43 protein-coding genes and 3 tRNA genes are annotated in these 48,802 nt (G+C 38.0%); 2 read left to right on the forward strand and 44 right to left on the reverse strand.

The window, feature by feature from the left end; all coding sequences use genetic code 11:
* Nucleotides 1–325: 325 nt before the first annotated feature.
* The 16 genes from FNN09_RS17670 to nuoE all read right to left on the reverse strand — a co-directional run bounded on the left by FNN09_RS17670 (nucleotide 326) and on the right by nuoE (nucleotide 16,093).
* Nucleotides 326–802 (reverse strand): NAD(P)H-dependent oxidoreductase subunit E, encoded by a 477-nt coding sequence (locus tag FNN09_RS17670; protein ID WP_143303812.1) that lies wholly within the window; start codon nucleotides 800–802, stop codon nucleotides 326–328.
* A gap of 82 nt (nucleotides 803–884) precedes the next feature.
* Nucleotides 885–2,651 carry an NADH-dependent [FeFe] hydrogenase, group A6 gene (locus FNN09_RS17675; protein WP_143303813.1) on the reverse strand — a complete coding sequence of 589 codons (1,767 nt, stop codon included), beginning with the start codon at nucleotides 2,649–2,651 and terminating at the stop codon, nucleotides 885–887.
* A gap of 34 nt (nucleotides 2,652–2,685) precedes the next feature.
* Nucleotides 2,686–4,479: an NADH-quinone oxidoreductase subunit NuoF gene (locus FNN09_RS17680; RefSeq protein WP_143303814.1), complete on the reverse strand. Its 1,794-nt coding sequence runs from the start codon at nucleotides 4,477–4,479 to the stop codon at nucleotides 2,686–2,688.
* 12 nt (nucleotides 4,480–4,491) lie between these two features.
* A complete protein-coding gene (locus FNN09_RS17685; RefSeq protein WP_143303815.1) occupies nucleotides 4,492–4,899 on the reverse strand; it encodes a ferredoxin in 408 nt (135 codons plus the stop codon).
* Between the two features lie 65 nt (nucleotides 4,900–4,964).
* Nucleotides 4,965–5,510, reverse strand: coding sequence for a sensor histidine kinase (locus FNN09_RS17690; protein ID WP_143303816.1), 546 nt, complete (start codon nucleotides 5,508–5,510; stop codon nucleotides 4,965–4,967).
* Nucleotides 5,510–6,253, reverse strand: a complete 744-nt coding sequence (locus tag FNN09_RS17695; protein WP_143303817.1) for a PHP domain-containing protein — start codon at nucleotides 6,251–6,253, stop codon at nucleotides 5,510–5,512. The genes FNN09_RS17690 and FNN09_RS17695 overlap by 1 nt, the downstream gene beginning before the upstream one ends.
* A 1-nt stretch (nucleotide 6,254) precedes the next feature.
* Nucleotides 6,255–6,590, reverse strand: a complete 336-nt coding sequence (locus FNN09_RS17700) for a serine kinase (RefSeq protein ID WP_143303818.1) — start codon at nucleotides 6,588–6,590, stop codon at nucleotides 6,255–6,257.
* Nucleotides 6,577–7,956: a [Fe-Fe] hydrogenase large subunit C-terminal domain-containing protein gene (locus tag FNN09_RS17705; protein ID WP_143303819.1), complete on the reverse strand. Its 1,380-nt coding sequence runs from the start codon at nucleotides 7,954–7,956 to the stop codon at nucleotides 6,577–6,579. Before FNN09_RS17705 ends, FNN09_RS17700 begins: the two co-directional genes overlap by 14 nt.
* Before the next feature lie 12 nt (nucleotides 7,957–7,968).
* A complete protein-coding gene (locus FNN09_RS17710; RefSeq protein WP_143303820.1) occupies nucleotides 7,969–8,385 on the reverse strand; it encodes an ATP-binding protein in 417 nt (138 codons plus the stop codon).
* 9 nt (nucleotides 8,386–8,394) lie between these two features.
* Nucleotides 8,395–8,751 (reverse strand): DRTGG domain-containing protein, encoded by a 357-nt coding sequence (locus FNN09_RS17715; protein WP_255434163.1) that lies wholly within the window; start codon nucleotides 8,749–8,751, stop codon nucleotides 8,395–8,397.
* 250 nt (nucleotides 8,752–9,001) lie between these two features.
* Entirely contained in the window at nucleotides 9,002–10,192 is a 1,191-nt protein-coding gene (locus FNN09_RS17720; protein WP_143303821.1) for a SpoIIE family protein phosphatase, read from the reverse strand.
* Nucleotides 10,176–12,035, reverse strand: a complete 1,860-nt coding sequence (locus tag FNN09_RS17725; RefSeq protein WP_143303822.1) for a [Fe-Fe] hydrogenase large subunit C-terminal domain-containing protein — start codon at nucleotides 12,033–12,035, stop codon at nucleotides 10,176–10,178. Before FNN09_RS17725 ends, FNN09_RS17720 begins: the two co-directional genes overlap by 17 nt.
* A gap of 8 nt (nucleotides 12,036–12,043) precedes the next feature.
* Nucleotides 12,044–12,304 carry an NAD(P)H-dependent oxidoreductase subunit E gene (locus FNN09_RS17730; protein WP_143303823.1) on the reverse strand — a complete coding sequence of 87 codons (261 nt, stop codon included), beginning with the start codon at nucleotides 12,302–12,304 and terminating at the stop codon, nucleotides 12,044–12,046.
* Between the two features lie 73 nt (nucleotides 12,305–12,377).
* Complete coding sequence (locus tag FNN09_RS17735; RefSeq protein ID WP_143303824.1) at nucleotides 12,378–14,168, reverse strand: NADH-dependent [FeFe] hydrogenase, group A6; 1,791 nt, start codon at nucleotides 14,166–14,168, stop codon at nucleotides 12,378–12,380.
* 16 nt (nucleotides 14,169–14,184) lie between these two features.
* The gene (locus FNN09_RS17740) at nucleotides 14,185–15,363 is read right to left on the reverse strand and encodes an NADH-ubiquinone oxidoreductase-F iron-sulfur binding region domain-containing protein (RefSeq protein ID WP_143303825.1); all 1,179 of its coding nucleotides are present in this window, start codon (nucleotides 15,361–15,363) and stop codon (nucleotides 14,185–14,187) included.
* A gap of 250 nt (nucleotides 15,364–15,613) precedes the next feature.
* Entirely contained in the window at nucleotides 15,614–16,093 is a 480-nt protein-coding gene (gene nuoE / locus FNN09_RS17745; RefSeq protein WP_143303826.1) for an NADH-quinone oxidoreductase subunit NuoE, read from the reverse strand.
* 262 nt (nucleotides 16,094–16,355) lie between these two features.
* Here nuoE and FNN09_RS17750 point away from each other — a divergent pair, with 262 nt between their 5' ends.
* The gene (locus tag FNN09_RS17750) at nucleotides 16,356–17,033 is read left to right on the forward strand and encodes a helix-turn-helix domain-containing protein (protein ID WP_255434164.1); all 678 of its coding nucleotides are present in this window, start codon (nucleotides 16,356–16,358) and stop codon (nucleotides 17,031–17,033) included.
* Here FNN09_RS17750 and FNN09_RS17755 read toward each other — a convergent pair.
* The 22 genes from FNN09_RS17755 to FNN09_RS17860 all read right to left on the reverse strand — a co-directional run bounded on the left by FNN09_RS17755 (nucleotide 17,005) and on the right by FNN09_RS17860 (nucleotide 41,321).
* Complete coding sequence (locus FNN09_RS17755; RefSeq protein WP_143303827.1) at nucleotides 17,005–18,819, reverse strand: serine hydrolase; 1,815 nt, start codon at nucleotides 18,817–18,819, stop codon at nucleotides 17,005–17,007. The genes FNN09_RS17750 and FNN09_RS17755 overlap by 29 nt on opposite strands.
* The gene (locus FNN09_RS17760; protein ID WP_143303828.1) at nucleotides 18,816–19,994 is read right to left on the reverse strand and encodes an exo-beta-N-acetylmuramidase NamZ domain-containing protein; all 1,179 of its coding nucleotides are present in this window, start codon (nucleotides 19,992–19,994) and stop codon (nucleotides 18,816–18,818) included. The genes FNN09_RS17755 and FNN09_RS17760 overlap by 4 nt, the downstream gene beginning before the upstream one ends.
* A 75-nt stretch (nucleotides 19,995–20,069) precedes the next feature.
* Nucleotides 20,070–20,390, reverse strand: coding sequence for a DUF3467 domain-containing protein (locus FNN09_RS17765; protein ID WP_143303829.1), 321 nt, complete (start codon nucleotides 20,388–20,390; stop codon nucleotides 20,070–20,072).
* A gap of 73 nt (nucleotides 20,391–20,463) precedes the next feature.
* Complete coding sequence (gene rpoC / locus FNN09_RS17770; protein ID WP_143303830.1) at nucleotides 20,464–24,738, reverse strand: DNA-directed RNA polymerase subunit beta'; 4,275 nt, start codon at nucleotides 24,736–24,738, stop codon at nucleotides 20,464–20,466.
* Between the two features lie 79 nt (nucleotides 24,739–24,817).
* Nucleotides 24,818–28,627 (reverse strand): DNA-directed RNA polymerase subunit beta, encoded by a 3,810-nt coding sequence (gene rpoB, locus FNN09_RS17775; RefSeq protein WP_143303831.1) that lies wholly within the window; start codon nucleotides 28,625–28,627, stop codon nucleotides 24,818–24,820.
* A gap of 101 nt (nucleotides 28,628–28,728) precedes the next feature.
* Nucleotides 28,729–29,103 (reverse strand): 50S ribosomal protein L7/L12, encoded by a 375-nt coding sequence (gene rplL / locus FNN09_RS17780; protein ID WP_143303832.1) that lies wholly within the window; start codon nucleotides 29,101–29,103, stop codon nucleotides 28,729–28,731.
* Between the two features lie 35 nt (nucleotides 29,104–29,138).
* On the reverse strand, nucleotides 29,139–29,657 hold the full coding sequence (gene rplJ, locus FNN09_RS17785) for a 50S ribosomal protein L10 (RefSeq protein WP_143303833.1): 519 nt from the start codon (nucleotides 29,655–29,657) through the stop codon (nucleotides 29,139–29,141).
* Nucleotides 29,658–29,684: 27 nt separating this feature from the next.
* A complete protein-coding gene (rplA, locus tag FNN09_RS17790) occupies nucleotides 29,685–30,380 on the reverse strand; it encodes a 50S ribosomal protein L1 (protein WP_143303834.1) in 696 nt (231 codons plus the stop codon).
* Nucleotides 30,381–30,399: 19 nt separating this feature from the next.
* Complete coding sequence (gene rplK / locus FNN09_RS17795) at nucleotides 30,400–30,843, reverse strand: 50S ribosomal protein L11 (protein WP_143303835.1); 444 nt, start codon at nucleotides 30,841–30,843, stop codon at nucleotides 30,400–30,402.
* Nucleotides 30,844–30,950: 107 nt separating this feature from the next.
* On the reverse strand, nucleotides 30,951–31,496 hold the full coding sequence (gene nusG / locus FNN09_RS17800; RefSeq protein ID WP_143303836.1) for a transcription termination/antitermination protein NusG: 546 nt from the start codon (nucleotides 31,494–31,496) through the stop codon (nucleotides 30,951–30,953).
* Nucleotides 31,497–31,515: 19 nt separating this feature from the next.
* A complete protein-coding gene (gene secE, locus FNN09_RS17805) occupies nucleotides 31,516–31,710 on the reverse strand; it encodes a preprotein translocase subunit SecE (RefSeq protein WP_143303837.1) in 195 nt (64 codons plus the stop codon).
* Nucleotides 31,711–31,770: 60 nt separating this feature from the next.
* Nucleotides 31,771–31,843 (reverse strand) — tRNA-Trp (locus FNN09_RS17810).
* 48 nt (nucleotides 31,844–31,891) lie between these two features.
* Entirely contained in the window at nucleotides 31,892–33,079 is a 1,188-nt protein-coding gene (tuf, locus tag FNN09_RS17815; RefSeq protein WP_143303838.1) for an elongation factor Tu, read from the reverse strand.
* Nucleotides 33,080–33,161: 82 nt separating this feature from the next.
* A tRNA-Gly gene (locus FNN09_RS17820) sits at nucleotides 33,162–33,234 on the reverse strand.
* A gap of 77 nt (nucleotides 33,235–33,311) precedes the next feature.
* A tRNA-Tyr gene (locus FNN09_RS17825) sits at nucleotides 33,312–33,394 on the reverse strand.
* Nucleotides 33,395–33,579: 185 nt separating this feature from the next.
* Entirely contained in the window at nucleotides 33,580–33,879 is a 300-nt protein-coding gene (gene hpf, locus FNN09_RS17830; RefSeq protein ID WP_143303839.1) for a ribosome hibernation-promoting factor, HPF/YfiA family, read from the reverse strand.
* Entirely contained in the window at nucleotides 33,876–34,781 is a 906-nt protein-coding gene (locus FNN09_RS17835) for a tyrosine-type recombinase/integrase (protein WP_143303840.1), read from the reverse strand. The genes hpf and FNN09_RS17835 overlap by 4 nt, the downstream gene beginning before the upstream one ends.
* A 74-nt stretch (nucleotides 34,782–34,855) precedes the next feature.
* Complete coding sequence (gene rpsU / locus FNN09_RS17840) at nucleotides 34,856–35,047, reverse strand: 30S ribosomal protein S21 (RefSeq protein WP_143303841.1); 192 nt, start codon at nucleotides 35,045–35,047, stop codon at nucleotides 34,856–34,858.
* A gap of 160 nt (nucleotides 35,048–35,207) precedes the next feature.
* Complete coding sequence (locus FNN09_RS17845; protein WP_143303842.1) at nucleotides 35,208–36,119, reverse strand: helix-hairpin-helix domain-containing protein; 912 nt, start codon at nucleotides 36,117–36,119, stop codon at nucleotides 35,208–35,210.
* A 17-nt stretch (nucleotides 36,120–36,136) separates the two neighbouring features.
* A complete protein-coding gene (locus FNN09_RS17850) occupies nucleotides 36,137–37,522 on the reverse strand; it encodes a sodium-dependent transporter (RefSeq protein WP_143303843.1) in 1,386 nt (461 codons plus the stop codon).
* Nucleotides 37,523–37,614: 92 nt separating this feature from the next.
* Complete coding sequence (gene fbaA / locus FNN09_RS17855) at nucleotides 37,615–38,691, reverse strand: class II fructose-bisphosphate aldolase (protein WP_143303844.1); 1,077 nt, start codon at nucleotides 38,689–38,691, stop codon at nucleotides 37,615–37,617.
* A 314-nt stretch (nucleotides 38,692–39,005) separates the two neighbouring features.
* Nucleotides 39,006–41,321, reverse strand: coding sequence for a BamA/TamA family outer membrane protein (locus FNN09_RS17860; protein ID WP_143303845.1), 2,316 nt, complete (start codon nucleotides 41,319–41,321; stop codon nucleotides 39,006–39,008).
* A 140-nt stretch (nucleotides 41,322–41,461) separates the two neighbouring features.
* On the opposite strand from FNN09_RS17860, the gene FNN09_RS17865 reads away from it, so the two are divergent.
* On the forward strand, nucleotides 41,462–42,229 hold the full coding sequence (locus FNN09_RS17865; protein ID WP_143303846.1) for an RNA methyltransferase: 768 nt from the start codon (nucleotides 41,462–41,464) through the stop codon (nucleotides 42,227–42,229).
* Here FNN09_RS17865 and FNN09_RS17870 read toward each other — a convergent pair whose 3' ends face one another.
* The 6 genes from FNN09_RS17870 to FNN09_RS17895 form a co-directional block, all read right to left on the reverse strand.
* Nucleotides 42,230–43,804, reverse strand: coding sequence for an NAD(P)/FAD-dependent oxidoreductase (locus tag FNN09_RS17870; RefSeq protein WP_143303847.1), 1,575 nt, complete (start codon nucleotides 43,802–43,804; stop codon nucleotides 42,230–42,232).
* Nucleotides 43,805–43,869: 65 nt separating this feature from the next.
* Complete coding sequence (locus FNN09_RS17875) at nucleotides 43,870–44,589, reverse strand: porin family protein (RefSeq protein WP_143303848.1); 720 nt, start codon at nucleotides 44,587–44,589, stop codon at nucleotides 43,870–43,872.
* Nucleotides 44,590–44,633: 44 nt separating this feature from the next.
* Nucleotides 44,634–45,362, reverse strand: a complete 729-nt coding sequence (ubiE, locus tag FNN09_RS17880; RefSeq protein ID WP_143303849.1) for a bifunctional demethylmenaquinone methyltransferase/2-methoxy-6-polyprenyl-1,4-benzoquinol methylase UbiE — start codon at nucleotides 45,360–45,362, stop codon at nucleotides 44,634–44,636.
* 147 nt (nucleotides 45,363–45,509) lie between these two features.
* Nucleotides 45,510–46,028 carry a TlpA disulfide reductase family protein gene (locus FNN09_RS17885; RefSeq protein ID WP_143303850.1) on the reverse strand — a complete coding sequence of 173 codons (519 nt, stop codon included), beginning with the start codon at nucleotides 46,026–46,028 and terminating at the stop codon, nucleotides 45,510–45,512.
* A gap of 17 nt (nucleotides 46,029–46,045) precedes the next feature.
* Nucleotides 46,046–48,271: a phosphoribosylformylglycinamidine synthase subunit PurL gene (gene purL / locus FNN09_RS17890; RefSeq protein ID WP_143303851.1), complete on the reverse strand. Its 2,226-nt coding sequence runs from the start codon at nucleotides 48,269–48,271 to the stop codon at nucleotides 46,046–46,048.
* Between the two features lie 100 nt (nucleotides 48,272–48,371).
* Complete coding sequence (locus tag FNN09_RS17895; protein WP_143303852.1) at nucleotides 48,372–48,686, reverse strand: hypothetical protein; 315 nt, start codon at nucleotides 48,684–48,686, stop codon at nucleotides 48,372–48,374.
* Nucleotides 48,687–48,802 lie beyond the last annotated feature (116 nt).

Consider the following 48,802-nt stretch of genomic DNA (forward strand, 5'->3'; position numbering starts at 1 on the left):
CTTCAATTTAAAGAAAATGCTCAATAGAATTAAAGAGCAGATTCTTTTTACCCTTTTTCAAATGTTAAATGATTGGGAAGTACTTCTTTTGAAAATTGTAGCTCATCAAAATACAAGGGTTTTTAAGGTTTGACTAATTACTAGATAATACGAAATATTAATAGGTCACATTACTCAATTGATAATGTGGCTTATTTTTTTATCATTTGTAAAATACAAGCAACAAAAAACCGTTTTAGAAAACTAAAACGGTTTTAAATTATATTTCACCAACTCGCTTGACAAAGTTACAATTCACCTATCAAACAACTGACTAATACGATCTTTATCTGTATTCTTCCAGAATACCTTTTACATCTTCTGCAGCAACGCGACCATAAACTTTTTCGCCTACAGTAACAACTGGTGCAAGTCCACAAGCACCAACACAACGTAAACAGCTGATTGAAAACTTACCATCTTCTGTGGTTTCTCCAACTTTTACATCAAGATGACGCTTAAATTCATCCAATACTTTCTCGGCTCCACGAACATAACAAGCTGTACCCATACAAATTGAAATAGGGTGCTCTCCTTTAGGAATCATCGAGAAGAAAGAATAAAATGTAACAACACCATAAACATGAGCAACTGAAACATTCATTTCACTAGCTACCAACTCCTGAACCTCAGCAGGAAGATAACCGAATAATTCCTGAGCTGCATGAAGCGCGTTAATTAACTCACCTCCTTCGTTACCGAGTTTTTTACAAACTCCTCTTAATTCTTCCACCTTGCCGGCGGGTAATTTTATATCTGCCATTTTTCTTTTCTTTAAGATAAAAGATTCAAGTATCAAGTATCAAGATGGCCTTTCATCCTGATACTTATAGCTTGATACTTTTTTAGATTTCAACCTTCTTTTTCTTATCATGATAATGAGTGTGAAGTAATTCGTGCGACTTATGTCCACAAGGTTCTCCTAAAAACTCAGAGTATAACTTCTGAATAAAAGGATTCTCGTGCGACTTACGAATTACTTTACCTTTATCTTCTTCGTAAATAGCTTTCTGGCGCTTCTTCAACACTTCAACATCACCATGGTGATATGGCTGACCACCACCACCGATACATCCACCAGGACATGCCATGATTTCGATCGCATGGAACTGTGATTTACCAGCTCTTATATCTTCTAACAATTGACGTGCATTACCTAAGCCATGCGCAATACCAATATTGATAGGCAGACCATCAAAATCGATAGTTGCCGAACGAATACCATCAAAACCACGTAACTCTTCGAAATCAAGCTTCGGAAGTGGCTTTTTAGTGTGAACTTCATATGCCGTACGAACAGCAGCTTCAATTACACCTCCTGTAGTACCAAAAATAACGGCAGCACCTGTTGACTCACCCATTGGCTTGTCAAAGTCATCATCTTCTAATGCTTCAAAATTCAAGTTGGCATTACGAATCATCTGAGCCAACTCACGAGTGGAAATTGACAAATTAACATCCGGATCACCGTCTACCTTGAACTCATCACGAGCACACTCATATTTCTTCGCCAAACATGGCATTACTGAAACAACAACAACATCTTCACGCTTCTGCTTCAACTGGTCTGCAAAATAAGTTTTGGCGATAGCACCAAACATCTGCTGAGGCGATTTAGCTGTTGATGGAATATCAATCATGTCAGGAAAATGATGTTCGAAGAAATTCACCCAACCAGGACAACACGAAGTCAAAATCGGTAATTTCACATCTTTATCTCCTGCCAGGTGTTTTCCTAAACGATCTAACAACTCTGTTCCTTCTTCCATAATGGTAAGGTCAGCAGCAAAGTCAGTATCAAATACATGGTCGAAACCTAATTTGCGTAAAGCAGAAACCATTTTGCCAGTAACCAAAGTACCAGCATCCATTCCAAACTCCTCACCCAAGGCTGCACGAACAGCTGGAGCAGTTTGTACAATTACTGTTTTCTTTGGATCAACAATGGCATCCATCACTTTAGCTGAACTATCGCGCTCTGTTAAAGCACCTGTTGGACATACAGCGACACACTGACCACAGAATGTACAAGCCGAATGATCTAAATCCATTTCGAAAGCTGGTGCAACAACCGATTCAAAACCTCGATTAATGGCTGAAAGCACACCTACTGTTTGTACGTCGTTACAAGCTGTTTCGCATCGACGACACATGATACACTTTTCCATTTCGCGAACGATAGCAGGAGATTCATCACTCTTGTAAGAGTTCTTCTCACCCTGGTAACGCACTTCGCGAATACCCAGGTTCTGCGCCATTGTTTGCAACTCACAATCACCAGATTTAGAGCAAACCAAACACTCAAACGGATGATCTGATAAGATCAACTCCATTACTGTACGACGCGCATTAACTACACGTACTGAGTGTGTTTGAATGTCCATACCTTCGGTACATTCAGTTTTACAAGCTGGCGCTAAGTTGCGACGACCTTCAACCTCAACCACGCAAACACGACATCCGCCCGGCTTATTCTCAATGTTCATATCGTGCAGCTTCATATGACATAAGGTAGGAATATCCACCCCGATGTTTTTAGCTGCCTCTAAGATGGTAGTGCCTTGCTCAACAACTACCTTTTTATTATCTATGCTTAATTGAACGATTTCCATTCTTCTATCTTTTACTGTTCAAAAACTGGTTTGGCTATTGAATGCTGATCGCACCAAACTTACATTTTTCATAACAAGCACCACACTTGATACAAGTCTCCTGACTAATTAAGTGAGGTTCTTTCTTATCACCGGTAATCGCATCAACCGGACATACGCGAGAACACAATGTACAACCAATACATTTTTCGTCGCTGATAACATATTGCATCAATGACTTACACTGACCGGCTGGACATTTGCCATCATGAACGTGAGCTTCGTACTCATCAGCAAAGTTTTCCATTGTTGAAAGAACCGGGTTTGGCGATGTTTGACCTAAACCGCAAAGCGAAGTATCCTTAATCACATTGCTTAAATTACGCAATAAAGTAAGGTCCTCCTCAGTTCCTTTTCCTTCGGTAATTTTATCAAGCATCTCATACAAACGCTTGTTACCGATACGACATGGAGCACATTTACCACACGATTCTTCAACTGTAAAATCTAAATAGAATTTAGCCATTGAAACCATACAGTCATCCTCATCCATTACGATCATTCCTCCTGAACCCATCATAGAGCCAGAAGCCAAAAGATTATCGTAATCAATAGGAATATCTAAATGTTTTTCAGTTAAGCAACCTCCTGATGGTCCACCTGTCTGAACAGCTTTAAATTTCTTACCATCTTTAATACCACCACCAATATCGAAGATAACTTCGCGTAGTGTGGTACCCATTGGTACTTCAATCAAACCAACGTTATTTACCTTACCTGCTAAGGCAAATACCTTAGTACCTTTACTCTTTTCAGTTCCGATACTACTAAACCACTCTGCACCTTCTAATAAGATCACAGGTATATTGGCGTAGGTTTCAACGTTATTTACGTTGGTTGGCATACCCTTGTACCCACTTTCTGATGGGAATGGAGGCTTCACAGTAGGCTCGCCACGTAAACCTTCCATTGAGTGAATTAATGATGTTTCCTCTCCGCAAACAAATGCTCCTGCACCATAGCGTAATTCTACATCAAAACTAAAATCGGTACCAAATATATTATTACCTAGTAAGCCGTACTCACGTGCTTGGTCAATAGCAATTTTCAAACGAGAAATTGCCAATGGATACTCTGCACGGATGTAAATTAATCCATGTGATGCACCTGTACAAAAACCATTAATAGCCATTGCTTCAAGCACAGCATGCGGATCTCCCTCTAGGATTGAACGGTCCATAAATGCACCTGGGTCTCCCTCATCGGCATTACAAACCACATATTTCTGCTCAGCTTCAACTTTGCGGGTTATTTCCCACTTTAAGCCAGTTGGGAAACCACCTCCCCCACGACCACGAAGACCTGAGTCAATTATCACCTTAATGGCTGCTTCTGGTGTCATTTCAGTTAACACTTTTCCTAGGGCAGCATAACCATCGCGAGCGATGTACTCATCAACATTTTCAGGGTTGATAAAACCACAGTTACGTAAGGCAATACGAATCTGTTTCTTGTAGAAACCCATATCTTTTGATTCTGATACACGCTCTTGTGTTTCAGGGTCGGTGTATAGTAAACGCTCTACTTTACGACCTTTTACCAAATGCTCAGCCACAATCTCAGGAGCATCTTCAGGCGTTACCTGCACGTAAAAGGTATTGTCAGGAACCATTTTAACAACAGGACCTTTTTCACAAAAACCGAAACAACCAGTTCTTACCACTTGTACTTCGTTTTCAAGGCTGTTTTCCTCTAAAACTTTTCCAAGATTTTGTACAATTTCTTCCCCTTGCGAAGCACGACAGCCAGTTCCGCCACAAACAAGGATATGATTTTTATATTTAGCCATAGCGTAAAAAAACTATTCGTTTTTATTCTCTTTTACTGTTTCGTAATTCACTGGGATGATTCCATCCACCAACTCTCCTCTGATAACATACTTTTCTATGATTTCATCGGCCTTTTTATTATCCACATGACCAAAAACCACAGGGTCGTTACCTGGTAGCGTTACTTCAATGGTTGGTTCTGCGTGGCAGAAACCCATACATCCTGTTTGAGTTACTATGGCATCAATTGCCTGACGATCCATTTCTTCAATCATATGGTTCATCACTTCTTTTGCTCCTGAGGCAATACCACAGGTAGCCATCGACACTTTTACCTGAACCAACTTTTCAGGATTGTCGCTTTTCTCACGCAAACTAACTTTAGTCTGCAATTCATCGCGCATTTTACGCAAATCAGCCAGAGATTTTACTTTTGACATAGCGATTGGTTATTATTAATTACACATTCCTTTATATAGTCTGGATGCCTGACCAAGTCAGACATTTAATCAAATTCGATATTCAATTCTTTTATATTCTCTTCAATCATTTCTTTTAAGAAACTTGTTACCTGAGGCATGCGGATGTCTACATCGCCCATTACCTCTTTTACTTCATTTGTACTAATGGCAAATTCATCTGCACCTCTTTTTAATGAAAACTGCAAATTAACACCATCATTACCGGTCATCATCATAGCAACTGTGGATGATAAATTACCGATGGGTGGACGATCCCAATGTTTTAAACCGAACTTAGCAATAAGCGTGGTGCCCTTTCCAAGTATTGATTTAAGTATCATTTCACCGTTTGTTAATTCGGCATTTTGCTTTATTAAAGGAATGCCTAATCCCACCTTACGAGTGGTTCGTGATGTATAAAATGGATCTGTAACTTTCTCCAATGTATCGGCATCCATACCAGTACCATCGTCAACAACTTTAATTTCCAACCATTGACTATCAAGCTGGATATTCAATTCAACATTACTGGCTTTTGCCCTAACTGAATTCTGGACGATGTCCATAATATGCATTGATAAGTCCTTCATTACTTTAACTCCACTACCTTTCTACCATCTTGTTTCCTCAGTGCTTTTCTTAGTTCATCAAAACTAGCTTCAGCCAATTCTACTATTGAATAATGACTCCCTATTTGATCAGGAAAATGAGCATCTGATGAACGAAGCACTGTTAATTTTTTTAATTCCGGATGTTTACCTAACATTTCGTCAACATTAACCCTTGCACTCATCCCAATGGCATCGGGCTTTATATCAAAAGGCATAAACCCCAATTGACTATAAATACTAAAGCTCGGACGAAAAATATGTGCTGGAATAAACAATCCATCCAATTGTCGAACCTTTTGCTCAAGCTCGTCAATTGATTGGTCAAGGCCACTTATCAACAAACGCTCCTCTTGCCCTAGTATTTCTTCGTTAGCATCTACCCAAACCTGATGACCAAATTTATCAACATCATTTTGAATATTAGGTAAATGCGCATCCAAATACATTTGAAAGGCTTCAAGTTTCTCAATATTTTCAAAGAACGTTAAACAGTGTACTTCTTCTTTGGTGGTTACCTCTGCTCCACCCAACACCGTTAATCCTTTTTCCTGACCTAACTTAATAACTTCGGCACATTGCCTTGTTGAATTATGGTCGGTTATGCCAATTATATCTAATCCTCGTTGTAAAGCCGTTTCAACAATGACTGTTGGACTCATCTCCAAACTACCACATGGAGATAAGACCGTATGCATGTGCAAGTCGGCCTTAAAACGCTTCATATTATCCTTTCAATAACTGATACAGCTCGCCTGATAATTCGTAGGCTTCCATGCTTGAACTTAACAGTGGAATACCTTCATCATTACTTTGGCTAATGGTGTTTTCATCAGCTTCTAAATCCTTAACAATAATTACAGCAGCCACCTCTTTAAGTGATGCCACCGCCATAACATTTCTATGGGTTTGAAGAGTAATCCATATCTGACCTTCGTCAACATTACCCATTACATCACTTAGCAAATCTGAAGTATAACCTCCTGTTACTTCATTTTGTAAGCCTTCTTCTCCACCTATTACCTTAAGGTTGAGTTTTTCTATAATGTCACAAACCTTCATTCTTTGCTCCTTTTTTCTTACAATCTTTATCTAATCGATCTTTTCCCCAGGTTTTTTCAATGATACGAATTGAATGCATTGGGTCCAGTTTCTTTGTTTTTTCCATCATGCGTTGCACAAAAACACAATTTGATAAATGTGCTTCTTTACTAACAATATCTTTAGCAAGGCTCTCACAATTAGGAGCTCCACAAGCTCCACAATCGATACCTGGCAAATAACACATCATACGACGCACTCGCTCCATCTTCTTGAGAGCGATACCCATGTCTTCGTCCAACACCATCATAGAGCGAGGTTCAATTTTTCCAACTTCGCTCGTTTCTTTAATCATCTGCTTATGCTTCTCCGAAATGTTTTGAACATATTTACCAGATGCATTAATTCTATCTGCCCTATTTTTGATTCGCTCTACCGTCAGAAATCGGTTTTCAGTTAACAAAACTCCACCTGCACAACTTTGATCACAAGCTCTTAGTTCTAAGAAATCGACATTGACAATCTCATCGTTTTCAACTTTCTCAAGAAAAGAAATAACATTGTGTATTTCATCAATTGCCAAACAACGCCCTGTCATATTTGAAGCTTCACCCTCTGTTAAACTCCAATTTAATCCCTTAGGCGATAAATAAGGCACAGTATCGTGGCATACATCAGCCGATTCGGCTCGAGTTTTTAAAACGTGGTAGACTTTATTGTAAAGAAAATCCATATTAATAACGCCGTCTACATTGGACATTTCATCACCAACAGGACTCTTTACCGTTGCTATTTTAGAAGCACATGGCGTTACATAAAAAACTCCTATCTCATCAGAACTCTTTCCTTCTTCCTGAAGTAATTGACGGTAATACGAAGCAGTGCTATCAATAGGTGGTTTTACTGGAATTATATTATTAACCAAACCAGGGAAACGTACTTGAATTAAACGAACAATAGACGGACAAAACGCACTGATCATTGGCTTTTCTCTATCTGAACGTTGTTCTTCCAGCATCGCTTCGTTAATAACATCAACTGTTGCTTCTGCAGGAACAACGTGAGTAAAACCGAGGCTTTTTAGCACATCAATTATCTCACATTCCTTTATATGTTTCGAAAACTGCCCAATAAACACAGATGGCAAAATAGCCACTCGATGTTTAAAACTAAATATCTTTTCAAAATCGTCTTGTTCGACATAGAAAGCATCAACAGGACAGGCTTTCATACATTCACCACAATCAACACACCAGTTCTTTCGAATGGTAGCAATACCATCCCTTATACGGATAGCATCCGTTGGACAAACATTCATGCAATGGGTACATCCATAACACAAATCCTTATCAACTTTTAATGCATGATAAAACTGCTGATCGCTCATAGCTTAAACATCTTAACTTGTCAACTTAGTTGTTAATTCAACTACAGTACCTTCGCCGACCTTACTTGAAATTTCAATTGCGTCAGCGTTTCGTTTCATGTTAGGTAATCCCATACCTGCACCAAATCCCATTTCGCGTACCATAGCCGATGCAGTAGAGTACCCTACTTGCATTGCTAAATCAATATCAGGGATACCAGGTCCCTCATCCTCAATTCTTATATATATCCTACTTGTATCTATATCAACTAAAACTTTTCCTTTGTAGGCGTGGGCCACTACATTCACCTCACCTTCATAAAGCGCTACTACAATGCGCTTAATAACTTTCGGGTCAACATTTAGTTGTTTCAGCACTTTTTTAACACCACTAGCTGCATTCCCTGCTTTTGCAAAATTTCCACCTTCTACTTCGTAGCTAAATTCCATACACTTTTATCAATAAACAGGTGTTACACCAACTTCGTGCAACAATCCAATGGTTTTAAACATTGAATACTGACACTCAATCAATACTGTGTTATTTTCATTGGCGACCTCAATCATTTCAGGAGTCACCCGTTTACCTCTGACAAATACGATACAGTTAATATCAGCCATTTCTGCCGTTCTAACCGTTTGAATATTTGTTAATCCAGTTATTAGCACAACTTGCTCCGAATCTAGAGTTAAGACATCACTCATTAAATCACTTGCAAACGCGTAATCAACTTCATGATCAATAAAACTATCACCACAAACTATTTGTGCATCAAGAACCTCTGCAATCTTTCTTATTTTTATTGATGACGCCATATAATTATTCTTAGCTGGGTTTATTTAGCGAACTATTAAAGAAATATTTCCCGAATACAAAAGCAAACTAATACTAATATAACGAGAAAAAAAAGGTCAGATGTTGGTTTTCGTTAATACAGAAGCAGTCTAAATTAAAACGCAACAAATCAATTAATAAGCCATTGATTGACTTTCAATTCAAAAGGATTTTTCAACATCAGGCTTGCAATTTATAACAAAGCCCCAATACATGATTTAGATCATGTAATTACATGTATTCAATGCTTACGTCTTTGAGGAATTTCTCTTCGAGCAAACGCACAACTCGCTTAACAACTGTACGACGTATCTCTAATTCAACAGGTAAATTAGGGTCTTGATGCGCCACATTAATTCTTGTTCCATTAAGAATATGTATTCGATCACTCTCAAATAGTTTTTTTATAATTTGTTCGGCTGGCCCTTTACCTAGCTTGCTATCATTATTGTACGATTCGAGTAAACGTGCCACCTTACCTAAGGTTAAAATACCTTCTGTCACTAAACTTATCCCTTCCATAAACGAAACAGGTGGCAATTCCGAATCTTCAGAATCAATACCAGCATCAAACTTTAGTGCTAGCTCTCTTGCCACAACTTCAGCGGTTGTCCCACCAGCAATTATTTTCTGCCCCTTAAATTGCTTTACTTTTAAAGAGAACGTAAAATCATTATGCTCGTCAAAAGGAGGCCCGGTTACTAGTAGTAATTTACGTGGCTCACGGTAATAAATCACGCCACATGAGGTGTCATCTTTTGGTTCATCGCCATCGTGTAACTTAGCCATATTTATTACTTTTTGCGCCAATTTCCCTGATGAAGCAAAAGGAGTGTATTTTACAATTTTCCTAACATAAGATCCTAAATCATCACGGCCCCAACCAAAGGGGAAAGCCCGCGAACCCATGCCTGATTGCACAATGCCATCAGACCAAAAGAAAATGCGATCCTCCAGGCGAGCCTTGAACTTACATATACGTAATTTTTTGCCCTTGTTTTTATCACTTTTAAGGATCAAATCTTCCCAGCCAGGATCAAATTCTGATTGCCCTCGCATAACCAAGCACAATGGATTATCGTATTCAACAATGGTGGTCGTTCCATCATCTTCAATGTCAATTATGGTGAATGTACTGTAACTTACTTTTCTAACACTGCAAACAGGTAGTGTATTCATTATTATCTCAGCCGAGCGAGCAACCTCACGGTGTTCAATTGTAAAATTCATTGCCATAGAAGCAGTTAACGTTGCCAATACATTAGCTTTAACACCACTTCCCATTCCATCAGAAAGCACAGCAATAATCCTCCCTTCCTCTTTAATCCTATGAGAAAGAAATACATCGCCACAAATCATTTCTCCTACATGATTAAATTGGCGACACTCAACATCAATAAAAAAGTTATTTTCCAATTCCATTGGCTTCTCCTAATTGCTGAGCTTCAATAATACTATTGAGTGTTTTCTCTGTTTTTGAGGCACTCTCACCCAATAAGAAAGCTATTTGCTGAACAGTTTCCAGGTTTTCCTTGATAACATCACGTGCCCGCTTTATAACCTCTTCTTTTCGTACTTCAGGCGTTATTAAATCGCGAATAATACCACCAACGACTTCATTACTTTTTATGGTAAATACCGATACATTAAAAATAGAATCGGCATAATCAACATCCCTGTCTAATACATCCTGCCCCGATTGCAAAACTGTTGAAAACACTTTATGAAAATCAACCAAACTCTTCAGTTCAGCCCCTTTTAATCCTGGAACTACTTCGGCTATCTCACGCGCATCATCACCAAGCATTTCAATAAAACGCTGATTAGCTTCCAATACATTTAATCGCTTATCAACTATTACAACACCAGCTCTTAACTTATTTAACATGGCTGTTGTAGTTTTAGATGCCTCTATTGCTAATGCTTCTTCAACTCTTGCCTTTTCTTCACTTTTAACAAGTGCTTCCTGAGTTTTTTTATACTTTTCGTTGGATGCATTAACCTTACTTACATATGAACGTAACTTTTTAATTGAATAAGTATAGCACTGTTCATAATCAGTTAAGCCCTGTAAGTGTGCTACAGCGAACTCTTCGCACGACGGATAACCACATGCTCCACATCCAAGCTGATCTTCACATTTTGACTTACCCATATCGGCCAATACAACATCTACTTCTGCTTTGGTAGGCACGGGCAAACGTAAATTTTTTGCCTTAAAACTTCGTGATAAGTCCAAACTTTTGAACTCAACAATATCTAAGCGCCATTGATAGGCATCAATCGCTTTCATTCGCTTATTAACATACTTAATAACCTGCGATCGCCTGGTAAACTTCTTTCCACCTTGCGACATTCCAGGACCCTGAATACAGCCTTTGCAGTAAAACAAATCGAGATGTTGACTTAGTTGATTTTCAGATTTGAACTCTTTAATCGATTGTAAAAAATTAGTTCGCCCTTCGGTTATAAGAATGTCCCCTTCGAGCAATCCTTGATTAATATCAACTGATTGAAATAATCCGTGTGAAATTGGGAATAATCCACCCTTTCGACCTAATGGTGGGTCAAATTCGCTAAATTCAACGGTATTTTCAGTTATACTTCTCTTGGCGAACAGCTTACGTAACTCCACAAATGTGAGCACTCCATCAACATGACCATCGGTATGATAAAACTGTTTAACTTCATCTTTAGCGGCCGTACACGCGGTTAAGTAAACAACCTTTACATCTTCCCCATAGCGTTTATGAATCACTTTAGACATTGCAATATAAGGCGGAACAATTGGGGCTAAATTATCAACTAATTCAGGCTCCTGCCGTTCGATATAACTGGTAACAGGCGGGCATTTGGTTGTTATAAAATGCTTCCCCTGAAAGTTTTCAACTAAATCTTTATACTTGTATGCAATCAGATCAACAGCAAACGACATTTCAGTAACAATGTCAAAGCCAACTTCTCGTATCATAGCGACAAACTTTCGATAGTCAGCTACATCGGTAAATTCACCCGAAATTGCAGGATCACAAATAGCAGCAACCTTGCTATTCGTACTTACCAAATCCTCAACATTCTCAATGTCACTCCGATAATTAATTGCTCCTTGCGCACACATGGTAACACACTGTCCGCAACCAATGCATCTATCGGCTATTATTTGCGCATGCTTATCGGCAATTTTAATTGCCTTTGCCGGACATACGCGCACACACGTAAAACTTAAATTACACTTATCTTTATCACTAACAATCAGTTGCCCCATTTTAAAACTTACTTCTCCTGTTCAACTTCAAAGTAATCATTTAATACTTCATATACATTATCCACAGTAACTTTCGAAAAAGTTTGATCATCGATCTGTAATACAGGCCCATTTTCACACTTTCCCCCACATAAATCACCATGAAAAAAAACTTCTGCTGCTAAATCATGCTCGTTTAAAAATTCTTTCACAATTTCTAAAACATCCTTATTTCCTCTTGAAAAACAAGAACTTCCAAGGCATATTACTATCTCATGCTTTGTTTCCATAATTAACTAACTCGAAATTATTGGTCAAAGTAGTAAAAAGAAACCGACAGTTGCCGGTTTCTTATCAATAAAATTAATAGCGATTTCGTTCGGTATAGTGCGTATGTAGTAACTTGTGCGATACCTCACCTAAAGGCTCTTTCAAGAACTCTTCGTAAAGATGAATCACTTCTGGGTTTTCATGTGATTTTCTGATTGGCTTTAATTCATCCTCATGGTAGATTGCTTCGCTACGTTTTTTACGAATAGCCGGCGATGTAGGGATAGGTTGCCCACCTCCTCCCAAGCATCCACCAGGACAGGCCATTATTTCAATAAAGTGATAATTGGCTTTACCATCCCGAACGGCCTCCATTACTTTTTTTGCATTGGACAGGCCATGTGCAACACATGTTTTAAGCTCCACTCCTTCCAAAAAGTCCCATTCTGGTAAAACATTTTCAATTTTAATGGTAGCTTCCCGAATATAATCCATACCTCTAACAGGGGTAATATTCAATCCTTCAAATGGTACCTCTCGACCTGTAACAACCTCATAGGCGGTTCGTAATGCAGCTTCCATAACACCACCCGTTGCACCAAAAATAACAGCGGCACCGCTGGATTCTCCCATTATGCTATCGTATTCATCATCGGGTAATGAGGCAAAATCAATTCCTGCTTGTTTAATCATCAAAGCCAGCTCACGAGTCGTTAGCACATAATCAACATCCTTAAATCCACTACTGCGCATTTCAGGTCTATCCGCTTCGTACTTCTTGGCTGTACAAGGCATAATGGAAATACTTACCATGTTTTCAGGATCAACTTTCAACTTATTGGCGTAAAATGTTTTGGCTAAGGCACCAAACATCTGCTGAGGAGATTTGGCAGTTGAAACATTTGGCAGATACTCAGGAAATGCATGCTCAATAAACTTAACCCAGCCTGGAGAACACGAGGTTGTTAATGGTAAACGCACAGTTGTATCTTTGTCTTTCACCACTTTTTTTAAGCGATGTAACAACTCATTACCTTCTTCAATAATGGTTAAATCAGCTGTAAAATCGGTATCCAAAACTGAACTAAACCCCAAGCGTCTTAAAGCTGAAACCATTTTACCTGTAACAATTTCTCCCACAGGCATACCCAAAGCTTCACCCAAAGCTATTCGCACAGCAGGCGCCGTTTGAACTACTGTGTGCTTCGTTTCTGAGTTAAGTGCCGTCCAAACTTCATCGAGGTATGTTTTTTCAGTTAATGCTCCAGTTGGGCATCGATTAACACATTGCCCGCAATTGGTACATACAACTTCAAACATAGGTTTATCAAAAAATGACGAAACCTTCATGCTTTCTCCTTTATGAGCTACGGTTAGGGCACTAATACTTTGTAATTGGTCGCAAGTACGCACACATCGTTGGCACCGAATGCATTTGCTATCATCTTTAATAATTGATGGAGAAAAGTTATCTATTGTGTAGCCTTTATGAGCGACTAAATCAATAAAACCATTCTCTCCTACAATATATTCAGAAGACAACTCCTGCAACTCACATTTACCATTTTTATAACATCGTGTGCAATCAGCTCGATGTTCACTTACCAAAAGCTCAACAATTTGTTTACGGGCATTACGCACTTTCATGCTGTTTGTATGAATTTCCATGCCTTCTGAAACAGGCATAGCACAGGCTGGCAATAAACGATCACTGCCTGTTTGTTCAACTACGCAAATGCGACAATTGCCTGCCACGCATAAATCTTCGTGATAACATAAAGTAGGAATCCGAACATTAATTTTTTCTGCCGCTTCAAGAATGGTTGATCCATTTTTAATACTAACAGCTATATTATCTATTTTAAGATTAACCTTATCTGACATAATCTGATTTTTGAAATTAATAAATCATTTCTTCTTTGAAATTTTCAACAATAGAAGAAAAAGAGTTAGCAACAGATTGGCCCAAACCACACTTAGACGTTACGCGCATAGCTTCGGCCAGCACCAATAATTTATCAAGATAGGATGATGGCTGCTCGCCTTTTTTAACTGCCTGAATACCTAATAATAGCTGCTGGGTACCTACTCGACAAGGTGTGCATTGACCACACGATTCTTCTACGAAAAAATCGAGATAATTATGCAATACATTGTACATTGAGCGAGATGAGTTAAAGATCATCATGGAACCGCCAGTTGGAAGCGAAGTTCCACGAAGTTTACCCTGATATCCAATAACTGTTTTTACAAATTTCTTACGAGGAACGCAAAAGCCAGAAGCTCCACCCACCTGCACGGCTTTGGAATCTCCATCTCCAAAATCATCAACAAATTTTTGCAAGGACATTCCAAACTCAAGCTCATAAATTCCAGGATTAGGTGTATCTCCAGATACCGAAAATACTTTTGAGCCACGTGAATCCTGAATTCCTAAATCCTTGAATTTATCGGCTCCATATTTAAGTATAGAATAAGTATGTGCTAATGTTTCAACATTGTTTATAACGGTTGGCTCACCCATGTAACCAAAATCCGTTGGAAATGGAGGTTTATTACGAGGTTCTCCCCTTTTTCCTTCCATACTTTCGAACAAAGCACTTTCCTCTCCACAGATGTAAGCACCACTTCCCATAAAAATATCAACTTTAAAATTGATATTTAAAACCTCTAATAATTTGTGAAATTCATCAATAACAGATAATAGCTGTGGCTTTAAAAATTTATATTCGCTACGCAGATATATAAACCCTTTTGTAGAACCAATAATATTAGCACATACTGCCATGCCTGTTAATACCTTATGTGGCACACTGGATAAAATCTCACGATCTTTAAAAGTACCAGGCTCCCCTTCATCAGCATTGCAAATAACATACTTCTGCTCAGCTTGTGCTTCGGCGGCTAATTTCCATTTTAATCCAGTTGGAAAGCCTGCGCCGCCTCTTCCTTTCAAACCTGAACTTATCAAATCGTTTATCACTTCATCGTGACTTCGATCTAAGGTCTTCCTTAATATAGCTTCGGTATCGTGTTCATTTTTAAAAATGAGATCAAGACGTTGTAAATTCTTTTTCATCAGTATATTTTTATCGTTCTTTTGACAGATAGAGCTTTCTACAAGCATTTTTGGATTCGCATTTTACCAAACACTATAGCGATAAGCAGTTAACAAATATGCTCCATCAGTCAATAATTATACTTTAATTTTCTTTGATTCCTTGAGAATAATTGGAAACACTATCATGCAAGACACATGAGGCTAAGTGTTTCTATATGGAAATCAAGAATTTGTCTAATTGCAAATTGAAACCATTCTGCAAAAGCAATTAGTTAGCACTAATCTCTTGTTGTTTGTATTTCATTATTATCGAACGCACTTTTTCGGGGGTCAGTTCTGTATAGGGTTCATCGTTTATGAGCATGGCTGGTCCTTTATGGCATTGACCTAAACAGTTTGTTTCTAAAAGGGTAAACTTGCCATCGTGTGTTGTTTCTCCAAGTTTTACTTTTAAAACTGTTTCAAGCTCCTGAATGACCTGATTTTTGCCATGCATCATACAAGTTATCGTCTTGCAAACGCGGATAACGTATTTTCCAAGTGGTTTTGTGTGTAGAAACGAATAGAAAGTCGCTGTTCCATACACTTGAGCTGCAGATATATCAAGCTCGCGTGCAACTTCCACCATTGCATCTTCAGAAATGTGCTGTTGTTGATGAACAATTCCTTGAAGAATAGGTAAAAGGCTCTCCATTGTCCGACCATGTTGATCGGCCAATCCTTTTACCAATAGTTTTACTTCTGTCATAATTGTTGATTTAAGGGATTATAAAACTTGGTATAAAGAATTATTTCTTTAAAAGTTAAGTTTTTTTAACATTTTAATCCAACTTCCAATTATCATTTAAAGAAAAAAGCCGCTATTAATATCCATTCTTAATAACTCATAATCAATTCTTTATCCATTATTTAAGTATCGAATTACTAAAATGTAAAGAATTTAGATAAACGCGTAAGATGCTTGCCAGAAACAAAGCATTTTTACGATCTTTGCCCCAAAATATACCACAGTGGATCAAAAAGAATTAGAGCAAATGATAAAGGAGGGTGAACACCAGACCCAAGATTTTAAATTTGCAATTACAGATACAAAAAAGATAGCTCGATCAATAGCTGCTTTTGCCAATACAGATGGCGGTAGATTATTAATTGGCGTTAAAGATAATGGCAGAATAGCTGGCGTTGAATCGGATGAAGAATACTACATGATTGAATCGGCGGCCAAACGTCATTGTAAACCATCGGTAGCATTTGAAACTCGCAAATGGGAAATTGAAGGAAAAACCGTACTGGAGGTAATCATCGAAAAAAGTAAGAAAAGACCACATTCAGCTCCTGATAAGGATGGAAAATCTACTTTTTATGTCCGTGTTAAAGATCAAAACTTAGTGGCTAATCGAATATTAACAGAGGTTTGGAAGCGTGAAAAGCAACCTGGAGGAGCTTTGTTGAAGATAAAATATGCCGAAAGTAAATTATTGACTTACCTGGGCATACATGGTTACATCACATTTTCAAAATTATGCGGCATGGCGAACATCAGTCCACGCAAGGCCGAAAAGATCCTGATCAATCTCATCCATATGAAAGTAATTGAAATGGATATTACCGAAGGTCAGATCTTTTACAAGATGAATAGTAAACCTGAATATCCAGAGCCTAATCAGGACTTACCGGAAGATTGGTAGGTATCGGAGTATTTAAAGCATCATAAAAAATCTGCTGGATGCGTGGTCGTACATTCATCCGGTAGATTAAAGGGTTATCGCGCGTTGGATATACCCTGTTCGACAAAAAGATAAAAACCATTTCATATTTCGGATCTATCCAAACAAAAGTACCGGTATAACCACTATGCCCATAGCTTTCTTTGCTGACTCCTGGTGCCGGATAACTCTCTTTTATCGACAAAGTATCATTCCCAAACAGTGGCTTATCAAAACCGGCTCCGCGGCGATTATCATTTTCAGCAAACTGAACTTTAGTAAACTCATTTACGGTTTGTTGGGTAAGGTAGCGCACACCATTGTACCAACCTTTTTGCAAATACATTTGTAGTAATTTTGCCAAATCATCTGCACTTCCGAATAAACCTGCATTACCAGATATGCCACCCATTACAGCAGCAGCTTCATCGTGAACAAGCCCTTTAATTTGTTTCTTACGAAAGTTTGCATCGTTTTCAGTTGGTACAATTCTACTTTGCTTAATTTTGCCAATTGGATTATAAACCAAAGATGAAGCGCCTAAAGGTTTATAAAACTGATCGTATAGCAATTGTTCATAATCCTTTTGATATAAATCGCTCAACAACTGAGGATACAACATAAAGGATAGTCCACTATACTTATATTCTGCCGTTGGCAAAAGTTCTGATTTTCGAATTGCTTTATACACAGTTTTCTTAAACTTTGTAGAAAGGTATAAGTGCTCATCAATCTTAAGCTGATATTGCTCGGATGCATTAACGCTAAAAAACTTTTCATTGTATTGTTGCCCCTTCATAAGCCATGGATAGTAGTTAATATATGGGCTTAGTTGTGCCTGATGTGCAAGCACCTGCCTAACTGTCATAGCATCCTTATTGGAGCGGCGAAATAGTTTCGATCTCCAATCATTCCAATATTGACTAAACGGTCGATCTAAATCCATCAAACCACTGTCATATGCTTTCATTAATAACGGTAAGGGGCCAGAAATTTTAGTAACTGAAGCTAAGTCATAAACATCGTGCAGTTGCACTTTTGTTCGCTTATCATAGGTATGATAGCCATAGCATTGGTTAAAGATCACAGTCCCTTTTACGGCTACTAAAATGCGACAACCTGGAAATGCTTGCGCTGTAATGGCTTCCTCAACAACATGACTTACACTTTCCTTAAGCTGATTGTTATTCAAACCAATCGATTCAGGCGGAAGGTACCTTAGGCGAAAACAATCATGTGAAGAAGATTGGTCATCATCTTGCGATATGGCCCCAAATAGTAATTGTATAGCTAAATCGTGCGATGTATAATTATTGACAGAACAACTTAATAAGTTAGCTGCCCATAAGAGTGCTTTTTCTTCCGTTTCATTGATTTCACTAAAAACAATCAAAGAGATGATATTAAGCGCCTGCTTTTTTTCTAAACTTTGCACTGCGAATAAGCTATCGGTAATAACGATAAGATGTTCAATCGAATCATTGGTCACATCTTTAAGCCAGTGATCACTACCGATACTATAAATTGGTACGTGATTATATCTATAAATTAAATTAGACCATTCATCTTCAGATCCAGAAACCAAAAAACCGATTTTATTTTCTTCCAGGTCTTTAATAGGTAAACTATTCTGCTTAAAATGTATTTTGAATTGCTTCTGAACCTCAGTGAATTCATCTAAGGTTGATAACAATGTAGTTTCTTGTGCAAAACCATGAAGACTTAAGCAAAGGCACAAACACACAAATATGAAACGGCTTATTTTCATGGATACAGGCTATATTTATCTCTTAATAAAGAGTATTGTAGTAAATCCTCTTGCCAACTTTTCCTAATTGCTTCTTCACTCCATCCGTTTTCTATTTTCGACACTAGTGTATCATTACCAGCAAGCAAGTTAAACCACTTCCTTTTACTAATAAACTTCTCTTTATTGTGGAATCGATTATAGGATTGAATAAGATATTCTAAAGTGAAAGTGTGGGCCAAATTCTCAGATCGCAAATCAATTCCATAGCATAGCTGATCCTGTTGAGGAGGGTGCTTTGACATTCCATCAATGCTTATAGGTGTAAATTGAAATGATCCCAAAGTGCTATCGGGATAGCCAATTACTTGAAAAGGCATATGGGTACCTCGACCAATACTAACATCAGTTGCCTCAAAAAAACAGAGCGAGGGGTATAATCGAATGGATAAATCATTTGGCAAGTTAGGCGATGGCTTAATGGGTAAGGAATAATTAGATTGATGCTTATAATTATCCATTTTAATGACTTGCAAAGAACACTGCAATGAGTCTTTTAACCAATATTCTCCGTTAATCATTAAAGCTAATTCTCCAACAGTAAGGCCATGAACTACTGGAATTGGATGCAGTCCCACGAACGATTGAAATTTTAAATCCAAAACGGGACCATCGAAATAATCTCCATTGGGATTTGGACGATCAAGAATAAGCATCGATATTCCTTTTTCGGCACATGCTTCCATCATGTAATGCATGCTAGAAATATAGGTGTAAAAACGAACCCCAACATCTTGTATGTCGAACACAATTACATCAAGTTCATTCAACTGTTCTTGTGTTGGCTTCTTGTTTTTTCCGTACAATGAAATAATAGGTAAACTAGTCTGCTCATCAATCTTATTATCTATGTACTCGCCAGCATCTGCAGTTCCTCTAAAACCATGTTCAGGTGCGAAAATTTTTGAAATATTCACTCCATTAAGTAACAAGGTATCGATCAAGTGAGTGCCTCCAACGTACGAAGTATGATTGACTAAAACACCTACCCTTTTGTTTTTTAATAAAGGCAAATAAGCATCCATCTTCTGACAACCGAGCTTAATTGCACTATTTGCATCTTGCTTTTGAGCCTGGCAAGCTATTAAAACCAGTGAAAAAGATAAAATTATTAAACTAACGATTGATAAACGCATGGAAACGAATTTTACTTAAAAATAAAAAAAACGGAACAATAATGCCCCGTTTTAAAAATCGATATTCATATTTTATTAAGCTTGTCCTGTGGGACCAAAACTCATCGGCATAACAGGCCCCTGTCCATTGTTATCAGTATTTTTGATTGGCCCATGCAATGATTCATATCTTGCAATATTATCCTTTAGTGCATTCATCAGGCGTTTGGCATGTTCAGGTGTTAAAATAACACGTGATTTAACTTGTGCTTTTGGCACACCTGGCATAATACGTACGAAATCAACCACAAACTCAGCTGGAGAATGCGTAATAATCGCCAAGTTTGAATAAGTTCCTTGCGAAACTTCTTCATTCAACTCTATATTTATTTGATTCTGATTTTTCTTATCTTCCATGATATTAGATTTTTTAAAAAAGGGGAAGACACAGTTGTGCTTCCCCTCTTCCTAATTTTCTATAAGAATGTATTTACTCAACACTCTCGCTAGCTGCTTGCTTACTAACTAAACCATCGTATTCTTCTTTAGAACCTACAACAACTTTGTTGAAAGTACGAATACCAGTACCAGCAGGTATTAAGTGACCACAAATTACGTTTTCTTTCAATCCGTCTAACTTATCAACTTTTCCTTGGATAGCTGCTTCATTAAGCACCTTAGTTGTTTCCTGGAAAGAAGCTGCAGACATGAAACTCTTAGTTTGAAGAGCTGCACGTGTAATACCTTGTAGTACCTGACCCGAAGTGGCTGGAATAGCTTCACGAGCTGTTACTAACTGTAAATCACGACGCTTTAATTGAGAGTTCTCATCACGAAGACGACGAGCTGTAACAATCATACCAGCTTTTAAAGTCTGAGAATCCCCAGGCTCCTCAACCACTTTCTTGCCCCAGATTTCGTCATTTTCAGTCATGAACTCAATCTTGTCAACAATTTGTTTTTCTAGGAACTTCGTATCACCTGGATCAGCAATATCAACCTTACGCATCATCTGACGAACGATAATTTCGAAATGCTTATCGTTAATCTTCACACCTTGTAAGCGATATACATCTTGTACTTCGTTCACAATGTATTCCTGAACAGCAGTAGGTCCTTTAATGCTCAAGATATCATTTGGCGTAGTTGCTCCGTCTGATAGAGGAGTTCCTGCACGTACATAATCGTTTTCTTGAACCAAAATCTGCTTCGATAAAGAAACTAAGTATTTCTTAACATCACCAGCTTTTGTTGTAACAATAATTTCTCGGTTACCACGCTTAATTTTACCAAACGTTACCTCACCATCAACTTCAGATACAACTGCAGGATTACTTGGGTTACGTGCTTCGAATAATTCCGTTACACGAGGAAGACCACCGGTAATATCACCCGCTTTACCAACTGCTCTAGGGATTTTAGCAAGAATTTGACCTTGATCAACTGCATCACCCTCTTCAACTGACATGTGGGCACCTACTGGTAAGTTGTAATTTTTCAACACTTCACCATCGGCACTTACAACACGTAAACCAGCATTCTTAGTTTTATCTCGTGTTTCAGTAATTACTTTTTCACGGAAACCTGTTTGCTCATCAGACTCTTCTTTATAAGTAATACCGTCGATCATATTTTCGAAAGCGACCTTACCTTTTTTCTCAGAAATAATCAAAGCATTGTATGGATCCCACTCACAAATCACATCATCCTTTTTAATTTCAGCACCATTCTTAATAAATAGTTTAGCACCGTAAGGAATTGGATAAGTAGTTAAAGCAATATTTGTATTCTTATCGATAATACGAAGTTCTGCCAAACGACCAATTACCACATCCACATCTTCACCTTCTTCAGTTTTAGATGGAACAGTACGTAATTCTTCAATTTCAGCAATACCGTCGTATTTTGCATGAATCTTATTTTCAGATGTAATGTTACCAGCAGTACCCCCGACGTGGAATGTACGTAATGTTAACTGTGTACCTGGTTCACCAATAGACTGTGCAGCAATTACACCTACCGACTCACCTAGTTGAACCATTTTACCTGTTGCCAGGTTACGGCCATAACACTTGGCACAAACACCTTTTTTCGATTCACATGTTAATACAGAGCGTATTTCAACTCGCTCGATTGGCGATTCATCAACAATTTTGGCTTCGTTTTCACCAAACTCTTGTCCAGACTTGATGATAAGCTCACCTGTACTTGGGTGCGTAATGTCATGAACAGACACACGACCTAAAATACGCTCGTATAAAGAAGCAACAATCTCTTCATTATTCTTAATATCAGTTGCAGTTAAGCCTCGTAGGGTACCACAATCTTCTTCAAGAATAACAACATCCTGCGATACATCAACCAAACGACGTGTTAAGTATCCTGCATCGGCAGTTTTAAGAGCTGTATCGGCCAAACCTTTACGAGCACCGTGAGTTGAAATAAAGTACTCAAGTACTGATAATCCTTCTTTAAAGTTCGAAAGAATCGGGTTTTCAATAATCTGACCACCTTCTGCACCAGATTTCTGTGGCTTAGCCATCAGACCCCTCATACCAGATAACTGACGAATCTGCTCTTTAGATCCCCTCGCACCTGAATCAAGCATCATATAAACAGAGTTAAACCCTTGTCTATCGGTGCTAATCTGATTCATTAATGTTTGAGTAAGACGAGCATTTACATGCGTCCAAATATCAATAATCTGATTATAACGTTCGTTATTAGTAATGAATCCCATGTTATAGTTATTCAATACCTCTGCAACTTCGTCATAACCCTCTTTTACAAGAATCTCTTTCTCCGCTGGGATGATTACATCACCTAAGTTAAAAGACAGACCACCTTCGAATGCCATACGGTATCCAAGGTTTTTAATATCATCTAGGAAATTAGCTGTACGTGGCGTACCACATACCTTGTGCACATTACCAATAATGTCACGAAGTGCTTTTTTCGTTAGAACCTCATTGATGTAACCAGCTTCATTTGGTACAAACTCATTAAATAGAATTCGACCAACAGTGGTTTCAATAATTTTTTCAACTATTTCACCAGCGTCATCTGTATCTAAAGTTTGTACTTTAACAATGGCATGTAAGTCTACACGCTTTTCGTTAAAGGCAATTTTAGTTTCTGCTGGGGAGTAGAATAATAAGCCTTCACCTTTTGCTCCTTCACGTGCTTTGGTCATATAGTAAAGACCAAGAACCATATCCTGTGATGGAACTGTAATAGGCGCACCATTAGCAGGGTTCAAAATGTTTTGAGAAGCTAACATTAGCATTTGGGCTTCCAAAATTGCAGCATTACCTAATGGTAAGTGAACCGCCATCTGGTCACCATCAAAATCCGCGTTAAATGCGGCACATGCTAGTGGGTGCAATTGAATCGCTTTACCTTCAATCAATTTAGGCTGGAAAGACTGTATACCTAAACGGTGAAGAGTAGGAGCACGGTTTAATAGAACCGGGTGTCCTTTCAATACATTTTCCAAAATATCCCAAACAACAGGATCTTTGCGATCAACAATCTTTTTGGCTGACTTAACCGTTTTTACAACACCACGCTCAATAAGCTTACGGATAACAAACGGTTTATATAATTCGGCTGCCATATCCTTAGGGATACCGCACTCATGCATATTTAACTCAGGACCTACAACAATAACTGAACGTGCAGAATAATCAACACGCTTTCCAAGTAAGTTCTGACGGAAACGTCCTTGCTTACCTTTTAAGCTATCACTTAAAGACTTTAATGGACGGTTAGAGTCAGTTTTAACAGCATTTGATTTACGTGAATTATCAAATAATGAATCAACTGATTCCTGAAGCATACGCTTCTCGTTACGCAAAATAACTTCTGGTGCTTTAATCTCAATTAAACGCTTCAATCTGTTATTACGGATAATAACACGACGGTATAAATCATTTAAATCAGATGTTGCAAAACGACCACCATCTAAAGGTACTAATGGACGTAATTCTGGTGGAATTACAGGAACCACTTTTACAATCATCCACTCAGGACGATTGATTCCTTGAGAATCACGGAATGATTCAACTACGTTCAAACGCTTTAAAGCTTCGTTTTTACGTTGCTGCGATGTTTCAGTGTTTGCTTTGTGACGCAGGTCATATGATAATGTATCTAAGTCAATACGACCTAACAACATATGAAGTGCGTCGGCACCCATTTTTGCAATAAACTTATTTGGATCATCGTCATCCAAATGCTGGTTTTCTCTTGGAAGTGTTTCAAGAATATCTAAATATTCTTCTTCTGTTAGGAAATCCATTTTATTAATACCATCTTCGGCTTTAATACCAGCATTAATTACAACATAACGTTCGTAATAAATGATTGTATCCAACTTTTTAGTTGGTAAACCTAATAGGTATCCAATTTTATTTGGTAATGATTTGAAGTACCAGATGTGTGCAACAGGCACAACTAGAGAAATATGCCCCATACGCTCACGACGCACTTTCTTTTCTGTAACTTCAACACCACATCGGTCACAAACGATACCACGGTAACGGATACGCTTGTATTTACCACAGTGACACTCATAATCCTTTACAGGACCGAATATTCTTTCACAGAATAAACCATCACGCTCAGGTTTGTATGTACGGTAATTTATTGTTTCTGGCTTCAAAACCTCACCACTTGACATCTCCAAAATTTCCTCTGGCGATGCTAGTCCAATCGTGATTTTATTGAAGCTAGTTTTTTGTTTCTGATCTCTTCTAAATGCCATATAGCGTAGAGTATTATTTTATTTATATAATATGGTTATCAAGAGAGAAGTATAAATACCTCTCTCTTCGATCAGACTATTATTCTAGGTTCACACTTAGTCCAAGACCTCTCATCTCATGAAGCAATACGTTCAATGACTCTGGAATACCTGGTGTAGGCAGACCATCACCTTTAACGATTGATTCATATGCTTTCGCTCGACCAATTACATCATCCGACTTAACGGTCAGAATCTCTTGCAGGATATTGGCAGCACCAAACGCTTCCAGTGCCCAAACTTCCATCTCACCAAAACGCTGACCACCAAACTGTGCTTTACCACCTAATGGCTGCTGAGTAATTAATGAGTATGGTCCGATAGAACGAGCGTGCATCTTATCTTCAACCATGTGACCAAGCTTCAGCATGTAGATTACTCCGACTGTAGCTGGCTGGTGGAAACGTTCTCCTGTTCCTCCATCATATAGATAAGTACGACCGTATCTTGGAATTTCTGCTTTATCAGTCCAGCCATTCATGTCGTCCATTTTAGCTCCATCGAAAATAGGTGTAGCAAATTTAACACCCAATTTAAGACCAGCCCAACCTAACACAGTTTCGTAAATCTGTCCAAGGTTCATCCTCGACGGTACACCAAGCGGGTTTAAGACGATATCAACTGGTGTTCCATCCTCAAGGAATGGCATATCTTCAGCACGTACAATACGTGAAACGATACCTTTGTTACCATGTCGACCAGCCATCTTATCACCTACAGTAATCTTACGCTTTTTAGCGATATATACTTTGGCTAACTGTACAATACCAGCAGGAAGCTCATCACCAATAGTAACATTATACTTTTGACGCTTTTCTTTTGCTTCCAACTCTTTATGCTTCATCCTGTAGTTATGGATAACCTTAGCGATAAGTTCATTCTTGTCCTTATCAGTTGTCCATTTATTAGGATTAACATTTATATAATCAATATCGTTTAAGATTTTCTGTGTAAACTTCGTTCCTTTTGAAACAATATCTACATCGAAATAATCTTTAACGCCTTGAGATGTTTTACCGTTTACCTGAGAGAATAACTTGTCTACCAAACGACTCTTTAATTCATCAGTTGCTCTGATAAAATCTTCATCAATTTTAGTAATCTGGCTCTTCTCTGAAGTTCTTGACTTACGATCTTTTACAATTCGTGAGAATAACTTCTTGTCAATTACTACACCCTTTAATGATGGCGAAGCTTTTAATGATGCATCTTTAACATCACCAGCTTTTTCACCAAAAATAGCACGTAATAACTTCTCTTCAGGTGTTGGGTCACTTTCACCCTTAGGTGTAATCTTACCAATTAGAATATCACCAGGTGTTACATGAGCACCAATTCGGATTAGACCATTCTCGTCTAAGTCCTTAGTTGCTTCTTCACTTACGTTAGGTATATCAGATGTTAACTCCTCTAAACCACGTTTTGTATCACGTACTTCAAGTGAATATTCATCGATATGTACAGAAGTAAAGACATCGTTACGAACTACTTTTTCAGAGATTACAATCGCATCCTCAAAGTTGTAACCTTTCCAAGGCATAAACGCCACCTTAAGGTTACGTCCTAAACCTAATTCACCTTTCTGAGTAGAATATCCATCAGTCAAGATCATACCTTTTTCAACACGTTGCCCTTTTTCAACAAGAGGCTTCACATCGATACAAGTATTCTGGTTAGTCTTTTGATACTTAATGATTGGGTAACGTCGTGTTTCACCTTCGAAGCTTACATAACGCTCATCATCTGAATAATCGTAACGGATAACAATTTCATCAGCATCAACATACTCTACAACACCATCGCCTTCAGCAACAATATGAGTACGAGAATCCTGAATTAACTTACCCTCTAATCCTGTACCAACAATCGGCGATTCAGGCACCAATAAAGGCACTGCCTGACGCATCATGTTAGATCCCATCAATGCACGGTTGGCATCATCATGCTCCAAGAAAGGAATTAGCGATGCGGCAACAGAAGCAATCTGGTTAGGTGCAACATCCATCATGTGAACCTCATTTGGCTCAACAACAGGGAAGTCACCCTCTTCACGTGCTTTTACACGATCATTTTTGAAGAATCCATCTTCTTTCAAAGGCGCATTTGCCTGTGCAATAATTTTAGATTCCTCTTCTTCAGCGGTTAAATATGAAACTCCTTCGTTAGAAAGGTCCACTTGTCCCTCAGTAACCTGACGGTATGGTGTTTCAATAAAACCTAGGTCATTAATCTTTGCATAAACACATAAAGAAGATATCAAACCAATGTTTGGACCCTCAGGTGTTTCAATCGGACAAAGACGACCGTAGTGAGTATAGTGAACATCTCGCACCTCGAAACCAGCTCTTTCTCGCGAAAGACCACCTGGTCCTAATGCTGACATGCGTCTCTTGTGAGTGATCTCGGCCAATGGATTCGTTTGATCCATAAACTGAGATAGAGCATTCGTTCCAAAGAAACTATTAATTACAGAAGACAAAGTCTTACTGTTAATCAAGTCTATTGGCGTAAACACCTCGTTATCTCGAACATTCATGCGCTCGCGAATAGTACGCGCCATACGCGCTAAACCAACACCAAATTGATTGGCCATTTGTTCTCCAACTGTTCTAACACGTCGGTTACTTAAGTGGTCAATATCATCAACATCGGTTTTTGAGTTTATCAACTGAATTAAGTGCTTGATAATAGCAATAATATCAGCTCGTGATAATACTTTACTCTCCCAATCAGCATTCTGTTGTAGCTTTTTGTTTAGTCTGTAACGACCAACCTCGCCAAGATCATAACGCTTATCTGAGAAAAATAATTTATCAATTACATCACGTGCCGTAGCCTCATCAGGTGGCTCAGCATTTCTTAATTGACGATAGATGTGAACTACAGCTTCTTTTTCAGAGTTACATGGGTCTTTCTGAAGTGTATTGTAAATAATAGCAAAGTCAGAAAGGTTTTGATTCTCTTTGTGTAGAAGAATTGTTTTACTACCAGAGTCAATAATTTCGTCTACATGCTCTTCAGTGATGATTGTTTCACGGTCAATAATAACCTCATTTCGCTCAATCGATACTACTTCACCAGTATCTTCATCAACAAAATCCTCAATCCAGCTCTTAAGAACACGAGCTGCTAGCTTACGGCCAACAACTTTTTTAAGACTCGCTTTATTAACTTTAATTTCGTCAGCCAAGTCGAAGATCGCCAAGATATCTTTATCTCCTTCGTAACCAATGGCTCTTAACAATGTTGTAACAGGTAACTTTTTCTTCCTGTCGATGTAGGCGTACATCACACTGTTGATATCGGTAGCAAACTCAATCCATGACCCTTTGAAAGGTATTATACGTGCAGAGTATAATTTTGTACCATTTGCGTGAACGCTTTGCCCAAAGAACACACCAGGCGAACGGTGTAACTGGCTAACAACAACACGCTCAGCTCCATTAATAATGAAACTACCCTTATCGGTCATATAAGGGATTGTACCTAAGTAAACGTCTTGTACCACAGTATCAAAATCCTCATGCTCAGGATCGGTACAATACAACTTTAACTTAGCTTTTAGAGGTACACTATATGTTAAACCTCTTTCTATGCACTCAGGAATGGTGTAACGGGCTGGATCAATCGAGAAATCAAGAAACTCAAGAACAAAATTGTTTCTTGTGTCGGTAATTGGAAAGTTCTCGTTGAAAACCTGATACAACCCCTCCAATGTTCTTTCTTCAGGGGTGGTTCCCATCTGAAAAAATTCGCGGAAAGATTTCAATTGCACCTCCAGTAAATCAGGGTAATTTAACCTGTTCTGGATCGAAGCAAAACTAATCCTCTCTGTAGTATTTGGAGTCATCTATCAACTTATTTATTGAACCTAAAATATAAAAGCACAAAAAGGTTTAGGAGTCAGCTTGCGCTGATTCCTAAACCGGATATCCTTATATTGGACGTAAATTACTTAAGTTCAACTTCTGCTCCTGCCTCTTCTAATTGAGATTTTAATGCTTCAGCTTCTTCTTTAGTAACTTTCTCCTTCAATGCAGTTGGAGCTTTGTCAACTAATTCTTTAGCTTCTTTAAGACCAACGCCAGTCATTTCTTTTACTAACTTAACGATAGCTAATTTAGAACCACCTGGAGAGTTTAAGATTACATCAAACTCAGTCTGTTCAGCAGCAGCAGCTTCGCCACCAGCAGCAGGACCTGCAACAGCTACAGCTGCAGCAGCAGGTTCGATACCATACTCTTCTTTTAAAATTTCAGCAAGTTCGTTAACATCTTTAACAGTTAAATTTACTAACTCTTCTGCAAGCTTTTTGATATCAGCCATTTTTCTATTTATTAAATATTGTTTTTTTACTAAAATTATTCTTTTTCTGCTATGGTTTGTAATAAACCGTGTATTGTTGAACCTCCTGATTGAAGCGCAGAAACAACATTTTTCATTGGCGACTGTAATAATCCAATAACATCACCAAGCAATTCGTCCTTAGACTTAATACTACATAGTGCTTCTAATTGATCTGCACCTACGTATACTGATTCTTCTACGTATGCACTTTTTAGAGTTGGTTTGTCGCTAGACTTTGTGAACTCTTTGATCAATTTAGCAGGAACATTACCCGTGTTTGAAAACATCACAGCAGTAGTTCCAACTAATGTAGGATAAATATCTTCGAAATTACCTTCTAACTGTTCCAAGGCTTTACGTAAGATGGTATTTTTTACCATTACCATCTTTACTTCTTCCTTAAAACAAGTACGACGCAAGTTACTACTCGTCTCTGCATTTAAACCACCTGCTTCAGTTACATAAAAGTGACTGTATTCATTAAGGTTTGAAAGCAGCTCATTGACAATTATACTTTTATCTTCTTTTCTCATGATTCCTTTGTCTTTAAAAATTAAACATTAAGCATCAACCGACTTAGGTTCGATGCGAATACCAGGACTCATAGTACTTGAAAGACTAATACTTTTGACGTAAGTTCCTTTAGCAGCAGAAGGCTTAAGCTTCATAATTGTGCTCATAAATTCCTTTACGTTGTCAATTATCTTTTCTTCGGTAAATGAAACTTTACCAATTGAAGTATGAACAATACCGTAACGATCAACTTTAAAGTCGATTTTACCAGCTTTAACTTCGTTTACAGCTTTTGCTATATCCATAGTTACAGTACCACTCTTTGGATTTGGCATAAGACCGCGTGGTCCTAAGATACGTCCAAGAGCACCTACTTTAGCCATTACGCTAGGCATTGTTATGATCACATCAACATCAGTCCAACCGCCTTTGATTTTCTCGATGTATTCATCTAATCCAACAAAATCGGCACCAGCTGCCTTTGCTTCCTCTTCTTTGTCAGGCGTACACATTACAAGAACGCGTGTTACCTTTCCAGTTCCGTGAGGCAAAGTGACAACTCCTCTAACCATCTGGTTCGCTTTACGAGGATCAACTCCTAAGCGAACATCCATGTCAATAGAGGCATCAAATTTGGTAGTGGTTATTTCCTTTACCAATTTTGCAGCTTCCTCAACATTGTAATGTTTTGAGGCATCGATTTTTTCTAACGCTAACTTTTTATTTTTTGTTAGTTTTGTCATTTTCGCAAAAAGGTCTTAATTAGTTACTACCGGGGAATTCACCTGAAACGGTTACTCCCATACTTCTCGCGGTACCGGCAATCATCCTCATTGCAGATTCTACAGTAAAACAATTCAAGTCAGCCATCTTATCTTCGGCAATTGTTCTCACCTGATCCCAAGTGACAGAACCAACTTTCTTACGGTTAGGCTCCGGAGAACCACCTTTAAGCTTAGCTGCTTCCAATACTTGAACAGATGCCGGAGGTGTTTTAATAACAAAGTCAAAAGACTTGTCTTTATACACCGAGATGACCACAGGTAAAACTTTACCAGCTTTTTCCTGTGTTCTGGCATTGAATTGCTTACAGAATTCCATAATATTCACTCCCTTAGCACCTAACGCAGGTCCTACAGGAGGTGAAGGATTTGCCGCACCACCCTTAATCTGAAGTTTGATAAAGGTTTCTACTTCTTTAGCCATTGTAGCAATTCGTATTTATTAATAAATATAGTTTATCGGTTTAAAAAAGATTTTGTACTTGTAGATGCAAACATAAAGTTTACACGGAAGCCATTACTACTAAGCTACTATTCTTTTTCTACCTGCATAAAACTCAACTCCAATGGTGTTTTTCTTCCGAAAATTTTCACCATTACTTTCAATTTTTTCTTTTCCTCGTTGACCTCTTCAATTAAACCATTGAAGCCATTAAATGGACCATCAATAACTTTAACTGTTTCACCAACAAAGTAAGGCACATTGATTTCCTCATCTGTTTCATTCAGCTCATCAACCTTACCTAAAATACGGTTAACTTCTGATTGTCTTAATGGAACAGGTGTGTCATTATTATCATTTAAGAAGCCGATCACATTCGGAATATTCCTAAGAATGTGAGGTATCTCTCCTACCATTGCAGCTTCTACCAATACATAACCAGGTAAATAAGGACGCTCTTTGCTTACTTTTTTACCATTACGTATTTGATAAACTTTTTCGGTTGGTATCAATACCTGACTAACGTAATCGGTTAGCTTTAAGCCAGCGATTTCGCTTTCGACATATTCTTTAACTTTCTTTTCCTTCCCTCCAATTGCTCGAAGGACGTACCATTTTTTATTGACTTCTGCCATTATCTGAGAGTCCTAATAATTAGTAAAGGCGTTTGTAAACCCAATCTAAAAGATTATCAAATGAGTAGTCCATTGCGAAAATTACTCCTGCAATAATTACAGACGCAACCATTACTACAATTGCACTATTGGTTAACTCAGACCAGCTTGGCCATGATGTTTTATGAACCAATTCATTCTGTACATCTTTGAAATATGTCGTTATCTTACTCATAGTACTTATCATTAATTAGCCGCTTTAAAATTCATGAAAATTTCAAAGCGGTTATTCGTGCACGGGAGGAGCGACTCGAACGCCCGACACCTGGTTTTGGAGACCAGTGCTCTACCAACTGAGCTACACCCGTAAAATAACCGGAAGCAAAACTTCCGGTTATATATATTCTAATCAGTGATTAGTCAAGAATTTCAGTAACCTGACCAGCACCTACAGTTCTACCACCTTCACGGATAGCGAAACGTAGACCTTGGTTCAATGCAACTGGGTAGATCAAATCTACAGTAATAGTTACGTTATCACCAGGCATTACCATTTCAGTTCCTTCAGGAAGAGTAATCTCACCAGTTACGTCTAATGTACGTAAATAGAACTGAGGACGGTATTTGTTGTGGAAAGGAGTGTGACGACCACCTTCTTCTTTCTTCAATACATAAATCTCACCTTTAAACTTAGAGTGAGGAGTGATTGAACCAGGCTTAGCAAGTACCATACCACGCTTGATTTCAGCTTTGTCGATACCACGTAATAAAAGACCTACGTTATCACCAGCTTCACCACGGTCAAGAATCTTACGGAACATCTCAACACCAGTACATACAGTTTTCTTACCTTCAGCACCTAAACCAATGATCTGCATTTCTTCACCAGAGTTGATAACACCAGTTTCGATACGACCAGTAGCAACAGTACCACGACCTGTAATAGAGAATACATCCTCAACAGGCATTAAGAAATCTTTTTCAACATCACGTGGAGGAAGTGGAATCCACTCATCAACGGCTGCCATTAATTCCATAATTTTGTCTACCCACTGAGGATCGTTATTTAATCCACCTAGAGCAGAACCCATGATAACAGGAGAGTTATCACCATCAAACTCGTAGAAGCTTAATAGGTCACGAACTTCCATTTCAACAAGCTCTAAAAGCTCTTCATCATCAACCATGTCAACTTTGTTCAAGAAAACAACGATTTTAGGTACATTTACCTGACGACAAAGTAGGATGTGCTCGCGTGTTTGAGGCATAGGACCATCAGTAGCAGCACATACAAGGATAGCACCGTCCATCTGGGCAGCACCAGTTACCATGTTCTTCACGTAATCCGCGTGACCAGGACAGTCAACGTGCGCATAGTGACGATTTTCTGTTTCATACTCAACGTGAGCAGTATTAATTGTAATACCCCTTTCTTTCTCTTCAGGAGCATTGTCGATCTGATCAAAGTCTTTAACGTCACAGAATCCTTTAGATGCCAACACAGTCGTAATTGCTGCAGTTAACGTAGTTTTACCGTGGTCAACGTGACCGATGGTACCGATATTAACGTGAGGCTTCGTCCTTTGAAATGTTTCTTTAGCCATAACTCGAAATATTAGACAATTAGATATAAATTGAATCTTTAATTAATATTCTTAAGGAATCTCTTTCGCAACTCTTAAAGAGAGCGGGAGACGGGGCTCAAACCCGCGACCCTCAGCTTGGAAGGCTGATGCTCTATCAACTGAGCTACTCCCGCGATTTTTTCACAGGACGTTAAAGATAAAAAAAATCTATCTTAATGTCAGTAAAAAACAGATTAAGATCCTAAAAAAGTGGGGAGAGCAGGATTCGAACCTACGAAGACATAAGTCAGCGGAGTTACAGTCCGCCCCAGTTGGCCACTTTGGTATCTCCCCAAAAAAATTACACTATTTAAAAGATCGTTGTCAGAAAACACTGACTTTATTTCATTTCAATAGGCCGACAACCATAGTCAATCAGCCTATTTATAGTGCTTTAGCGTTGTTTTTCAACCCTAAATTCGGTGTGCAAATGTATAATTAATTTACAAGACCACAAAAAAAAATTACTCTTTTTTAATTTATTTGGCACGCACCTTTTCTTTCCATTTAATCAGCTGCTTACGCAAGGCATCAACAGCTAAATCTACACCTTCTTCAAATGTTTTATTTTGCTTTTTGGCAAACAACTCATTACCAGGAAGACTTAAACTAATTTCCACAACCTTATTTTCGGTCGAATCCGACTTATCTAATTTTAATATTACTTCAGCAGACACAATACCGTCAAAGAACTGCTCTAATTTACCAACCTTTTGCTGTATAAACTCCTCTAATTGTACCGATGCATCAAAGCGTACTGATTGAATTGTAATATTCATATATAATCCTCCATCTTTTCGGCTCTTGGATGAGCCTGTTTATAAATAGAATTTAGCTGTTTAAACGAATTATGAGTATAAACTTCGGTTGCAGCTAAACTTGAATGTCCTAATAATTCTTTGATGGCATTTAAATCAGCTCCTTTATTGAGCAATGCCGTTGCAAAAGTATGCCGTATGACGTGAGGACTTTTTTTCACAACAGTAGACACCTGATTTAAATAACCATTAACCACGCGATAAACCAACTTACTATACACTGGCAATCCCTTTTCTGTCAAAAACAAATTAGTTTTTACCCTTTCTGAAAATAATCTATCACGCTCTTTCATATAACGAACAAGCGACACTTTTAGTTCTTTCATAAATGGTATTATCCGCTCCTTATTTCTTTTCCCGCGAACCTTGAATAACTCGTTAGAAAAATCAATTTGATCATCGGTCAATCCCACTAATTCCGACAAGCGCATTCCGGTATTGTAAAAAACCTCCAAAATAAGCCGATCCCTCATTCCTTTAAAATCTTCACTAAAAACAACATGATCAAGAAGAACATCCATCTCTTGCTCTTTTACAAATACAGGCAAACGCTTAGCCAACTTTGGCGTAATTACCAATTCAGCCACATTAGTGTCAAGCACCTCTTGCATCATTAAAAATCGAAAGAAAACTTTGAGTGTGGAGATTTTTCGGGTAACAGAACGTGAAGAAACACCATTGTTAACCATTTTTACCATCCAAGATCGGATGGTTTTAGAAGTTACATCAGTCCAAAGACTAATGCTTTCATCATTTAGAAACTCACAAAATTGACGCATGTCATTTTTGTAAGCAATAATTGTATGAGACGAATTTCTTCGCTCAAACTCTAAATATTTATAGAAAGAATCTAAGTATTGCATTAACAGAGGGTGTCTTTTTATGCTTTAAACGAATATACAAAAAAAGCAGTAAACAGACGCCCTCTGCAATTATTTTATTCAGCGTCGCGCTGTAGTTGCTCGATGTATATAGCTTTCTTTACTTCCTCTCTTCTTACGATAGAAGGCTTAGTAAATGCCTGACGAGATCTTAATTCTCTCATAGCACCAGTCTTCTCGAATTTTCTCTTAAACTTCTTTAAGGCTCTCTCAATATTTTCGCCTTCTTTAATAGGAATAACTATCATAACACTTACTTTTTATTTTAACCGCAAAATTAGTCATTAAACTACAAAAAATCAATTCAAACAATTCAATTAAACGAACCTGTCGATTTTTTTGCAGGTGCAAAGAAAATGAAGATTAATGATTACAACAAATTTTTGACCATTCTTTTTTATTAAATATTCACTCCGCAGACTCACCTACAACAAAATAGCAAGCCAACTTCATGGAATCAACCCGCAGAAAGGCCTCTTGCCCGATGAACTGCCCAATAGAATATAACTCATTTCTCTTTCGGGATTCATAAATTTCTTTGGCCATGTAAAAATTTAAATATGGATGATTCTTTAACTGCCGAACACTAGCCTTTGAAATATCAATTGGCTTAATCAGAGTTATATCAACAGTTAGGTAATGTTTGTTCTTTTCTATTACCTCATCACTCACCCCATATACTTCGGATAATTGTTCAATAGAATAATAGCCCCCTATCTTTTTACGATAAGCGATAATTCGTCGAGATAAAACAGGGCCAATTCCATACAACAAAGCAAACATGGCAGTGTCAGCCGAATTGATTTCTATTTGCATATCATCCGAGATATCCTCTTCACTCAATAGTAATGGTTTACTTCGGAAATGTGCAGCAAGATTATACTTATCCTTTTTCGTCTCGATTTTGATTCGACTTCGCCCCTCTTGGCCATGTTTAATAACGATGAACTTTTCCAACTTGCGATACAACAAAGAGTCAACTCCATAAATACCTCTTAATTGAGAAGCTTGCTTAATACGACCACCCGCTTCACGGTATTTTAACAAATTAATAATGGAGGTGCTTGAAAAACCCAACATCTGTAAACGTGAAACTTTTTCAATATTAGGATCAAAGAAGAAGACAGTATCCTTCTTTTTCGAAACATCATCCGCTGGATAGCTTACACTTTTAGCCCACAGCACAAGTTCTTCATCAACAACACTATTATAGTCGGATTGATAAACGAACAAGTACAACAATAGCAATAACAGGAGAAGAAGCAATCCAAATATTCCTAACTGCTCTCGCCTGGATAATGTTAATAGGTCTTGCCACATTACCTAAATCATTATTTCTAACCTAATAAACCAACCGAATATAAGAAAACAATAGCAATGGCAACCGGAGCCAAGAAGCGAATTATAAAATAGATACTCTTGAAAAGTTTGATTTTTATAGTGCCATTATTGGATAACTCGTTATAAAACTCACTTTGCTTCATAACCCAACCTGTAAAGATAGCGATAAGCATACCTCCTATCGGCAACAAAAAGTTTGAAGATACATGATCCATTGTATCGAAGATATTTCGTCCAAAAAACGAAACATCCTTCAACACACTGTTTGATAAAGAGCAAGCCACACCTAAAGCAGTAATACTAACAGCTGTAATAATAGTTGCTTTTAAGCGATTAATCTTCAACTCTTCGGTAAAGTAGGCTACCGCCACCTCTAGCAAGGAGATACTTGAGGTTAGGGCTGCTACAGCAAACAAGACAAAAAATGCAAGAGTCCAAATATACCCACCAGCCATTTTCTGGAAGATACTAGGCAACACCGAGAAAACCAGACCTGGCCCTTCTGTTGGAGGTACATTAAAATAAAATACTGCTGGGAAAATAGCAACACCTGCTAATACGGCAATTAAAGTATCTAAAAATGCCACTTCAATCGCGGTTTTTTTAAGGTTGTTATCCTTTTTAATATATGATCCATAGGTTATAATTGTACCCATACCCAAGCTTAAAGAGAAAAAGGCTTGACCTAAAGCATCCAGCACCACATCTATATCAATTTTAGAGAAATCTGGTTTAAATAGAAATTTTAATCCATCATAGGAATGTCCAATAACTTCGCCAGATTCACTTATATTAGCTCCTAAAGAAACAGAACGAATACCGATAACAACTATCAATAAAAATAAAATGGGCATGAGTAGTTTAGTTATCTTCTCAATACCATTTTTAATACCACCAATAACTACTAACGCTGTTAAGGTCATAAAGCCCACCTGCCAAAATACTGGACGTATAGGATTTGATATAAATTCGTTAAAACCTTTAGACAACTGTTCGGGATTCTGGCCTTTAAAGGCATTAATTACAGCCAGATAAATATACTCAAGCGTCCAACCAGACACTACACCGTAGAACGATAGAATCATAAAAGCTGCAGCAACACCCATTACTCCCGTAAAAAACCAAGGTGTTTTTGGTGCTAGAGATTTAAAAGCTCCAACCGCATTGGCGTTGGTTTTACGACCGATAACAAACTCCGACATCATAACTGGCAAGCCAATTAAAATTACAAATACAAAGTACAGCAACAAAAATGCTCCACCTCCATTTTGACCTGCTTCATAGGGAAACTTCCAAATATTTCCCAATCCTACAGCTGACCCAGCTGCCGCAGCAATAACACCAAATTTACTTGAAAATCCATCTCTAGGTTTAGAACTCATAACTTTACGATTAGTAGTAGACCAAATTATAAAAAAAGAGGCACAATGTACAATACATGTGCCTCTTAATTTACAATAAGTTTATACTAATATTACAAACGATCGATGCAATTAAGATCTTCGAATGCAACTTTTAAGCGATCAACAAGTGTTACCTGACCTGCACGCAACCAAACACGTGGATCATAAAATTTCTTGTTTGGCTTATCATCTCCTTCAGGGTTACCAATCTGACCTTGTAGGTACTCACGGTTTTTAGCTTCGAAAGCACGAACACCATCCCAAGTAGCCCACTGAGTATCTGTATCGATGTTCATTTTGATAACACCATAACCAATCGCCTCACGAATTTCTTCTAATGAAGAACCAGAACCACCGTGGAAAACAAAGTTTACAGGCTTATCAGCTGTTTTGTGCTTTTCCTGAATATACTTTTGTGAAGCATCAAGGATTGACGGCTTCAAAACAACATTACCTGGCTTGTAAACACCGTGAACATTACCGAAAGAAGCAGCAATAGTAAAGTTTGGAGAAACTTCTAATAATTGCTCATAAGCATAATTTACTTCTTCTGGCTGAGTATATAATAATGAGTTGTCAACATCTGAGTTATCAACACCATCTTCTTCACCACCAGTGATACCTAATTCAATCTCTAAAGTCATGCCCATTTTATTCATGCGCACTAAATACTCTTTGCAGATTGCAATATTCTCTTCCAATGGCTCTTCTGAAAGATCAAGCATATGAGAGCTGAATAAAGGCTTACCTGTCTCAGCAAAATGCTTCTCACTTGCATCTAACAATCCGTCGATCCAAGGTAATAATTTTTTTGCAGCGTGGTCGGTATGCAAAACAACAGGTACTCCATAAGCTTCTGCTAAAGTGTGAACATGTTTAGCAGCCGCTACAGCTCCTAAAACCTGAGCCTCTTGTCCATCTAACTTAAGTCCTTTTCCTGCGTAAAATGCAGCACCTCCGTTAGATAACTGAATCATTACAGGAGAGTTAACAGCTTTAGCTGCTTCTAAGATACCATTAACTGAATCTGTTCCAACAACGTTGACAGCAGGCATTGCAAAACCTTCTTCTTTTGCTACCGCTAAAAGTTTGTTCAAGTCATCACCAGTAACAACACCAGGTTTTACAACATCTAATACTCGCTTCATAGCTTTTAATTTATAGTTCGAAATAATATGCTTTTAAAAAACTGTACGAAATTAGTGAAAATCATCGAAAATAAATTACATTTTTTTACCTGCTAACATCTAATCACTTACATTTAAGAATGTTTCACTGTATCAATTTGTAAATGCAGAACATGACAAAAATCACTTATTAATTTGTTTGTCAACACCTTTGATAGCTCAAACACTCTTTTAAAAGCACAATAACTGCTCTGTTCCACCCCTACGAGATAAATATTAAAGGGTGCTTTTTTTGAAATATTAATAGAAGTTTAACGAATGTTTACATATTCATTTTAGAACGGATATCCGATGGCAAAATTAAAAGCCATATCATTCCACTTTATGGGTTGAACACCCAACACCCACCTATTTCCCTCTGGCAATATAGGATCCCGGGCCTTTATTCCCATATCAAGTCGAAACACAAAATAACTAAAATCAAGCCTTGCTCCAGTTCCAACACCCACAGCTATTTGCTTGTAGAACTTATTAAATTCAAACAAGCCTTTTAAATCAATGTCTTCATCACCAGACGAACGAATCGTCCATATATTACCAATATCCACAAAAAAGGCTCCTTCAAGCAACCAAAATAACTTAAATCGGTATTCAGCATTTGCTTCGAGCTTTATATCGGCTGTTTGGTTATAGTATTCTAATTGCGTCTCCTCATAGGAACCTGGCCCTAGGCCACGCACAGGCCAAGCTCTTATACTATTAGCCCCTCCAGAAAAATATCGACGTTCAAAAGGCATTACCGTAAGGTTACCATAAGGATAACCTGCCCCCATAAATATTCGATAAGCAAAAGCGTTAATCGGGTTTACTTTAATGTGATAGCGCCAATCAATATCAGCCTTAATATATTGAGCATAACGAATACCAAACACTTCGTTATACTCTTTACTCCTATTTTCCTGTACTAAAGAACTTAAACCGTCAATTAAATTACCGGCTGACTGTATATTAGCCTGAAAAAAATGATAATTCTTATTTCCGGCCACACTTTGCTCATTATAAGTATAGGAATAGGATGTACTGCTGATTAAGTGATCCTCATAACTATACTTTAAGAAAGTTGGTTCAATTTGTTTTTGAAATTCGGGGTCAATATAAGGCACATTAACAACGCTAAAATCGATGGGGGCCAAATAATGCGACACCAAAGCAGACGATTTCCATGAGTATCCAATACGGCCACTTGCAATTGTTCTCGTATAATCGGGGCGCCTCTGATAATTATATGCCAGGGTAAAATTGGTGCGAGGATTGTATCGCTTCCTAAAATTCTCAATTTTAAAAGGAACCATAAATTTCGGTATGGTTAAAGTGGCATCTGCACCTGCCTCTAAAGTTTGAAAATTTTCATTACTTCTGCTCCTTTGACTCTCTCCAGCAAGACGAAAGCCCATATTAAACACCTCTCCACCTCGCATAAAATTCTTATGCTTGTATTTAAAACTACCTGCTGCCCCAAGGTTACCAGAGGAATTAGTCCCTTCAACATCAACCGTATAGCTTTGTAATTTTGAAGATGATAATTGAATAAAACACTCCAACTGCCCTTCTTCTTGATCATTAACAGCATCCACCACTTCTTTAAAACGAATATTTACAAAGCGGAACAACTGCAATTCAGACAATAAGCGCTGGGTTTTATCCACCAAGTCCTGGTTATAATAATCACCTGGAAATATGTAATTGGAGTTAATTAACACATCAGCCCTAAAATCCAGATTAGTACCATACAACAATTTACAGCCTTCATACTCCACACTTTCGAAACTATTTAGGTAGTCACTCCCGCCATCGAGTGCCTTTTGCGGCTCGTATCCTACCAAAAAGTATACATCTTTAATTTTAAATTTACGATGGTTAATGATGGAGTCATTTTTCCCTTGCAATACAATACGATCCTTCATCACAATAAGCGAATCATTAACAGTGTAATTGCCCAAGGCACTGTCGGCAAGAAAGTACACGAACTCTTTCCGAAACGCATAGTACCCCTTATTTCGCATTGCACGTGTAATTCTACTTCTCTCCTTATCATGAAGTTCGGCATCAAAAGGCGCACCGCTTTTCAACAAAGCATTGGTGGTGTCTTTTAAAACATAATTTCTTATAGAATCATCATCCACACGATACGATAAATTACCAATATGATAGCGTTCCCCAGCTTGAATAGAATAGCGCACTTTTGCTTTTTTGTTCTTTTTATAAAGAACTGTATCTGTTACTACAGCATTATAATACCCCTTGTTATTTAAAAACAAGCGCATTTGCTCGTTGGATTTTTGTTTTAACAAACCATCGTATAAAACAGGCTCCTCGCCAATGCGTCGTAACCACTGATTAAAACCTTTAGCAGCATCTCTACCTGAAAGATTATATAATCCAAGATGAAAACGCCAAAAACCAAGAATTTTACCATTTTCCTTCTGACGCACATAATACTTCAATTCCTCCTTGGAGATATCTTTGGCTTCGCTCTCTATTTCGATTTTATTTAGCAAGTAAGCATTATCAGGAACGTACTTAGTTGAGCGACATCCGAACATGCCGATGATAAGTACCACCCCAACTAGTAATATAAACTTGTTCCCCATAATACTGATAAACGCTCTTGTAGAAAGAAAAACCTTAGAAATATGTCTTTCAATTTTGCCCTAAAGATATTTAATTCGCTTGATATGATATAACTTTGCGCAAGATAAACTCATTCATTACAGTTAAAGATTCAGTTTGTATGCTAAGTAAAAACAAACAAAAGTTCATTGCGTCATTAAACCGAAAAAAAATACGCGAGCAGCAAGGCGTTTTTATTGCTGAGGGGCACAAGCTAGTAATTGACTTAATGGGCTCAAATTGCAAACTCTTAACTTTAATCACCACCGAAGAATGGTTATCTGAACACCATCAAAACATCCAGAAAAACACAGAAATCATAACATGCCCACTTTCTGATATTAAGAAAATTACAACACTAAAAAGTCCTCCATCTGTCATTGCTATTTTCGAACAGAATAAGGCTCTTCTTAATATAGATGAATTGAACAGTCAGCTTTGTTTATTTTTAGATGAAGTACAAGACCCTGGCAATTTAGGAACCATCATCCGATTGGCGGATTGGTTTGGTATCGAACACGTTATCTGCACAAAAACATGTGCCGATATCTATAACCCTAAAACAATACAAGCAACAATGGGTGCCATTGGGCGAGTAAAAACACACTACGTGGATACCCAAACCTTTTTTGAAGACTACACACAATTAGGCCTCCCTATTTATGGCACCTTTCTGGATGGCAACAACATTTATCAAGAAAAATTAAGCAAAAACGGATTAATAGTAATGGGCAACGAAGGCCAAGGCATTAGCCCAAGCGTTGAAAAATTCATCAACCAGAAACTATACATCCCGTCATACCCTAGCGATGTAATTAGTTCCGAATCGTTAAATGTATCTGTGGCCACGGCTATTACCTGCGCCGAGTTCAGGCGTCAGTTTCAATAACTACTGAAGGCTTTTACCAGTTATAAATTCCCAGGTTTTTTCCGCACACTTTTCACCATCAATAGCTGATGATGCAATTCCTCCTGCATAGCCAGCTCCTTCACCACATGGATACAAACCTTTTATTTGTAAATGCTGAAACGAAGCTCTATCCCTTGGAATACGCACAGGAGATGAAGTACGACTCTCAACCCCAACCACCAAGGCCTCGTTTGTTACAAAACCATGTGCACGACGATCGAAATAATCGAGACCTTTTCTTAAACGCATTCCAATGTTCTCGGGTAACCAAAAATGCAATGGCGATGCAACTAAACCTGGAACATACGAGCACTCAGGCAAATCGAAGGACAATTGTCCGTCCACAAAATCGGCTAAGGACTGAGCAGGAGCAACCACTCCTCTACCTCCATTAACAAAAGCCAGCCGTTCAATTTCCATTTGATACTCCAAGCCACCCAAAACACCTTTATTCTGGAACTCTCCAATATCTTCGGGACGAACCTCAACTACCATTCCTGAATTAGCCCAAGGCGAATTTCTTTTGGATGGCGACATGCCATTCACAACCATCTCGTCTTTTCCCGTCATAGCTGGAACAATAAAACCACCAGGGCACATACAAAATGAATAAACCCCTCTTTCTTCAATTTGACAAGACAAACTATAAGTAGCTGCAGGTAAGTAATCTCCTCTTCCTTTTGGAGAGTGGTACTGAATCTGATCAATTAGTTCTTGTGGATGCTCAACCCGCACCCCCATGGCCCATGTTTTAGCCTCCAGCAATACTTTTTTATCATCCAACATGTAATAGATATCACGCGCCGAATGACCAGTTGCCAATATAACGGACTGCGCCATTATTTTTTCACCAGAATGAAGTACAACACCTTTTACATGTTCATCTTCTATGATTAAATCGCTAACCTTGGTATCGAAATGCACTTCTCCGCCAGCATCAATAATTGATTGACGCATGGCTTTGATCACTTCGGGTAATTTATCGGTTCCAATATGCGGATGAGCATCAACCAGAATATCATCATTCGCTCCATGAAACTGAAATACCTCAAGAATTTTTTTAAAATCGCCTCGCTTGGTACTACGCGTATATAATTTACCATCTGAAAAAGTTCCAGCTCCGCCTTCTCCAAATGCATAATTTGACTCTTCATTAACCGATTCGTTCCGATTTAAAAGTGCCAAATCTTTTTTCCGCTCATTAACACCTTTCCCTCGCTCCAATACAATTGGACGCAATCCAAGCTCAACTAAACGAAGAGCTGCAAAGTAACCGCCAGGACCAGCCCCAACTACAATCACTTCGGGTTTGTTTTTAACATCGGGATATTCAAATGAAACTGCAACAGGCTTTGGAGGCTTAATATTAGCATAAGCCTCAATATGCAACTGTACCAGCACAATCTTTTTGCGAGCATCAATGGACCGTTTCGCCACCCTTAAGTAAGTGATTTTTTCTGGGGCTACTTTCATTTTTTTAGCCACCAGGTCCTTGACAAGCTTATCGTCAGCTGCTTCTTTGGGAGAAATTCGTAAAACTATTTCGCGTTTCATTGATACCGATAGATTAATCCACCTTTTAAAAAGATGACACAATTTGAACGCAAAAGTAATTGAATTTATTCAAAATAGAATGTCAATGAAAAAATACGGGAATTTAGCTTATCAAGTGCATTGGTATATTCCATATCTATTTCCTCACCTGTCCCTTTTGGATTTAAGACATTACTCAGACCTATTGAAGCTTTAGCCTCTACTGAAAGGCGAAAATAGGTTAAGTAAAAATCAAAACCTGCCCCAAATTCTAAGTAAGGATCCAGTGAAGTAAGCAATAACTTATCTTGCTTATTCTTAGCCAAATCGTAACGTGTATTAATTCCTCCAACCAAATATGGTTTAGAGTTATGCATTCGAAAAGCATTGTATTTCAGCAATAAGGGGAATTCTAAAAATGTAGACTTAATTTTAAATGACTCTTCTCTTCCTATAAAATCACCATTTTCATCGTAACGTATGTAGGTCATATTTCGCTGTCCGAAACTAATGCCAGGCAAAAAACGAAGGTTTAATTTACTCGTTAGTTTATAACTTGAAATAATGCCAATATTTAAACCAGGCGTTAAGTCCAGCACGTCGGCATAAAGGATTTCGCCTGTTTTAGGATCGGGGACACCAGAATTATAAACCCTAAAATCCATTGTATTGATTCCAATTAAGAAACCAAAATGCAAAGGGCGCTCATCGAAAGAACGCAAATTAGCTATACCACTATTTTTTCCCTGAGCATAAACAGCTGCAACCAGAGCCAACATAAATATGGTGAGAAGTACCTTTTTCAATGGATAATTTTTGACTTTAAGTTATAAACTGATAATGTGCTTATTTATTGCGCAGGTTTCTCGGATAAATATATAGTTGCAATACCCATTGTTTGTTTATAGCGTTTAACAGGCCTCATACCAGCTTCTACCAACTCATCGTCAAAAAGCTGACCATCAGGAAAACTCAGTACCGACTCCGGCAGGTATGTATAAGCAGCTTTATCATTTGAAATAGCTCCACCTAACCAGGGCAGGATATACCTGAAATAAAATAAATACAACTGCTTAAATGGGAAGTAGGCAGGTTTTGAAAACTCTAGAACCACCATTTTACCACCTGGCTTTAAGGTACGTGCCATGTCTGTTAAACCCTTATTTAGGTTTTCGAAATTACGAACCCCAAAAGCAACCATAACAGCATCAAAGTGATTATCGTCAAAAGGTAGGTTTTCTGAATCGGCCTCTTGAACGGATATTACATCAGAGAGTCCCCTCTTCTCTATTTTTTCTTGCGCCACTTTTAACATCTCTGTTGAGATATCAATACCAACCACCTGGCATCCTAAACGCTGGTGCGCTTGCAGAGCAAGATCGCCGGTTCCAGTTGCTACATCCAGGATTAAAGGTTTTTCTTTACTTTTTAGCAAATTAATTGCTCTCTTTCGCCAAATCTTATCTATACCTAAGGATAAAAAATGGTTTAAGAAATCGTACTTGGGTGCTATATTATTAAACATCCCGGCTACTTGCTTTTTCTTAGAGCCTTCCGATGTATATGGTTTAACCGTCATTTTGATAAATTTTCTTCAAAAATATAAAAAAAGCTAAGAGCAACAGGTGCTGATGAAATTAACATCAGAATCAATAACATTAGATTATTTGTAAACGAAAAAAGGATGCCATTTAAATAGCATCCTAGAATACATTATGTAAATCTTTTACAAATTATTTTCGATAATCGTTATCATCTGCTCAAACTCCTGATGATTATAACCTTTTGATGCATAGATAACCTTTCCTTTTTTGTCGATTACGTAGTTTCGGGGAATCGATTGAGTAGCGAATTGCCCAAAAACAGCTCGATTTTCATCGGGACAGAATGGTAAGTCAAACCCTTTACTTTTTGCAAACTCATTTAACTCCTTCATCGTATGTTCCCGCCCCACTACTAGTAAAACAAAATCATCATTCCCTTTAAATCTTTCCCAAACATCTTTTTGCAAAACAGGAAGTTCTTTTATACAAGGAGGACACCATGTTGCAAAAAAGTTAATTAAAACAAGTTTACCTCTTAAATCCTCATTCGTTACTTCCCCATCTGGAGTGATTACTCTAAAAGCAGGTGAATCATCACCAACCTTCACTTTATCAACCTGATCAGTATTTGCCCAAGCGACTAAAATTCCAGCTGAGAGAATTAATCCAATTATTGATAAGGTACGCCATGTAAATTTCATAGTTATTAAGTGTGTGTTTATACTCCTTCAACCCAAACTTCCAATTTTTGTTCAAATGCTTTTTTCAAATCCTCAATATGTCCGAATGATTCATCATCAATTCTAATATCACCTTTCGTTACGTGACCCAATATTGAGAAAGGCACCTTGCTTTTCATCATAAAGTCAACAAAATCATCTTGCTTTTCAGGCGAAACAGAAACTACTACCCTACTTTGAGACTCTCCAAAAAGGAATGCTTCTTTTCGTATTTCAGCATCTGATGTAATATCAAAACCAAACTCCAAAGGAATACTTGACTCTAACAAACTAAAGAATAGTCCACCGTTTGACACATCATGAATCGATCGAACCAATTCTTCTTTTATCATATCATAAACTGCCCCTTGCAAGTCTTGCTCTTCAGCAGCGTCATAAAACGGAGCCGCTGATTTCTTAATGTTCAAAATACTACTTGCATACTCAGAAGAGTTAACGTCGTTACGTGACTGGCCAATTAAGAATATCATATCCCCTTTATGTCGAAAAGATAAAGTACTATGGTGTTTTTTGTCATCAACCAAACCAATCATACCAATAACCGGAGTAGGCGTTATTGGCTTTAACAGTCCATTTTCTGAACGTTGGTTATGAAAACTAACATTGCCACTTACTACCGGCACCTTAAAATCTTTACAAGCCTTAGTGATACCTTTCACCGAGTCCACGAATGTTCCATATACCTTTTCGTCATATGGGTTACCAAAATTCAAGCAATCAGATACGGCCAAGGGCTTAGCTCCTGCACAAACCAAGTTACGTGCAGCTTCTGCTACTGCGATTTGGGCTCCAATAAAAGCATCTGACTTCATGTAACGTGAGTTACAATCCATAGTGGCAGCAATTGACTTATCGGAATCTTCCACATTAATAAAAGCTGCATCCGAGGGAAAATCAAAATTATCACCCTCTGTTCCATTGGGTTTATTAAACTTATCTGTTAACCAACTTTTAGAAGTAACATTTAAGTTCGACAACATTGCCTTAACTACGTCAGGATAATGATCTGGCTCATCATAAATATCTAAATTAATTTCTGGTGACTTTTCCTTATTTAAGGCATAATCACGATCATAAACAGGCGATTCTGATCCTAACATGCCAATATCAACAGGCAACTCAGCAACCTCTTCCTGATTATAAGTACAAACAATACGATTATCGTTACTCACATTTCCAATTACAGAAACCGCTACTTGTAAGCGCTCCAACACCTCACGAGCAGAATCTAAATCGCTAGGTTTAATACAAATTAAAACACGTCCCCATGTTTGAGATAACAGTAAATCTTTAACCTCTAAACCCTTTTGTCGTTCAGGGATTTTATCAACATTAAGTTGCATACCTGACTTACCACGAGCCGCCATTTCCAAAGCAGCACCAGCTACCCCCTGCGTACCAATCGACTGAATACCTATGATCTCTATTTTATCTGATAACTGAGAGATAGCTTCTTGTAATTCCTTTTCAATTGATACATCCATCATTTGTTCAATAGACACAGGTGGTGTATCTATTTCGGCAAGTATATCGGTTTCAAAAACATCGGTATCGACTCCATCCTTACCTGTTCTGGAGCCAACTATTAACACCAAATTACCATCTCCCTGAGCCACACCTCTTAATAGTTTATCTTTAGGCACTATTCCAATAGCCATATTATTTACTATTGGTGTAGTGTTGTATCCTCGCGAGAAAAATGTTTCGCCTCCAAGAATTGGCACATCAAAACCTCTTTCAAATTCACAAATACCCTCTGCCACCTCTTCAAACAACCACCTAGCAGTATCCCTTTTACCATCGCCAAAACGTAAGGAACTTAGAAAAGCTGATGGCTTGGCTCCCATTGAAAACACATCGCGCATCACTACCCTCAAACCAGTTAAAGCACCTAATCGGGGCTGAATAGCACACGGACTATTGTGTGATTCAACTTTAAAAACACAAGCCTTTCCATCACCCAAATCTACAACTCCAGCATTATCATCTCCAGCTGCAACAATTACATCGTCTCCTTGCATCGGCAGAGTTGACAACCATTTAATTGAATTTTTATAGGATGCATGTTCAGACCAAAGTCGTGAAAACAATTCTAACTCCAAAGCATTAGGATTGCGCTTCAACAGTACCTTTATCTTATCAAATTCTTCAGAAGTCAAATCTAACTTCTCGGCCTCTTCTAATGTAGTTATTGTAGTGCTCATAATTCAGCATTTTAGAATTGTTCTTTCTATCAGAAACAATTTAATATACATTTGTGATGCATTGGATAAAGTAGGTTATCAATGTTGAAAGTATAAAAAATTACCCAATTACCAAACGGAAAAAAGCATTTAAACGAGACAGTTGAGATATGTTATAGTTTTTTACACGAATCATCAATTTGCATTGATCAACGACATAAACAGACATTGTGATGAAACGAGCCATAAGGATTGCTTCACACACAGGAGCGTGATTATTTTGGCGAGTTCCATGTGGCAATAAAAAACAAAATTTAAACACATGAAACGACCATGTAAATTTAGCATCTAATTTTTCACACAGGGGAATGATAAAATTTACTTGAGAGTTCCATATGGCAAATGAAAGAAAATTATAATCATATGAAACATCCATGGCAAGTAAATTTGACACACAGGGGGATGATTATTGGTGGGAATTCGGAACTTAGTGAATAAAAGAAGGCATGGCTAGGACAAGTAACAACATAGAGTTTGAGCAGGTCATTGAAC

The organism is Carboxylicivirga sp. M1479 (genome assembly GCF_007097485.1).
Taxonomy (GTDB): Bacteria; Bacteroidota; Bacteroidia; order Bacteroidales; family Marinilabiliaceae; genus Carboxylicivirga.

Excerpts from the sequence above, each read along its gene's own strand:
- FNN09_RS17670 (WP_143303812.1), bottom strand. The coding sequence starts at position 802 with ATGGCAGATATAAAATTACCCGCCGGCAAGGTGGAAGAATTAAGAGGA.
- FNN09_RS17675 (WP_143303813.1), bottom strand. The coding sequence starts at position 2,651 with ATGGAAATCGTTCAATTAAGCATAGATAATAAAAAGGTAGTTGTTGAG.
- FNN09_RS17680 (WP_143303814.1), bottom strand. The coding sequence starts at position 4,479 with ATGGCTAAATATAAAAATCATATCCTTGTTTGTGGCGGAACTGGCTGT.
- FNN09_RS17685 (WP_143303815.1), bottom strand. The coding sequence starts at position 4,899 with ATGTCAAAAGTAAAATCTCTGGCTGATTTGCGTAAAATGCGCGATGAA.
- FNN09_RS17690 (WP_143303816.1), bottom strand. The coding sequence starts at position 5,510 with ATGAAGGACTTATCAATGCATATTATGGACATCGTCCAGAATTCAGTT.
- FNN09_RS17695 (WP_143303817.1), bottom strand. The coding sequence starts at position 6,253 with ATGAAGCGTTTTAAGGCCGACTTGCACATGCATACGGTCTTATCTCCA.
- FNN09_RS17700 (WP_143303818.1), bottom strand. The coding sequence starts at position 6,590 with ATGAAGGTTTGTGACATTATAGAAAAACTCAACCTTAAGGTAATAGGT.
- FNN09_RS17705 (WP_143303819.1), bottom strand. The coding sequence starts at position 7,956 with ATGAGCGATCAGCAGTTTTATCATGCATTAAAAGTTGATAAGGATTTG.
- FNN09_RS17710 (WP_143303820.1), bottom strand. The coding sequence starts at position 8,385 with ATGGAATTTAGCTACGAAGTAGAAGGTGGAAATTTTGCAAAAGCAGGG.
- FNN09_RS17715 (WP_255434163.1), bottom strand. The coding sequence starts at position 8,751 with ATGGCGTCATCAATAAAAATAAGAAAGATTGCAGAGGTTCTTGATGCA.
- FNN09_RS17720 (WP_143303821.1), bottom strand. The coding sequence starts at position 10,192 with ATGGAATTGGAAAATAACTTTTTTATTGATGTTGAGTGTCGCCAATTT.
- FNN09_RS17725 (WP_143303822.1), bottom strand. The coding sequence starts at position 12,035 with ATGGGGCAACTGATTGTTAGTGATAAAGATAAGTGTAATTTAAGTTTT.
- FNN09_RS17730 (WP_143303823.1), bottom strand. The coding sequence starts at position 12,304 with ATGGAAACAAAGCATGAGATAGTAATATGCCTTGGAAGTTCTTGTTTT.
- FNN09_RS17735 (WP_143303824.1), bottom strand. The coding sequence starts at position 14,168 with ATGTCAGATAAGGTTAATCTTAAAATAGATAATATAGCTGTTAGTATT.
- FNN09_RS17740 (WP_143303825.1), bottom strand. The coding sequence starts at position 15,363 with ATGAAAAAGAATTTACAACGTCTTGATCTCATTTTTAAAAATGAACAC.
- nuoE (WP_143303826.1), bottom strand. The coding sequence starts at position 16,093 with ATGACAGAAGTAAAACTATTGGTAAAAGGATTGGCCGATCAACATGGT.
- FNN09_RS17755 (WP_143303827.1), bottom strand. The coding sequence starts at position 18,819 with ATGAAAATAAGCCGTTTCATATTTGTGTGTTTGTGCCTTTGCTTAAGT.
- FNN09_RS17760 (WP_143303828.1), bottom strand. The coding sequence starts at position 19,994 with ATGCGTTTATCAATCGTTAGTTTAATAATTTTATCTTTTTCACTGGTT.
- FNN09_RS17765 (WP_143303829.1), bottom strand. The coding sequence starts at position 20,390 with ATGGAAGATAAGAAAAATCAGAATCAAATAAATATAGAGTTGAATGAA.
- rpoC (WP_143303830.1), bottom strand. The coding sequence starts at position 24,738 with ATGGCATTTAGAAGAGATCAGAAACAAAAAACTAGCTTCAATAAAATC.
- rpoB (WP_143303831.1), bottom strand. The coding sequence starts at position 28,627 with ATGACTCCAAATACTACAGAGAGGATTAGTTTTGCTTCGATCCAGAAC.
- rplL (WP_143303832.1), bottom strand. The coding sequence starts at position 29,103 with ATGGCTGATATCAAAAAGCTTGCAGAAGAGTTAGTAAATTTAACTGTT.
- rplJ (WP_143303833.1), bottom strand. The coding sequence starts at position 29,657 with ATGAGAAAAGAAGATAAAAGTATAATTGTCAATGAGCTGCTTTCAAAC.
- rplA (WP_143303834.1), bottom strand. The coding sequence starts at position 30,380 with ATGACAAAACTAACAAAAAATAAAAAGTTAGCGTTAGAAAAAATCGAT.
- rplK (WP_143303835.1), bottom strand. The coding sequence starts at position 30,843 with ATGGCTAAAGAAGTAGAAACCTTTATCAAACTTCAGATTAAGGGTGGT.
- nusG (WP_143303836.1), bottom strand. The coding sequence starts at position 31,496 with ATGGCAGAAGTCAATAAAAAATGGTACGTCCTTCGAGCAATTGGAGGG.
- secE (WP_143303837.1), bottom strand. The coding sequence starts at position 31,710 with ATGAGTAAGATAACGACATATTTCAAAGATGTACAGAATGAATTGGTT.
- tuf (WP_143303838.1), bottom strand. The coding sequence starts at position 33,079 with ATGGCTAAAGAAACATTTCAAAGGACGAAGCCTCACGTTAATATCGGT.
- hpf (WP_143303839.1), bottom strand. The coding sequence starts at position 33,879 with ATGAATATTACAATTCAATCAGTACGCTTTGATGCATCGGTACAATTA.
- FNN09_RS17835 (WP_143303840.1), bottom strand. The coding sequence starts at position 34,781 with ATGCAATACTTAGATTCTTTCTATAAATATTTAGAGTTTGAGCGAAGA.
- rpsU (WP_143303841.1), bottom strand. The coding sequence starts at position 35,047 with ATGATAGTTATTCCTATTAAAGAAGGCGAAAATATTGAGAGAGCCTTA.
- FNN09_RS17845 (WP_143303842.1), bottom strand. The coding sequence starts at position 36,119 with ATGTGGCAAGACCTATTAACATTATCCAGGCGAGAGCAGTTAGGAATA.
- FNN09_RS17850 (WP_143303843.1), bottom strand. The coding sequence starts at position 37,522 with ATGAGTTCTAAACCTAGAGATGGATTTTCAAGTAAATTTGGTGTTATT.
- fbaA (WP_143303844.1), bottom strand. The coding sequence starts at position 38,691 with ATGAAGCGAGTATTAGATGTTGTAAAACCTGGTGTTGTTACTGGTGAT.
- FNN09_RS17860 (WP_143303845.1), bottom strand. The coding sequence starts at position 41,321 with ATGGGGAACAAGTTTATATTACTAGTTGGGGTGGTACTTATCATCGGC.
- FNN09_RS17865 (WP_143303846.1), top strand. The coding sequence starts at position 41,462 with ATGCTAAGTAAAAACAAACAAAAGTTCATTGCGTCATTAAACCGAAAA.
- FNN09_RS17870 (WP_143303847.1), bottom strand. The coding sequence starts at position 43,804 with ATGAAACGCGAAATAGTTTTACGAATTTCTCCCAAAGAAGCAGCTGAC.
- ubiE (WP_143303849.1), bottom strand. The coding sequence starts at position 45,362 with ATGACGGTTAAACCATATACATCGGAAGGCTCTAAGAAAAAGCAAGTA.
- FNN09_RS17885 (WP_143303850.1), bottom strand. The coding sequence starts at position 46,028 with ATGAAATTTACATGGCGTACCTTATCAATAATTGGATTAATTCTCTCA.
- purL (WP_143303851.1), bottom strand. The coding sequence starts at position 48,271 with ATGAGCACTACAATAACTACATTAGAAGAGGCCGAGAAGTTAGATTTG.
- FNN09_RS17895 (WP_143303852.1), bottom strand. The coding sequence starts at position 48,686 with ATGGATGTTTCATATGATTATAATTTTCTTTCATTTGCCATATGGAAC.